Origin of the sequence: Pseudomonas sp. NPDC090755, from assembly GCF_044769005.1 — a bacterium.
Lineage (GTDB): Bacteria > Pseudomonadota > Gammaproteobacteria > Pseudomonadales > Pseudomonadaceae > Aquipseudomonas.
In genome coordinates this window covers 1-54256 of record NZ_JBIVXC010000010.1, presented here as the reverse complement: position 1 = coordinate 54256, position 54256 = coordinate 1, and the positions used below count along the sequence as shown (strand labels likewise).

The 54256-nt window shown below is 62.8% G+C and carries 60 protein-coding genes and 2 pseudogenes (1 of these 62 cut by a window edge); 35 read left to right on the top strand and 27 right to left on the bottom strand.

Annotated elements, in window-relative coordinates:
- The 19 genes from ACIQUS_RS16020 to ACIQUS_RS15930 form a co-directional block, all read left to right on the top strand.
- Window positions 1–783: the 3' portion of a DMT family transporter gene (locus ACIQUS_RS16020; protein WP_403048310.1), read on the top strand. The gene continues 120 nt to the left of window position 1, outside the view; only the last 783 of its 903 coding nucleotides appear in the window; the start codon falls outside the window, past its left edge; its stop codon occupies window positions 781–783.
- A gap of 291 nt (window positions 784–1074) precedes the next feature.
- Window positions 1075–1911: an ABC transporter ATP-binding protein gene (locus ACIQUS_RS16015; protein ID WP_403048511.1), complete on the top strand. Its 837-nt coding sequence runs from the start codon at window positions 1075–1077 to the stop codon at window positions 1909–1911.
- A 39-nt stretch (window positions 1912–1950) separates the two neighbouring features.
- Window positions 1951–2949, top strand: a complete 999-nt coding sequence (locus ACIQUS_RS16010; RefSeq protein ID WP_403048309.1) for an ABC transporter substrate-binding protein — start codon at window positions 1951–1953, stop codon at window positions 2947–2949.
- A 29-nt stretch (window positions 2950–2978) separates the two neighbouring features.
- The gene (locus ACIQUS_RS16005) at window positions 2979–3755 is read left to right on the top strand and encodes an ABC transporter permease (protein ID WP_403048308.1); all 777 of its coding nucleotides are present in this window, start codon (window positions 2979–2981) and stop codon (window positions 3753–3755) included.
- Window positions 3755–4519: an SDR family oxidoreductase gene (locus ACIQUS_RS16000; protein ID WP_403048307.1), complete on the top strand. Its 765-nt coding sequence runs from the start codon at window positions 3755–3757 to the stop codon at window positions 4517–4519. The genes ACIQUS_RS16005 and ACIQUS_RS16000 overlap by 1 nt, the downstream gene beginning before the upstream one ends.
- A 15-nt stretch (window positions 4520–4534) precedes the next feature.
- Window positions 4535–5074: a cupin domain-containing protein gene (locus ACIQUS_RS15995; protein ID WP_403048306.1), complete on the top strand. Its 540-nt coding sequence runs from the start codon at window positions 4535–4537 to the stop codon at window positions 5072–5074.
- A gap of 3 nt (window positions 5075–5077) precedes the next feature.
- Window positions 5078–5947 carry an alpha/beta fold hydrolase gene (locus ACIQUS_RS15990; protein ID WP_403048305.1) on the top strand — a complete coding sequence of 290 codons (870 nt, stop codon included), beginning with the start codon at window positions 5078–5080 and terminating at the stop codon, window positions 5945–5947.
- Entirely contained in the window at window positions 5944–6771 is an 828-nt protein-coding gene (locus ACIQUS_RS15985) for an IclR family transcriptional regulator (RefSeq protein WP_403048304.1), read from the top strand. The genes ACIQUS_RS15990 and ACIQUS_RS15985 overlap by 4 nt, the downstream gene beginning before the upstream one ends.
- Before the next feature lies 1 nt (window position 6772).
- The gene (locus ACIQUS_RS15980; RefSeq protein ID WP_403048303.1) at window positions 6773–7573 is read left to right on the top strand and encodes an SDR family oxidoreductase; all 801 of its coding nucleotides are present in this window, start codon (window positions 6773–6775) and stop codon (window positions 7571–7573) included.
- The gene (locus ACIQUS_RS15975) at window positions 7566–9248 is read left to right on the top strand and encodes a thiamine pyrophosphate-binding protein (RefSeq protein WP_403048302.1); all 1683 of its coding nucleotides are present in this window, start codon (window positions 7566–7568) and stop codon (window positions 9246–9248) included. Before ACIQUS_RS15980 ends, ACIQUS_RS15975 begins: the two co-directional genes overlap by 8 nt.
- 10 nt (window positions 9249–9258) lie before the next feature.
- The gene (locus ACIQUS_RS15970; protein WP_403048301.1) at window positions 9259–10062 is read left to right on the top strand and encodes an aspartate dehydrogenase; all 804 of its coding nucleotides are present in this window, start codon (window positions 9259–9261) and stop codon (window positions 10060–10062) included.
- Between the two features lie 10 nt (window positions 10063–10072).
- A complete protein-coding gene (locus ACIQUS_RS15965; RefSeq protein ID WP_403048300.1) occupies window positions 10073–11563 on the top strand; it encodes an aldehyde dehydrogenase in 1491 nt (496 codons plus the stop codon).
- Window positions 11560–12525: a VOC family protein gene (locus tag ACIQUS_RS15960; RefSeq protein ID WP_403048299.1), complete on the top strand. Its 966-nt coding sequence runs from the start codon at window positions 11560–11562 to the stop codon at window positions 12523–12525. Before ACIQUS_RS15965 ends, ACIQUS_RS15960 begins: the two co-directional genes overlap by 4 nt.
- A gap of 3 nt (window positions 12526–12528) precedes the next feature.
- Window positions 12529–12846, top strand: coding sequence for a hypothetical protein (locus ACIQUS_RS15955; protein ID WP_403048298.1), 318 nt, complete (start codon window positions 12529–12531; stop codon window positions 12844–12846).
- Window position 12847: 1 nt separating this feature from the next.
- Window positions 12848–13075 carry a recombinase-like helix-turn-helix domain-containing protein gene (locus ACIQUS_RS15950; protein WP_403048297.1) on the top strand — a complete coding sequence of 76 codons (228 nt, stop codon included), beginning with the start codon at window positions 12848–12850 and terminating at the stop codon, window positions 13073–13075.
- Between the two features lie 20 nt (window positions 13076–13095).
- Window positions 13096–14130: a Rieske 2Fe-2S domain-containing protein gene (locus tag ACIQUS_RS15945; protein ID WP_403048296.1), complete on the top strand. Its 1035-nt coding sequence runs from the start codon at window positions 13096–13098 to the stop codon at window positions 14128–14130.
- Window positions 14127–14564, top strand: coding sequence for a Rid family hydrolase (locus ACIQUS_RS15940; RefSeq protein ID WP_403048295.1), 438 nt, complete (start codon window positions 14127–14129; stop codon window positions 14562–14564). Before ACIQUS_RS15945 ends, ACIQUS_RS15940 begins: the two co-directional genes overlap by 4 nt.
- A gap of 3 nt (window positions 14565–14567) precedes the next feature.
- The gene (locus tag ACIQUS_RS15935; protein ID WP_403048294.1) at window positions 14568–15527 is read left to right on the top strand and encodes a PDR/VanB family oxidoreductase; all 960 of its coding nucleotides are present in this window, start codon (window positions 14568–14570) and stop codon (window positions 15525–15527) included.
- A gap of 1257 nt (window positions 15528–16784) precedes the next feature.
- Window positions 16785–18014: a hypothetical protein gene (locus ACIQUS_RS15930; protein ID WP_403048293.1), complete on the top strand. Its 1230-nt coding sequence runs from the start codon at window positions 16785–16787 to the stop codon at window positions 18012–18014.
- 40 nt (window positions 18015–18054) lie between these two features.
- Here the strand turns inward: ACIQUS_RS15930 and ACIQUS_RS15925 are convergent, their stop codons facing one another.
- From ACIQUS_RS15925 to cysK, 3 genes are all read right to left on the bottom strand, one after another.
- Window positions 18055–18945: a DMT family transporter gene (locus ACIQUS_RS15925; RefSeq protein WP_403048292.1), complete on the bottom strand. Its 891-nt coding sequence runs from the start codon at window positions 18943–18945 to the stop codon at window positions 18055–18057.
- A 401-nt stretch (window positions 18946–19346) separates the two neighbouring features.
- Window positions 19347–20282, bottom strand: a complete 936-nt coding sequence (locus tag ACIQUS_RS15920) for an aspartyl/asparaginyl beta-hydroxylase domain-containing protein (protein ID WP_403048291.1) — start codon at window positions 20280–20282, stop codon at window positions 19347–19349.
- Between the two features lie 161 nt (window positions 20283–20443).
- Window positions 20444–21418, bottom strand: coding sequence for a cysteine synthase A (gene cysK / locus ACIQUS_RS15915; RefSeq protein WP_403048290.1), 975 nt, complete (start codon window positions 21416–21418; stop codon window positions 20444–20446).
- A 131-nt stretch (window positions 21419–21549) separates the two neighbouring features.
- Between cysK and ACIQUS_RS15910 the strand changes: the two genes are divergently transcribed.
- The 3 genes from ACIQUS_RS15910 (at window position 21550) to ACIQUS_RS15900 (ending at window position 24803) form a co-directional block, all read left to right on the top strand.
- The gene (locus ACIQUS_RS15910) at window positions 21550–22623 is read left to right on the top strand and encodes a DUF748 domain-containing protein (RefSeq protein WP_403048289.1); all 1074 of its coding nucleotides are present in this window, start codon (window positions 21550–21552) and stop codon (window positions 22621–22623) included.
- Window positions 22624–22761: 138 nt separating this feature from the next.
- Window positions 22762–23607: a MoxR family ATPase gene (locus ACIQUS_RS15905; RefSeq protein ID WP_065761662.1), complete on the top strand. Its 846-nt coding sequence runs from the start codon at window positions 22762–22764 to the stop codon at window positions 23605–23607.
- Window positions 23608–23624: 17 nt separating this feature from the next.
- Entirely contained in the window at window positions 23625–24803 is a 1179-nt protein-coding gene (locus ACIQUS_RS15900) for a VWA domain-containing protein (RefSeq protein ID WP_285862529.1), read from the top strand.
- A 106-nt stretch (window positions 24804–24909) separates the two neighbouring features.
- Here ACIQUS_RS15900 and ACIQUS_RS15895 read toward each other — a convergent pair whose 3' ends face one another.
- From ACIQUS_RS15895 to ACIQUS_RS15880, 4 genes are read right to left on the bottom strand one after another with little or no spacing between them, the layout of a single operon-like run.
- Window positions 24910–25830, bottom strand: a complete 921-nt coding sequence (locus ACIQUS_RS15895) for a biotin-dependent carboxyltransferase family protein (RefSeq protein WP_403048288.1) — start codon at window positions 25828–25830, stop codon at window positions 24910–24912.
- Window positions 25827–26531 (bottom strand): 5-oxoprolinase subunit PxpB, encoded by a 705-nt coding sequence (gene pxpB / locus ACIQUS_RS15890; protein ID WP_403048287.1) that lies wholly within the window; start codon window positions 26529–26531, stop codon window positions 25827–25829. The genes ACIQUS_RS15895 and pxpB overlap by 4 nt, the downstream gene beginning before the upstream one ends.
- On the bottom strand, window positions 26528–27280 hold the full coding sequence (locus tag ACIQUS_RS15885) for a 5-oxoprolinase subunit PxpA (protein WP_403048286.1): 753 nt from the start codon (window positions 27278–27280) through the stop codon (window positions 26528–26530). Before ACIQUS_RS15885 ends, pxpB begins: the two co-directional genes overlap by 4 nt.
- 25 nt (window positions 27281–27305) lie before the next feature.
- Window positions 27306–28592, bottom strand: coding sequence for an MFS transporter (locus ACIQUS_RS15880; protein ID WP_403048285.1), 1287 nt, complete (start codon window positions 28590–28592; stop codon window positions 27306–27308).
- Window positions 28593–28734: 142 nt separating this feature from the next.
- Between ACIQUS_RS15880 and ACIQUS_RS15875 the strand changes: the two genes are divergently transcribed.
- Entirely contained in the window at window positions 28735–29646 is a 912-nt protein-coding gene (locus tag ACIQUS_RS15875) for a LysR family transcriptional regulator (RefSeq protein WP_403048284.1), read from the top strand.
- On the opposite strand, the gene ACIQUS_RS15870 is transcribed toward ACIQUS_RS15875, so the two are convergent.
- Genes ACIQUS_RS15870 through ACIQUS_RS15860 form a run of 3 tightly spaced genes read right to left on the bottom strand, consistent with a single transcriptional unit; the run spans window position 29643 to window position 31463 of the window.
- A complete protein-coding gene (locus ACIQUS_RS15870; protein WP_403048283.1) occupies window positions 29643–30164 on the bottom strand; it encodes a DUF2937 family protein in 522 nt (173 codons plus the stop codon). The two genes, ACIQUS_RS15875 and ACIQUS_RS15870, sit on opposite strands and share 4 nt — an antisense overlap.
- Window positions 30165–30174: 10 nt before the next feature.
- Complete coding sequence (locus ACIQUS_RS15865) at window positions 30175–30948, bottom strand: class II glutamine amidotransferase (protein WP_403048282.1); 774 nt, start codon at window positions 30946–30948, stop codon at window positions 30175–30177.
- A 23-nt stretch (window positions 30949–30971) separates the two neighbouring features.
- A complete protein-coding gene (locus ACIQUS_RS15860; protein ID WP_403048281.1) occupies window positions 30972–31463 on the bottom strand; it encodes an MFS transporter in 492 nt (163 codons plus the stop codon).
- An 84-nt stretch (window positions 31464–31547) separates the two neighbouring features.
- Between ACIQUS_RS15860 and ACIQUS_RS15855 the strand changes: the two genes are divergently transcribed.
- Window positions 31548–33599: a S9 family peptidase gene (locus ACIQUS_RS15855; protein WP_403048280.1), complete on the top strand. Its 2052-nt coding sequence runs from the start codon at window positions 31548–31550 to the stop codon at window positions 33597–33599.
- Window positions 33600–33724: 125 nt separating this feature from the next.
- On the opposite strand, the gene ACIQUS_RS15850 is transcribed toward ACIQUS_RS15855, so the two are convergent.
- Window positions 33725–34000, bottom strand: a complete 276-nt coding sequence (locus ACIQUS_RS15850) for a hypothetical protein (RefSeq protein ID WP_403048279.1) — start codon at window positions 33998–34000, stop codon at window positions 33725–33727.
- 126 nt (window positions 34001–34126) lie between these two features.
- Here ACIQUS_RS15850 and ACIQUS_RS15845 point away from each other — a divergent pair, with 126 nt between their 5' ends.
- The 3 genes and pseudogenes from ACIQUS_RS15845 to ACIQUS_RS15835 all read left to right on the top strand — a co-directional run.
- Window positions 34127–34498 (top strand): YajD family HNH nuclease, encoded by a 372-nt coding sequence (locus ACIQUS_RS15845; protein ID WP_403048278.1) that lies wholly within the window; start codon window positions 34127–34129, stop codon window positions 34496–34498.
- Between the two features lie 72 nt (window positions 34499–34570).
- A complete protein-coding gene (locus ACIQUS_RS15840; protein WP_045187641.1) occupies window positions 34571–35041 on the top strand; it encodes an RNA methyltransferase in 471 nt (156 codons plus the stop codon).
- Window positions 35042–35105: 64 nt separating this feature from the next.
- Window positions 35106–35303: pseudogene (locus tag ACIQUS_RS15835) on the top strand (DUF2892 domain-containing protein); the annotation flags it as partial.
- Window positions 35304–35314: 11 nt separating this feature from the next.
- Here ACIQUS_RS15835 and ACIQUS_RS15830 read toward each other — a convergent pair.
- Together ACIQUS_RS15830 and ACIQUS_RS15825 are read right to left on the bottom strand one after the other, a co-directional pair.
- On the bottom strand, window positions 35315–36529 hold the full coding sequence (locus ACIQUS_RS15830) for a hypothetical protein (RefSeq protein ID WP_403048509.1): 1215 nt from the start codon (window positions 36527–36529) through the stop codon (window positions 35315–35317).
- A gap of 55 nt (window positions 36530–36584) precedes the next feature.
- Entirely contained in the window at window positions 36585–37034 is a 450-nt protein-coding gene (locus tag ACIQUS_RS15825; protein WP_403048277.1) for a YcgN family cysteine cluster protein, read from the bottom strand.
- 157 nt (window positions 37035–37191) lie between these two features.
- Here ACIQUS_RS15825 and ACIQUS_RS15820 point away from each other — a divergent pair, with 157 nt between their 5' ends.
- Window positions 37192–37785 (top strand): nitroreductase family protein, encoded by a 594-nt coding sequence (locus ACIQUS_RS15820; RefSeq protein WP_403048276.1) that lies wholly within the window; start codon window positions 37192–37194, stop codon window positions 37783–37785.
- Between the two features lie 91 nt (window positions 37786–37876).
- Here ACIQUS_RS15820 and ACIQUS_RS15815 read toward each other — a convergent pair whose 3' ends face one another.
- The 5 genes from ACIQUS_RS15815 to ACIQUS_RS15795 form a co-directional block, all read right to left on the bottom strand.
- Complete coding sequence (locus ACIQUS_RS15815; protein ID WP_403048275.1) at window positions 37877–38809, bottom strand: D-2-hydroxyacid dehydrogenase; 933 nt, start codon at window positions 38807–38809, stop codon at window positions 37877–37879.
- A gap of 77 nt (window positions 38810–38886) precedes the next feature.
- A complete protein-coding gene (locus ACIQUS_RS15810) occupies window positions 38887–39180 on the bottom strand; it encodes a YcgL domain-containing protein (protein WP_403048274.1) in 294 nt (97 codons plus the stop codon).
- The gene (gene rnd, locus ACIQUS_RS15805) at window positions 39177–40310 is read right to left on the bottom strand and encodes a ribonuclease D (RefSeq protein WP_403048273.1); all 1134 of its coding nucleotides are present in this window, start codon (window positions 40308–40310) and stop codon (window positions 39177–39179) included. Before rnd ends, ACIQUS_RS15810 begins: the two co-directional genes overlap by 4 nt.
- A gap of 96 nt (window positions 40311–40406) precedes the next feature.
- A complete protein-coding gene (locus tag ACIQUS_RS15800; RefSeq protein ID WP_403048272.1) occupies window positions 40407–42044 on the bottom strand; it encodes a phosphoethanolamine transferase in 1638 nt (545 codons plus the stop codon).
- Between the two features lie 171 nt (window positions 42045–42215).
- Window positions 42216–42581 (bottom strand): 5-carboxymethyl-2-hydroxymuconate Delta-isomerase, encoded by a 366-nt coding sequence (locus tag ACIQUS_RS15795; protein ID WP_403048271.1) that lies wholly within the window; start codon window positions 42579–42581, stop codon window positions 42216–42218.
- A gap of 117 nt (window positions 42582–42698) precedes the next feature.
- Here ACIQUS_RS15795 and ACIQUS_RS15790 point away from each other — a divergent pair, with 117 nt between their 5' ends.
- Entirely contained in the window at window positions 42699–42926 is a 228-nt protein-coding gene (locus ACIQUS_RS15790; protein ID WP_403048270.1) for a YdcH family protein, read from the top strand.
- Window positions 42927–42991: 65 nt separating this feature from the next.
- Here the strand turns inward: ACIQUS_RS15790 and ACIQUS_RS15785 are convergent, their stop codons facing one another.
- On the bottom strand, window positions 42992–43795 hold the full coding sequence (locus ACIQUS_RS15785; RefSeq protein WP_403048269.1) for a phytanoyl-CoA dioxygenase family protein: 804 nt from the start codon (window positions 43793–43795) through the stop codon (window positions 42992–42994).
- Between the two features lie 204 nt (window positions 43796–43999).
- Here ACIQUS_RS15785 and ACIQUS_RS15780 point away from each other — a divergent pair, with 204 nt between their 5' ends.
- On the top strand, window positions 44000–45400 hold the full coding sequence (locus ACIQUS_RS15780) for an amino acid permease (protein WP_403048268.1): 1401 nt from the start codon (window positions 44000–44002) through the stop codon (window positions 45398–45400).
- Between the two features lies 1 nt (window position 45401).
- Here ACIQUS_RS15780 and ACIQUS_RS15775 read toward each other — a convergent pair whose 3' ends face one another.
- Both ACIQUS_RS15775 and ACIQUS_RS15770 read right to left on the bottom strand, forming a co-directional pair.
- Window positions 45402–46298 carry a LysR substrate-binding domain-containing protein gene (locus ACIQUS_RS15775; protein WP_403048267.1) on the bottom strand — a complete coding sequence of 299 codons (897 nt, stop codon included), beginning with the start codon at window positions 46296–46298 and terminating at the stop codon, window positions 45402–45404.
- A gap of 171 nt (window positions 46299–46469) precedes the next feature.
- Window positions 46470–47909 (bottom strand): alanine/glycine:cation symporter family protein, encoded by a 1440-nt coding sequence (locus ACIQUS_RS15770; RefSeq protein ID WP_403048266.1) that lies wholly within the window; start codon window positions 47907–47909, stop codon window positions 46470–46472.
- 637 nt (window positions 47910–48546) lie between these two features.
- Between ACIQUS_RS15770 and ACIQUS_RS15765 the strand changes: the two genes are divergently transcribed.
- A complete protein-coding gene (locus ACIQUS_RS15765) occupies window positions 48547–49389 on the top strand; it encodes a hypothetical protein (RefSeq protein ID WP_403048265.1) in 843 nt (280 codons plus the stop codon).
- Window positions 49390–49396: 7 nt separating this feature from the next.
- Here ACIQUS_RS15765 and ACIQUS_RS15760 read toward each other — a convergent pair whose 3' ends face one another.
- Window positions 49397–49570, bottom strand: coding sequence for a hypothetical protein (locus ACIQUS_RS15760; protein ID WP_403048507.1), 174 nt, complete (start codon window positions 49568–49570; stop codon window positions 49397–49399).
- Between the two features lie 46 nt (window positions 49571–49616).
- Here ACIQUS_RS15760 and ACIQUS_RS15755 point away from each other — a divergent pair, with 46 nt between their 5' ends.
- Together ACIQUS_RS15755 and ACIQUS_RS15750 are read left to right on the top strand one after the other, a co-directional pair.
- The gene (locus ACIQUS_RS15755) at window positions 49617–49862 is read left to right on the top strand and encodes a hypothetical protein (RefSeq protein WP_403048264.1); all 246 of its coding nucleotides are present in this window, start codon (window positions 49617–49619) and stop codon (window positions 49860–49862) included.
- Between the two features lie 23 nt (window positions 49863–49885).
- The gene (locus tag ACIQUS_RS15750; RefSeq protein WP_403048263.1) at window positions 49886–50104 is read left to right on the top strand and encodes a helix-turn-helix transcriptional regulator; all 219 of its coding nucleotides are present in this window, start codon (window positions 49886–49888) and stop codon (window positions 50102–50104) included.
- 137 nt (window positions 50105–50241) lie between these two features.
- Here the strand turns inward: ACIQUS_RS15750 and ACIQUS_RS15745 are convergent, their stop codons facing one another.
- Window positions 50242–50448: a hypothetical protein gene (locus tag ACIQUS_RS15745; RefSeq protein ID WP_403048262.1), complete on the bottom strand. Its 207-nt coding sequence runs from the start codon at window positions 50446–50448 to the stop codon at window positions 50242–50244.
- A 468-nt stretch (window positions 50449–50916) separates the two neighbouring features.
- Between ACIQUS_RS15745 and ACIQUS_RS15740 the strand changes: the two genes are divergently transcribed.
- A complete protein-coding gene (locus ACIQUS_RS15740; protein WP_403048261.1) occupies window positions 50917–51165 on the top strand; it encodes a hypothetical protein in 249 nt (82 codons plus the stop codon).
- A complete protein-coding gene (locus ACIQUS_RS15735; protein WP_403048260.1) occupies window positions 51140–51970 on the top strand; it encodes a hypothetical protein in 831 nt (276 codons plus the stop codon). The genes ACIQUS_RS15740 and ACIQUS_RS15735 overlap by 26 nt, the downstream gene beginning before the upstream one ends.
- Before the next feature lie 69 nt (window positions 51971–52039).
- Here ACIQUS_RS15735 and ACIQUS_RS15730 read toward each other — a convergent pair whose 3' ends face one another.
- The 4 genes and pseudogenes from ACIQUS_RS15730 to ACIQUS_RS15715 all read right to left on the bottom strand — a co-directional run.
- Entirely contained in the window at window positions 52040–52522 is a 483-nt protein-coding gene (locus ACIQUS_RS15730; protein ID WP_403048259.1) for a lysis protein, read from the bottom strand.
- The gene (locus ACIQUS_RS15725; RefSeq protein ID WP_403048258.1) at window positions 52519–53175 is read right to left on the bottom strand and encodes a glycoside hydrolase family 19 protein; all 657 of its coding nucleotides are present in this window, start codon (window positions 53173–53175) and stop codon (window positions 52519–52521) included. Before ACIQUS_RS15725 ends, ACIQUS_RS15730 begins: the two co-directional genes overlap by 4 nt.
- Window positions 53176–53234: 59 nt before the next feature.
- Complete coding sequence (locus tag ACIQUS_RS15720) at window positions 53235–53594, bottom strand: tail fiber assembly protein (protein ID WP_403048257.1); 360 nt, start codon at window positions 53592–53594, stop codon at window positions 53235–53237.
- A pseudogene (locus ACIQUS_RS15715) lies at window positions 53591–54256 on the bottom strand (hypothetical protein); the annotation flags it as partial. The pseudogene ACIQUS_RS15715 and the gene ACIQUS_RS15720, both read right to left, overlap by 4 nt.

Here is a 54256-nt window from a genome sequence, read left to right as displayed (position 1 = left end):
TCGATCGCCTGCGCAGGCCTGCTGGTGATCCTCGCCCTGATGCGGGTGCGCTGGGACTTCAACGGCAAACTCAAGGCCTGCCTGGTGCTGGGCATGATCAACTCGGGGATCCCGGCCACCCTCTATTCGGTGGCGGCCCAGGTGTTGCCAGCCGGTTACTCGGCCATCTTCAATGCCACCACGCCCTTGATGGGCGTACTGATCGGCGCCCTGCTGTTCCGCGAACCCATGACCCTGACCAAGTTGAGCGGCATCTTCCTCGGCCTGTTCGGCGTCGGCATTCTCAGTGGCGCAGGCCCGGTGGCGTTCGACGCTCAACTGCTGCAGGGTGCCCTGTCGTGCCTGGCGGCCACCACCTGTTACGGCTTCGCCGGCTTTCTGGCCCGGCGCTGGCTCGACCAGCAAGGCGGCCTGGACAGCCGCTTGTCGGCCCTGGGCAGCATGCTCGGTGCGACCTTGTTGCTGCTGCCGCTGTTCGGCTACAGCGTGCTGACCCAACCACCGGCCAGCTGGGGTGGCTGGGATGTCTGGCTGTCGTTGCTGGGCCTGGGCCTGGTGTGCACCGCCTTCGCCTACATTCTGTACTTCCGTCTGCTGAGCGAGATCGGCCCGGTCAAGGCCAGTACCGTGACCTTCATGATCCCGGCCTTTGGTGTGCTCTGGGGCGCGTGGCTGCTGGACGAGTCGCTGTCGATGGCGCACCTGTATGGCGGGTTGCTGATCGCCGTGGCCTTGTGGCTGGTGCTCAAGCCCACAGCCGCCGGACGGACCGTGCGAGCCTGACACACCCCTGGTTTCACCCATGAAACCAAACCTCCTTTTCCGTTACCGAAAAAAGCCCCCTTTCCTCGCATCAACAACTGCCTCGCGCAGTTGTTGTGCAATTTCGTGCCACATAGAAAACCTTGTTTCATATATGGAACAAACGTGATTTCCCAACAAACCACTAAACCCTTAATAAATAAGAAGTTTCTATTTTAATCGTAGAAAAATCCTACCTGGCATTGTTCATGCACTAAACGGCGTATCACCTATAAAACAGACCAGAGAGCTTCCCCAATGGCTGTGAAAGAGATGTACGCAATCCCCTCTCAATGGAATACGCCGCACTCCAAGGAAGACCTGGAGCCGACCGAAATCGAATTTCGCAACGTCGGCAAATGTTTCCCGGCCAAGGGCAAGGCCGAAGCCCCCTTCGCCATTCGCGAGGTGAACTTCAAGATCCGTCGCGGTGAGGTGGTTTCGATCATCGGCCCGTCCGGCTGCGGCAAAAGCACCATCCTCAACATGGGCTCCGGGCTCTACCGTCCCAGTGAAGGCGAAGTCTTCGTCGGCGGCGAGGCAGTGCTCGGGCCGGTGCAAAAGGTGGCTTTCATGCTGCAGAAGGATTTGCTGATGCCCTGGCGCAGCATCCGTCGCAACGTCGAACTGGGCCTTGAAATCCAGGGCATGCCCGCCGCCAAGCGCCAGCCGATCGCCGAGGATCTGCTCAACCGTTGCCACCTGCAAGGATTTGCCGACCACTACCCGTTCCAGCTGTCGGGTGGCATGCGCCAACGGGCTGCGTTGGCCCGCACCCTGGCGATCAACCCGCAGGTGCTGTTCCTCGATGAGCCGTTCTCGGCCCTCGATGCGCAAACCAAGATGATCCTGCAACAGGACCTGGCGCGCATGCTGTTCGAAGAAAAGAAGACCGCGCTGTTCATCACCCATGACCTGGTCGAGGCGATTGCCATGTCTGACCGTCTGCTGGTCATGAGCGCCCGCCCCGGCACCATCATCGAAGAGATCCAGGTCGACCTGCCGTTTCGTGACAACCCGCTGGAGCGCCGCAAGCTGCCGGAAATCGGTCCGCTGGCCGGGCGCCTGATGGAACTGCTGAAAGTCGGCGAAGACACCGAACTGCATTGATCAACGCCTTACGGCCCATCAACCGATTCAGGAGTACGCATGTTCAAGTCCCTGCAACGCCTGGCGCAGACTTCGGTCATCGCCCTCGGTCTTGGTCTGGCGCTCACTGCCCAGGCAGCGCCAACCAAGGTCACCTACCTGCTGCCCGCGCCACCCAATTCGCCGGCCTTTGCGCCGTGGATCATCGCCAAGGAAAAGGGCTATTACAGTGCCAGGGACCTGGACCTGACCTTCATCGCCGCCAAGGGCGGAGTGGATGTCGCAAAACAGATCGGCGCCGGCAACGCCATGCTCGGCGGTGCCATTGGCGACACCCCGATCGTGGTCCGTGCCAACGGCATCCCGGTGCGCGCCGTGGCGGTGCTCGGCGCCGGTGGCGTGACCATGATCGCCACCAATGCCGGCGAGAACATCCAGTCGATCAAGGACCTCAAGGGCAAGACCCTGACCGTGATGTCCTACTCCGACACGACCTACTACGCCCTGCTCGCCTCGCTGCGCAAAGCGGGTTTGACCAAGACCGACGTCGACATCCAGGCCGCTGGCCCGTCGGGTGTCTGGCAGTTGTTCTCGGCCAGCAAGGCCCAGGCCATGGCCGGTGTGCCGGACTGGGTGGTCAACGCCGAAGAGGCCGGACTGAAGATCAACCTGATCCCGCAGACGGAGATTTTCGAAAGCATGGCCCAGGCGATCCTCGCCTCCGACGACGCCATCAAGCACCAGCCGCAGATCGTCGGCGGCGTGGTCCAGGCCACCTTGCAAGGTATGCGCGACATCATCCAGGACCCGAAAGCCGCGGCCGCTACCTTCGCCAAGGCGGTACCGGCCTATGCCGGCAAGGAAGCAGCACTGGAAAGAACCTTCCGTCTGTACGTCGAGCATGTCTATGCCAACCAGACCGTGCTCGGGCAGATCGACCCGGCGCGCCTGGACGCGGTACGCAAGTTCTACGTCAGCGAAGGCATCGTCGCCAAGGAGCCCCGGCTCGACGAGCTCTACAGCAACCAGTTCATCGAAACCACCACGGCCGCGCAATAAGCCTGGATGCATAACAAGGTAATAGCCCGATGAGAAACCTCAACACCTCCGTGCTCGGCAGCGTCGCCCTGCTGATCCTGTTCCTGCTGCTCTGGCAGTGGGGGCCCGGCCTGCTTGGCATGCCCGAATTCGTCATGCCGCAACTGAGCCGCGTGGCCCAGGAAAGCGTCGTGATGTGGCAATCCAGCGCACTGCTGCAGCACACCCTGATTACCGCGTTCGAAATCATCGTCGGTTTCGGCCTTGGTGCCCTGCTGGGCGTAGCCATCGGCGTATCGCTGGGCCTGTCGCCTTCGGCCGAGGCCATGCTTTCGCCGTACATCCTGGCCCTGCAGATCGCCCCGAAAGTGGCCTTCGCCCCGCTGTTCGTGATGTGGCTGGGTTACACCATCTACCCGAAGATCCTCATCGCCATCCTCATCGTGTTCTTCCCGGTGATGATCAACGTGCTCTCGGCGATCCGCACCGTGGACCCGGACATGATCAACCTGGTGCGCACCATGAACGCCAGCCGCTGGCAGATCTTCCGCCTGGTGGAGTTCCCCTCGGCCATGGCCGCGTTGTTCTCGGGCCTGCGCATCGCTTCGACCCTGGCCGTTATCGGCGTCACCGTCGGCGAGCTGGTCGGCGGCAACCAGGGCCTGGGCTTCCTGCTGGTGGACGCCGAGGGCCAGGGCAACACCGCCGGGGTCTTCGTCGCCATCGTCATGCTCACCCTGATCGGCGTGCTGGCGTACGGCGCGGTGGTCTGGGCCGAGAAGCGCGTGCTGCATTACCTGCCCAAAGCCATGCTGAGTAGCCAATGATGAACCCATTCAACACCATGCTCGAAGGCCGTCGCGTGCTGGTCACCGGTGGTGCCCGCGGCCTGGGCTATGCCTTCGCCCAGGCCATCGGCCAGGCCGGTGCACGGGTAGTGATCGCCGACATTCTTGCCGATCGGGTGCAGCAGGCAGCCTGCGAATTGCGCGAACAAGGCCTGCAGGTCAGCGGCGTGACCCTGGACCTCGGCAACCCGGAGGCCATCACCGCGTGCGTCGCCGCCGCCACTGCCGAACTCGGTGGCCTGGATGGCCTGGTCAACAACGCCTCGATCACCAACTCCGGCGGCAAGACCTGCGAGCAACTGGACATCGACACCTGGGACCAGGTCATGCAGGTCAACGTGCGCGGCACCTGGCTGATGACCCGAGCCTGCCTGCCGGCCCTGCGCGCCAGCGGCAAGGGCGCGGTGATCAACCTGGCCTCCGACACGCCGTTGTGGGGTGCGCCGAACCTGCTGGCCTACGTCGCCAGCAAGGGCGCGATCATTGCCATGACCCGCAGCCTGGCCCGTGAGCTGGGCAACGACAACATCACCGTCAATGCCATTGCCCCCGGCCTGGTACTGGTCGAGGCCACCGCCTACGTACCCGAGGCGCGCCACCGCCTGTACACCGAACAACGGGCGATTCAGCGCCCGCAATTGCCCGAGGACGTCAGCGGCGCCGTGCTGTTCGCCCTGTCCGACCTGTCGCGCTTCATCACTGGACAAACCCTGCCGGTCAACGGCGGGTTCGTCATGCCTTGATCAGGAGAGAGACCCATGACTGACCTATCCGTACACAAAGACACCGCGAAAACCTGGGAACAACCTGCAGGTTCTGACCTGGCCGGCTGGATGCAGACCCGCATCGCCCGCTATGAAACCCGCAAGTACGACTGGGACGCGCTGAAGTTCCAGGCCGACTACGACCCCAAGTTCCGCCGTGCGCAAATGCGTTACGTCGGCACCGGCGGCACCGGGGTCAATAGCGACATGAACACCATCCCCTCGGAAAACTTCACCTTCTCGACCATGGTCATCCCGGCCGGCCATGAAGGCCCGCCGCATATCCATACCGACGTCGAGGAAGTGTTCTTCGTGTTGCGCGGCAAGCTCAAAGTGATCATCGAAAAGGACGGTGAGCGTTTTGAAACCGTGCTGACCGACCGCGACCTGATTTCGGTGCCGCCGGGCGTGTATCGCGAAGAGATCAACATCGGCGATGAGGACGCGCTGATGTGCGTGATGCTCGGCGCGAAAAAGCCGGTCACCCCGACCTACCCGCCAGCGCACCCGCTGGCCTCGATCAAGCGCGGGTAAGCCATGTTGCACGCCACCGACCCTTCGCTCGCCGCGCTCCAGGCGCAGTTGCCGCAACGCTTTCCCCAGCGTCTGGTGGCGCTGGCCGACGGCCCCCAGGCGATCCGCGAAGCCGGGCACGGCCCCGCCATCGTGCTGCTGCATGGCATCGGCTCGGGCGCCGCGTCCTGGCTGCAGGTGGCCGTGCAGCTCAGCCAGCATGCCCGGGTGATCGCCTGGGATGCACCTGGCTACGGCGAGTCCACTGCCCTGGACGCCCCGGCGCCATCGGCGGCGGACTATGCCCGGCGCCTGCTGCAACTGCTCGATGCGCTGCAGATTGACGACTGCGTGCTGGTCGGCCATTCCCTCGGCGCCCTCAGCGCCGCGGCGCTGGCCTGCAGCCAGCCGCAACGGCTACGCCGCCTGGTGCTGATCAGCCCGGCACGCGGCTATGGCGACCCGGCTCGCGCCGAGCAGGCACACCAGGTGCGCAGCCAGCGCCTGCACAACCTCGAACAGCTGGGTATCAGCCAGATGGCCAGCCAGCGCAGCGCGCACATGCTCTCGCCCATGGCCAGCGCCGAGGCCCGCGCCTGGGTGCACTGGAACATGGCACGGCTGCAGCCCCCGGGCTATCGCCAGGCCATCGAGCTGCTGTGCGGTGACGACCTGCTGCGCTACGCCGCCTGCACCGTGCCTTGCGAAGTCCATTGCGGTGCCGCCGACAGCATTACCCCGCCCGCCGACTGCCAGGCCTTGGCGGCTGCGCTGGGTGCACCGTTCCAGCTGATTGCCAGGGCCGGCCATGCCAGCCCGATCGAACAACCCGAGGCCGTGGCCCGTCTGCTTGCCGCCGCCCTCGACGCCTCACTGACAGGTACTGCGCTATGAATGATTCGGATCTGTTGAAAGACAACCAGGACAAATACATCGTCCCCGGCCTTGAGCGCGGCCTGTTGCTGCTCTGTGAATTCAGCCGGCAAAACCGCACGCTCACCGCGCCGGAACTGGCGCGGCGCCTGGAGTTGCCACGCTCGACCATCTTCCGCCTGCTGACCACCCTGGAAACCATGGGCTTCGTCACCCGCAGCGGCAACGAATACCGCTTAGGCATGTCGGTGCTGCGCCTGGGCTTCGAATACCTCGCCTCGCTGGAGCTCACCGAACTGGGCCAGCCGCTGCTGGCACGGCTGTGTGATCACCTCAACTACCCGAGCAACCTGGTGGTGCGCGACGGCCGCTCGATCGTCTATGTGGCCAAGGTTTCGCCACCGTCGGTGTTCTCCAGCGCGGTCAATGTCGGCACCCGCCTGCCGGCCCACGCCACGGTGCTGGGGCGCATCCTGCTGGAAGACCTGAGCCTGGCCGAGCTTCGCGAACTGTACCCGGAAGAACACCTGGAACAGTTCTCGCCGTGCACGCCAAAAACCGTACTGGAGCTGTTCGACCTGGTGCAGAGCGACCGCCAACGCGGCTATGTCAGCGGCGAAGGTTTCTTCGAGTCGTCGATCTCGACCATCGCGGCCCCGGTGCGCGATCACAGCGGCCGGGTGGTCGCCGCCATGGGCGTGACCATTCCCACGGTGCAGGTTGCGCACATCAACTTTGACGGTTTGCTCGGCCATGTCCGTGGCAGTGCCGACGAGCTGTCGCGCCTGCTCAACTACACCCCGCACGCCGGCAACGGCCGCGTCACCGCGCTGATGAGGGATTGAGATGAGCAGCCTTTATCAACTGCAAGGCAGCACGGCGATTGTCACCGGCGGCTCCTCCGGAATCGGCCTGGCCTGTGTCGAACAACTGCTCGAGGCCGGTGCGGCGGTGGCCTTCTGCGGCCGTGATCAGGAGCGTCTGCAGAGCGCCGAAGCCCGCTTGCGCGAACGCTTTCCCCAGGCGCGCTTGCTGGCCCAGGTCTGCGACGTGCTCGACAGCCAATCGGTACAGGCCTTCGCCGCCGCCAGCCTGGCCGCCCTGGGCCCAGCCCGGGTGCTGATCAATAACGCCGGCCAAGGCCGGGTATCGACCTTCGCCGACACCACCGACGAAGCCTGGAGCGAAGAGCTGCAGCTGAAATTCTTCTCGGTGATCTACCCGGTGCGCGCCTTCCTGCCACAACTGCAAGGCCAGGCCGGCGCCTCGATCGTCTGCGTCAATTCGCTGCTGGCCAGTCAACCGGAGCCGCACATGGTCGCCACTTCGGCGGCCCGTGCGGGGCTGAAGAACCTGGTGCGTTCGATGGCTACCGAGTTCGCTGAAAAAGACATCCGGGTCAACGGCATTCTCATTGGCCTGGTCGAGTCCGGCCAGTGGCGCCGGCGCTTCGAGGCCCGCGAGGAGCGCGCACTCGACTGGTCGCAATGGACCGCGCAACTGGCGCAACGCAAACACATTCCCCTGGGTCGTCTGGGCCTGCCCAAAGAGGCAGCCCAGGCCATCCTGTTCCTGGCTTCGCCGCTGTCGGCCTACACCACCGGCAGCCATATCGATGTTTCTGGAGGCCTGTCCCGCCATGCGTAATGAAAACACTGTCACCGTTGGCGCTGCCATCACCGCGTTCCTCGAACAATGCGAGGTCAAGGCCGCGTTCGGTGTGATCTCGATCCACAACATGCCGATCCTCGACGCCTTCGCCGTGCGCGGCAACATCCGCTTCGTCATGGCCCGCGGCGAAGCCGGGGCGACCAACATGGCCGACGCCTATGCCCGCACCACCGGTGGCCTGGGTGTGTGCCTGACCTCCACCGGCACCGCCGCCGGCAACGCCGCCGGCGCACTGGTCGAGGCACTGACCGCCGGCACGCCGCTGCTGCACATCACCGGGCAGATCGAGACGCCGTATCTGGACCAGGACTTCGCCTACATCCATGAAGCCCGCGATCAGTTGACCATGCTCAAGGCGGTGTCCAAGGCGGCCTTCCGCGTGCGTAGCGTCGAGACCGCGCTGAGCACCCTGAAGCTTGCGGTGCAGACTGCCCTGACCGCGCCCACCGGCCCGGTCAGCGTCGAGATCCCGATCGACATCCAGTCGACCTTCATCCCCATGCCGACTGACCTGTCGCCGCTGCCCATTCCCGTCGCCGTGCCAGCCCCGGAAGCCCTGGACCTGGTCGCCGAACGCCTGGCCAGCGCCACCCGCCCGCTGCTCTGGCTCGGCGGCGGCGCCCGGCACGCCGGCCCGCAGGTCAAGCGCCTGATGGACATGGGCGTTGGCGTGATCACTTCCACTCAAGGCCGTGGCGTGGTCAACGAAGACGACGAGCGTTGCCTGGGCGCCTTCTCGCAGAACAAACTCGTCGAAGGCTTCCTCCAGACCTGCGACGCGCTGGTCGTGGCCGGCTCGCGGCTGCGCAGCAACGAGACCTTCAAGTACGCCCTGAAGCTGCCGCGCACCACCCTGCGCATCGACGCCAACCCGGCCATCGAAGGCCGCAGCTACTCCAGCGAGCTGTTCATCTGCGGCGACTCGGCGCTGGCCCTCGACGGTCTGGCGGATCGCCTGCAAGGCCGCCTGAACATCGACCCGAGCTTCATCGATGAACTCAAGGCGGTGCGCGCGCAATCCCGCGCCCAGCTGGTGGCCGACCTGGGTCCTTACTCGGCCATGGTCGAGCAGTTGCAAGCACTGACCGGACGCAACTTCTCCTGGGTGCGTGATGTGACCCTGTCCAACAGCATCTGGGGCAACCGTCTGCTCAACCTTTACCACCCGCTGTCGGGCGTGCATGCCCTGGGTGGCGGTATCGGCCAGGGCCTGGCCATGGGCATCGGTGCTGGCGTCGCGGCGGCAGAAACCGACCCGCAGCGCAAGGTCTTCGCCCTGGCCGGTGACGGTGGCTTCATCCTCAACCTGGGTGAGCTGGCGACCCTGGTGCAGGAAAAGGCCAACGTGGTGATCCTGCTGATGAACGACCAGCGCTACGGCGTGATCCGCAATATCCAGGACGCCATCTATGGCGCTCGCCATGCCTATGTCGAGCTGCACACGCCGAACTACACCCAGCTCGCCGAATCCATTGGCCTGCGTCATGGCCTGGTCAGCGACCTGAAAGACTTTGGTCCGGTGCTCGACAGTGCGCTGAGCCAGGGCGGCCCGTTCCTGCTGGAAGTCGACATGCTCAGCGTCGGTGGCTTTGCCACCCAGTTCGCCGGCCCACCCAACAGCGAAACCAAAGCCCAGAAAGCCACGGCCTGAGGATTGCAACATGCTCACTATCACCATGATCGGCTGCGGCGCCATTGGCGTCTCGGTGCTGGAACTGCTGGAGAGCGATCCACAGCTGCGCGTCGAGCATGTGATCGCTTCGGCCGGCTCCGAGGCGCTGGTGCGCCAGCGCCTGGCCAGTTTCAAGTGCCCGCCGCAGGTGCTCACCGCCTTGCCCGCCGACGCGCGTCCGGACCTTGTGGTCGAGTGCGCCGGCCACCAGGCCATCGAAGAACATGTGCTGCCCGCGCTGGAGCGGGGTATCGCCTGCCTGGTCGTCTCGGTCGGCGCGTTGTCCGAACCTGGCCTGGTCGAACGACTGGAAGCCGCCGCTGCCCGTGGTAACACGCGAATCGAACTGCTGCCCGGCGCCATTGGCGGTATCGATGCCCTGTCGGCGGCCAAGGTCGGCGGCATCGACTCGGTCGACTACACCGGACGCAAACCGGCCAGGGCGTGGAAGAACACCCCCGCCGAGCAGGTCTGCGACCTGGACGCGATTGACCAGGCCACGGTGATTTTCCAGGGCAGCGCTCGCGAAGCTGCGCGCCTGTACCCGAAGAACGCCAACGTCGCCGCCACCTTGTCGCTGGCCGGGCTGGGCCTGGACCGCACACAGGTAACGCTGATCGCGGATCCCTTGAGTGAAGAGAACGTTCACCACTTCGAAGCCCGTGGTGCCTTCGGCGGTTTCGAAATGAGCCTGCGCGGCAAGCCGCTGCAGGCCAACCCGAAGACCTCGGCCCTGACCGTCTACAGCGTGGTCCGTGCCCTGGGCAACCACGCCCATGCCATTTCCATCTAGGGGAACGTCGATGACTCTGGAACAGACTCTACCTATCAGCATCGCCGGCACCTGGCGCCTGGGTGGCGGTGAACGCTACGCCACCCGCTACCCGGCCACGGGCGAGCCGGTGGCCTGGCTCAATGCCGCCAGCCTCGAAGACGTCGAAGAGGCCGTGCAAGGTGCCCACCAGGCCTTCCTGCACAGCGGCTGGGCCCAGCGCAAGCCGCATGAGCGGGCCGCCGTGCTGTACCGTATCGCCGACCTGATCCGCCAGCGCGGTGAAGAACTGGCGCAGTTGCAACGCCAGGACAACGGCAAGCCGATCAATGAAACCCGTGCACTGGTGGCCAGCGCCGCCGGCACCTTCCAGTTTTTCGCCGCCGCCTGCGAAACCCTGGAAGAGACCATTACGCCGTCGCGCGGTGACTTCGTCAGCATGAGCGTGTACGAGCCCATGGGCGTGGTCGCCGCCATCACGCCGTGGAATTCGCCGATCGCAAGCGAAGCGCAAAAAGTCGCCCCGGCCCTGGCCGCCGGCAACGCGGTGGTGATCAAGCCGGCCGAGATCACGCCATTGCTGGCCCTGCAACTGGCCCGGATCTGCGAAGACGCAGGCTTGCCCAAGGGCCTGATCAGCGTGCTGCCGGGCAAGGGCTCGGTACTCGGCGATGCCTTGACCCGCCACCCGTTGGTCAAGCGCGTGTCGTTCACCGGCGGGACCAGGACCGGCAAGCACATCGCCCACATCGCCGCCGACAAGATGATGCCGGTATCGCTGGAACTGGGCGGCAAGTCGCCGACCATCGTCCTCGATGATGCCGATCTCGATCACGCCGTCGCCGGCGTGCTCTACGGCATTTTCAGCTCTTCGGGCGAAGCCTGCATCGCCGGCTCGCGGCTGTTCGTCGCCCGCGCCCTGTATGAACCCTTCATGCAGCGCCTGGTTGCCGGGGCGGCACGCTTGCGCCTGGGCGATCCCGCTGACGAAGCGACGCAGATGGGCCCGCTGATCAGCGCCGCGCATCGCGAGTCGGTGGAACGTTATGTCGCCCTCGGCCTGGCCGAAGGTGGTCGCCTGCTGCTCGGCGGCCAGCGGCCAGCCGGCGGTATCTACGACCAGGGTTACTTCTACCCGCCGACCATCCTCGAAGGCCTGAGCAACAGCCAGCAGACCTGCCAGGAAGAGATCTTCGGTCCGGTGCTGGTGGCCCTGCCCTTCGACAGCGAAGCCGAACTGATCGAGCAGGCCAACGACAGCCTCTATGCCCTCGCCGCCGGCATCTGGAGCCGCGACTACAAGCGCGCCTGGGCCCTGGGTCGCAAGATCCAGGCCGGCACGGTGTGGATCAACACCTACAAGCAGTTCTCCATCGCAACGCCCTTCGGCGGCTGGCGTGACAGCGGCCTGGGCCGCGAGAAAGGCCGCCTGGGCATCCTGCAGTACATGGAACAGAAGAGCCTCTACTGGGGCATGAACGATCAACCACTGGCCTGGGCCGGTGCGGAGGCAAGGCCATGAGCGTATTGGGCATCGATGAAGTCACCTACGGCGTCGAAGACCTCGACACTTGCGTGCGCTTCTTCAGCGACTGGGGCCTGAGCAAGGTCAGCGAACAGGCCGATGAAGTGATCTTTGAAACCCTCAACGGCTGCCGGGTAGTGCTGGCCGACATCAACAAGGCAGGGCTGCCACCGGCCATCGAACCGGGCTCGACCGTGCGCGAGGTGGTCTGGGGCGTGGAAAGCGATGCCGACCTGGCCTTGTACAGCCAACGCATCGCCAATGATCCTGGCTTTGTCGAAGGCAACGGCCGTATCGGTTGCACCGACCCCAATGGCCTGGCGATCCGCTTGCAGGTGACCCGCAAGCGGGCGCTGGACATCGAGTGCAGCGGCCACAATACCTGGCAGACCAAGGGCCGGATCAACAAGCCGGCGCCGGTCTACGAGCGCGCCACGCCGATCGAAGTCGGCCATGTGGTGTTCTTCGTCAAGGACGTCAATGCCTGCGAAGCCTTCTACCACGAGCGCTTCGGCTTCCAGGCCTCGGACCGCTACCCCAACCGTGGCGCCTTCCTGCGCACCGCCGAGGAAGGCGGCCACCACGACCTGTTCATGCTCCAGTTGCCAGCACCGCGGGCCGGCCTCAACCACGTGGCCTTCACCGTGCGCGACCTGCACGAAGTGTTCGGTGGCGGCATGCACATCTCGCGCAGCGGCTGGGCCACCGAAATCGGCCCGGGTCGGCATCCGGTGTCGTCGGCGTTCTTCTGGTACTTCAAGAACCCGGCCGGTGCCCTGGTCGAGTACTACGCCGATGAAGACCAATTGACCGGTGAATGGCAGCCACGGGAATTCGAACCTGGCCCGACCGTATTCGCCGAGTGGGCGATCGCCGGCGGCATCGATGGCAACACCCGACGCCAGCAACACGTCGAAGCACCGCAAGGCAAGTTCCTCACCGACAAGCCCAAGGGTTAGGCCATGAGCGAAACGCTGCTGCTGACGGTGGTGCTCAGGCACGACCAGTCGAAGAACCTGGAGGAAATCCAGGCGCACATGAAGAAGATGGGCTGGTGGGACAGTTTCCCACCCGCCGGCGTCGAGCTGGTGTCCTGGACCGTGGCCATGGGCCTGGGCCAGATCGTCACCCTGCGCCTGCCGCCGAGCCTGCTCGGCAAGGTCAATGTTGAACTGGAGCGCGCCGCCTGGGGCGTGTTCCGCACCGAATGCTATCCAACGTACGACTTTGTCCCGGTCCGCGAAACGATCCGCGAACGGGTCCGCAATGGAGGTCAATGACATGAGCAACACCGAACGCTACCTGGAGCCCCATCAGGCCCGCAAACGGCCCAATACCCCGTTCGAGGAGTTGCTTGGCGACTCCATCGAACGCGCCTACGGCAACGGCGTGACCGAGCTGCCCGAGCTGCTGGCGCACCTGAACCTGGCCGGGCCGCCCTGCCCGCTGACCAGCGGCGAGTGGACCGAAGACTCCTATAAAACCCTGATGGCGCGGCTGGGCGCATGACCCGCCGGAGGTAGAACAAGATGAATATGCAATTCACCGTCGATCCTGTTGAGAACCACCTGGCCAACGGCCTCAAAGACCTCTGGTTTCCCGTGTTGCCGTCGCAGCTGCTGGGCGAGAAGCCGGTATCGATCCGCCGCCTGGGCTACAAGATCGCCCTGTGGCGCGATAACGATGGCAGCGTGCATGCCCTTGAAGACCACTGCCCGCACCGCGGTGCGCCGTTGTCCCAGGGCCCGGTGCTGGGTGACCGGCTGCAGTGCCCGTACCACGGCGTCGAAGTGCGCTGCGACGGCACCGTGACCAAGGTCCCCGGTAGCCCGGGCTGCAAGCTGGAAGGCAGCCGCCCGACCCGGATGTTCCACACCCGAGAAGCTGCCGGGGCGATCTTCCTGTTCAATGCCACCGACCCGCACCTGGACACCCCGCCGGAGCTGGTACTGCCCGAGCAATTGACCTCGCCCGAGTGGAGCAGCTTCCTCTGCTACACCGAGTGGAAAGGCGACTACCGCTACGTGCTCGACAATGTCATGGACCCGATGCACGGGACCTACCTGCACAAGATGTCGCACTCCATGAGCGAAGGCGAAGCCACCGCCAAATTCGTTACCCGCGATACCGAGCAGGGCTTCTTCTTCGAGAAGGAAGGCCAGCGCGGGGTCAACTTCGACTGGACCGAGTTCCTCGACAACGGCTGCCACTGGCTGCGCCTGGAAATCCCCTACCCGAAAACCGGCGGTCCGGGCGGCAACTTCACCATCATCGGCAGCTACACCCCGAGCAGCCGCAGCCTGTCGGCGGTGTTCCACTGGCGCGCCCGGCCACTGACCGGCTGGCAGCGCGACACCTGGCGCTTCCTCTACAAGAACCGCCTGGAAGCCCGCCACTGGGCGGTGCTGGAACAGGACCGGGTGCTGCTGGAATTCATGGAGCCCGATGCCAACCAGCGCGAGAACCTGTACCAGCATGACCTTGGCGTGGTGCGCCTGCGCCGCTTCCTCAAGGGCAAGGCCAAGGAGCAATTGGCGCTGATCGAAGCGAAACAGCTGTCATGAGCCTGGCCGTGCACCGTATCCAGGCAAGGGAACTGAGCGAGCTGGCCACCGCCAGCTGGTCCAACGCCCTGTTGCTCGGCAACGAACTGGTGATGTCCGGCATGACCGGGCATCCGGCCACGCGCCAGGCCAGTGAAGCTGGCTCCCCGCTGGGTGCCTACGAACAGACCCTGCTGGTACTGAACAAGATCCGGGCACTGGTTGAAGCCGCCGGCGGGCACATCGGCAACCTGTACCGGTTGACGGTGTACGTCACCCGGATTGCCGACAAGGACGAAGTAGGTCGCGCCCGGCGCGACTTCTTCGCCGGGTTTGCCTGCTACCCCACCTCCACCCTGGTTGAAGTGAGCGCCCTGGTGTTCCCTGAGCTGGTGGTGGAAATCGAAGCCAGCGCCCGGCTCGACATTGACTTGCGCACTGCGCCATTGAGGTGACCGATGTCCAACTCCTCTACCATCACCGCGCTGGTGCATACCCTGCGCCATGAAGCCGAAGGCATCATCAGCGTCGAACTTCGCCCTTGGGGCGACACCGTATTCCCGCCGTTCGAAGCCGGCTCGCACATCGACCTGCACCTGCCCAACGGCCTGGTGCGCAGCTACTCGTTGCTCAACTCACCGAGCGACAAGGGCCGTTACGTGGTCGGCATCCTGCGCGATCGCAACAGCCGTGGTGGCTCGGCCTTCGTCCATGAGCAACTGCGGGTGGGCAGCCAGCTGAACATCTCGCAACCGCGCAACAACTTTGCCCTCGACCCGCATGCCAGCCATAACGTGCTGGTGGCCGGCGGCATCGGCATTACCCCGATCTACTGCATGTTTCGCCAGTTGCTGGCCCTGGGCAAATCCGCCGAGCTGATCTACTGCGCCCGCTCGCGCAAGGAAGCGGCGCTGCTGGAAGAGCTCAGCGGCCTTCACGCCAAAGTGGTCTACCACTTCAACGACGAAAAGAACGCGGTGCCGGACCTGGCCCATTACCTGGCCGGCCAGCCTGCCGACACGCACTTCTACTGCTGCGGCCCGACGCCGATGCTCGACGCCTTCGAAAGCACCTGCGAAAGCCTGGGCTACCCTCATGCGCACATCGAACGCTTCACCGCCGCGGAGCTGCCGCCGTCGGAAGATGCCCAGGACAGTTACAGTGTCGAGCTTAAAAAGTCAGGGAAAACGCTGAACATCGAGCCGGGGTTGAATCTGCTGGATGTGCTGCTCGAAGCCGGTTGCGACATCGAGTACAGCTGCCGCGAAGGGGTCTGCGGCTCGTGCGAAACCCGCGTACTGGAGGGCGAAATCGACCACCGCGATGGTGTGCTGACCAAGGCTGAACGAGCGGCGAACAAGTCGATGATGGTGTGTGTCTCCGGTTGCAAGAGCCGGCGGATGGTGCTGGATCTTTAATCGCTTCGATTGATCACGCGCAGGATTGGCCGACCCGAAGGGGTCGGCTTTTTTTTGGTTCCTCACGGAATGTCGGGGGATAGGATCCTTGGGCTTGGGTTTGGGCTTGGGTGTTAAGGTTGTGCGCTTATCCATTTCCTGTGGCGACGCTGCTGGCCCCTTCCGCCTTTACGGCGGCCAACTTTTTTCTTGGAAAAAGTTGGCAAAACCGCTGGCTCCTGCATCCGGCCCTACGCTACGCTCCGGGTACCCTCCTTGCGCCACCCTCCGGGGCCACGCGGCCTACGACTTGCTTTCGCGTTCTTCGGCTGACGCCGAAGGTGCTACGCACGGCCCCTACAGGTGCCTCCACTCGGCCTCCTGAAGTCGCGGTCTGCGGCGCCTGAACTTGCGTGCATGAAAATCAAGAGCAAGAGCGGGTCGATATTCGCTTTGCGAGCGGGCTTGTCCCGCGATGCTGTGCTTGCGGCTCCAACCTTTGATTTCGAAGATGCATAAGCGCAAACGCCGCCCGTAACTTCGCGACTTCAGGAGGCCGAGTGGAGGTGTCTGGAGGGGCCGGTGAGTAGCACCTTCGGCGCAGCCGAAGAACGCGAGCCGTAGACTTGCGAAGCAAGTCGTAGTGCCGCGTGGCCCCGGAAGACGCCGGAGCGAAGGGACCCGGAGCGCAGCGTAGGGCCGGATGCAGGAGCAGGCGGTTTTGGTTCCTTTTGCCAAGATGTACGGACCGGACACCAAGACAAAAGGAACCCGCCGTAAAGGCGGAAGGGGCCGGCAGCGTCGCTGCATCAAATGGATAAGCCTGCAACCTCCACACCCCAACCCTGGCCCTCTCCCCCCAACAATCGTGAAGAACCTTTCTTATGCCCATCGAGCTATTGAAAAGCCTGCTAATTATTCGACCATAAAACAAGAAGTGCGCCCTTTCTGTTCACTGTGCACTTTGGATGCACACAGTTTTCAGCACATTGTTACTTTCAGACCAGCCTGTTTCAGGAGCGGCACAACTATGTGCGTTTCAGATATAAACAATTGTTTTTCATGGACTTTACCAAAAGCAACCGCCCTCTCCAGCACTGGCATAGATCCTGCTCTCCTGTTTATCGAGTTCAACCTTTAAACAGCGTATTACCTATAAAACAATAAAAGCCAACATCGCCAGCTGCCGTAAGCCCCACCAAAAAATGCCCAACGTCTTGTTCAAGGCGCAGGACAGGTGTTGCCGTCGGAAACTGCTCAACCTTGCAGGGCATTGATATGAACAAGTACGTGATAAGCCTGGGCCTGATCATCAGCAGCGCCGCCAGTTTCGCTTCCGAGCCCGGACCGGCGGCGCCAGACCAGCCACCTGTGGTGAAAAAACCCTTCCCGCATATCGCCCTGCGCAGTGATGACGGCCAGAGCTCGCTGGATATCGGCGGTGCGCTGCGGGTCAATTACCGCGATGAGCACTGGGACACCACCGAGAACAACGGCCGCTTCCTCTTCGACACCTTCCGCCTGGATGTCCAGGCTACCCACAAGCAGCTATTCAGCGATGTCGGCTACTGGTTCCAGGACGACGGCAAACGCTCGATCGACCGCGGTTACATCGGCTATCGCTTCAACGCCAACTCCACTGTGCAATTGGGCGCGCCCTTCAAACCCTTTGGGCTGGAGCCGTATCCGCAGTTCGGCTGGAGTTACCACATCCCGTTCTTCATGGGTTATGGCGTCAGCGCCGGCACCGGTTTGAAATACACCTACAAGGACAAGGAATGGGACCTGCAACTGGGTTACTTTCCGCGCATGCTGCCTGCCGGTATCCGCTACTCGCCGGAAGTCGGCCGCTATGCCGACCTCGACGACAACGCCGTGGCCTTTACCCAATCGCGCCAGGACAACGAGAAACGCAACCAGGTCAACGCACGAGTGGCGAGGACCTTCACCGGCGATGGCTGGAAAACCGAAATCGGTGCGTCTCTGGCTGCCGCCGAGCTGTACAACGCCACCACGCGCGATGATGGCGACTACTGGGCGGGCGGCGTACACGCGATCGTCAACGCTGGCAACTGGACTGTCACCAGCCAGGCGATCCGATACGAGTACGATCCGCAGAACCCCGACGGCGTCAGCAATGATTCGGTATTGATGGGTGGCAACGGCCTGACCCCGGCCTTCCTGATCGCCTCCAAGGCCACCATCGGCTCGATCAACATCGGCTACGACATATTCACCCCAAGCCTGGGCCAGTTGAAAAAGATCAAGGTGTACAACGACTACAGCCGGATGATGAAAGACAAGAGCGGCTGGGACGACTCGCAGATGTTTACCGTCGGCGCACAGTTCCTGGCCATGCCGATCATGGCCTGGGTCGACTTCACCTGGGCGAAGAATGCCAACCCCTTCGGCGGCGCGGAGAATGGCACCGGCTGGACCAGCACCAGTTCGGTCGGCAGCAACGACTGGTACTACCGGACCAACATCAACATCGGCTACTACTTCTGAAGCAGAAACCGCCCGGCACGCTGCCGGGCGGTGATCTGTGCTAGTCCGCCTGCAATTGTGCCGCTGGCGCAGCCGGCTTGCGGAACACGAACAACAGGCCGATCACGATCAAGCCCATGCCCAGCAAGCTGAGTGTCGCCAGGCGATTGCCAAAGATCAGGTAATCCATCAGCGCCGTCACCGCCGGCACCAGGTAGAACAGACTGGTGACATTGACCAGGTTACCCTTGGCGATCAACCGGTACAGCAGCAGGGTCGCCAGCAACGACACCACCAGGCCCATCCACAGCAAGGCAGCAATGAAACTGCCGTTCAGCTCGACGTGCAGGGTCTGGAACGGCGCGAACACGGCACACATCAGCAGGCCGGCCATGTACTGCAGCGGCAAGGTGCCCATGGGGTTGTCGGTAATGCGTTTTTGCATGATCGAGCCCAGGGTCATGCTCGCCAGCGCCAGCAGGGCGAACAGCATGCCGGCCAGGGAGATACCGCCCAGCCCGATGCCCTGGTAGACCACCATGATCAACCCGCTCAAGCCCAGGCCCAGGCCGAACAGCCGGGTGAAGGAACGCTGACGCTCCATCAGCACCACCGTGAGGATGGGTTGCACGCCCATGACCGTAGCCATGATCCCCGGGGTGACATGGGTGTTCAGCGCCAGCAGGTAGAAGATCTGGTAGGCACCGAGCAGTACGCAGCCGGTGGCCAGGGCCTGCAGCACCCCGGCACGGTGGCGCGGCCAGCGCAGTTTGAGCAGTGGGGCAAGCAGCAACAGGCCGCACAGGGCCAGGGCCGAACGCAACAGCAAAAAGGCAAAGGGACTGGCGTGGGCCAGGCCCAGCTTGGAGCCGATCGCCCCGCTACTCCAGAGCAGGACGAACAGGCCGGTGGTGGCCGCCGAGGCCACGGATTGTTTCGATAGAACTGACATGAATGCCACCTGTAATTCGGGCAGATAAGCCGAACGGTGCTACCGGCGAGGGGCAGCCAACCGTATTCAGTAGGGTGCAGGTGTGTGGGGACGCAGCGATTGGCCGCTTAGCCCAGCACTACCACCGCTGGCGGTGCGACAACGCACACGACCACGCTACTGACAGGTGGTGGGTAGTGACTGATCATGGCCGGCTGCTGACTGCCACGCACAACGACAACCGCGTCGGGCGCGGTAGCGAATACGGTGGATAGGCAGGAAGCTGGCATGAGCAGGTCTTCGGTGAGATGAACTGTGGCTGACTATAGCGGTGAGTTTATCGCGGGGCAAGCCCGCTCCTACAGAGTGAGAACCTGTAGGAGCGGCGGTGCGACGACTCGACTTGCCCCGCGATGCTTTTCTCAAAACAGCCAGCAATACAACAGGTAGGCCACCACCACCGCCAGCACCGGACGCAACACCCGGTAGGCCTTGGGGTTGGCGCGCTTGAACTGCTTGACCTGGCCACTGATGACGGTGCTGAAGCGCTTGCTCCAGGCATAGGCCTGGTTGATCCCGCCCACGCGCTCGTCGTCGGTGTTCTGCGGCGCGGTGGCGCGACCGAGGAAGGCGCTGACCTTGCGGTTGATACGGGTCATCAACGGACTGCTCAGAGGTCGCTCGACGTCGCAGAACAGGATCACCCGGGTGGTTTGTGTCTCGTTCTTCACCCAGTGCACATAGGTTTCATCGAACATCACGTCTTCACCGTCGCGCCAGGCATAGACCTGGCCATCGACGTAGATCCGGCAGTCGTCGGAGTTGGGCGTCGACAGCCCCAGGTGGTAGCGCAAGGAACCCGCAAAGGGGTCGCGGTGTGGGTTGAGGTGGCTGCCGCCGGGCAACAGGGCGAACATCGCGCCCTTGACGTTGGGAATGCTGTTGACCAATTCGACCGTTCGCGGGCACAGCGCTTGGGCCGATGGCAGCGGTTTGTCGTACCACTTCAGGTAGAAACGCTTCCAGCCCTTCTTGAAGAACGAACCGAAACCGGCATCGTTGTCCTTCTGCGCGGCGCGGATGTAGCCCTCGTCGAACAGGTGCATGGCCTCTTCGCGGATCACCTGCCAGTTGTCCTTGAGTACATCGAGCTCGGGAAAGCGCTTGCGATCGAGGTAGGGCTTGGACGGCACGCCGGAGAACAGGTACATCATGGCGTTGTAAGGGGCAAACAGCGCCGAGTGGTTGACGAATTGGCGCAACATCGGCAAACGCGCCTTGCCGCGCAGGTGGACGTAGAGCGTGCTGCCGAAAAACAGCAACAGAACACCTGCCTTGGCGGCAAAGGAAAAGGTCATGCAACACTCCTTGGAATTACGATCGGGCGATCACTGCCAGCATTTCGAGCATCATAAACCGATCCACCCCCGCTAAAAACAACCGGGGCTGGCATTGTGTTTTAAGGATTGTGTAACAAAGCCCGGCGCCGACCCTTGCCCTCGATCAGCGCCGGGGCGCATTACTGCTGGTTTTCCTGCTCGGTGAACAGATCGCTGAACAGCATGCTCGACAGGTAGCGCTCACCGGAGTCGGGCAGGATCACCACGATGGTCTTGCCCTGCATCTCCGGCTTCTCCGCCAGGCGCACCGCCGCTGCCATCGCCGCGCCACAGGAAATCCCGCTGAGGATCCCCTCCTCCTGCATCAGGCGCAGGGCCATGGCCTTGGCCTCTTCGTCACTGACCAGCTCGACCTGGTCGACCATCGACAGATCGAGGTTCGTGGGCACGAAACCGGCGCCGATGCCCTGGATCTTGTGCGGGTTGGGCTTGACCTCCTGGCCGGTCAGGGTCTGGGTGATCACCGGCGAGGTAATCGGCTCGACCGCCACGGACAGGATCGCCTTGCCCTGGGTCTGCTTGATGTAGCGCGACACGCCGGTGATGGTGCCGCCGGTGCCGACGCCGGCTACCAGTACATCGACCGCGCCATCGGTGTCGTTCCAGATTTCCGGACCGGTGGTCTTCTCGTGGATCGCCGGGTTGGCCGGGTTGTCGAACTGCGCAGGCATGAAGTACTGGGCCGGATCGCTGGCAACGATTTCGCCGGCTTTCTCGATCGCCCCTTTCATGCCCTTGGCAGGCTCGGTCAGCACCAGCTCGGCGCCCAGCGCCTTGAGTACCTTGCGCCGCTCGATGCTCATGGACGCCGGCATGGTCAGCAGCAGCTTGTAACCACGGGCGGCGGCGACAAAGGCCAAGCCAATGCCGGTGTTGCCCGAGGTGGGCTCGACGATGGTCATGCCCGGTTTGAGTTTGCCGCTGCTTTCAGCGTCCCAGATCATGTTCGCACCGATCCGGCACTTGACCGAATAGCCCGGGTTGCGCCCTTCGATCTTGGCCAGGATGGTCACGCCGCGCGGGGCGATGCGGTTGATCTGCACCAGCGGTGTGTTACCGATGGAGTGCGCGTTGTCAGCAAAAATACGGCTCATGGCAGGGGTCCTTTTGGACTGCGGACGGAAAACTTCAAGGTTAAGCCTGCGACGTCGGTGCGTCCATAAGCAGCGAACCGACGCCAACGACAGGGGTCAACCGATCTATACCCCTGCTGGAAACCCGACCGATGAAACGCCGTTATCGCTGGCCCCTCGGGGGGCTGTTGGGGATTGCCCTGTTGCTGCTCGGCCTGCACCTGGCCCTGCCCTGGCTGGTGCGCGACTACCTCAACGACCGGCTGGCCGACATGGGTGACTACCAGGGACGGATCACCGACGTGGACCTGGCCTGGTGGCGGGGTGCCTACAAGATCAACGGGATGACCATCGTCAAGACCAGCGGCAAGGTACCGGTGCCGTTGCTTGAGGCGCCCTTGATCGATCTGTCGGTCAGCTGGCGTTCGCTGTGGTACGACCATGCCGTGGTTGCCGAAGTGCTTTTCGTACGCCCCAAGCTGAATTTCGTCGACGGCGCCAGCAAGCAGAGCTCGCAGACTGGCCAGGGTACCGACTGGCGCCAGCAACTGGAAAAGCTGCTGCCCCTTACCCTCAATGAAGTGCGCATCGACAACGGCACCGTGAGCTTTCGCAACTTCAACGCCAGGCCCCAGGTCAACCTCAAGGCCACCCGGCTCGATGCCAGCATCCGCAACCTGACCAACGTCGAGGACCTCAAGGGACGGCGCGATGCCCGCTTTGATGGCAAGGCCCGGCTGCTCGGCGATGCCGCTGTGGAGAGCAACGCCACGTTCGACCCGTTCAGCGACTTCGACAACTTCCAGTTCCGCCTGCGCGCCACCGGCATCCAGCTGCGCCAGCTCAATGATTTTGCCAACGCCTATGGCAAGTTCGACTTCAATGCCGGCCACGGCGACCTGGTGATCGAGGCCCAGGCCAGCAAAGGCCGGCTTACCGGCTACATCAAGCCGCTGCTGCGCGACGTCGATGTGTTCAACTGGCAGCAGGACGTCAAGGATGAAGAAAAGGGCTTGTTCCGTTCGATCTGGGAAGCGCTGGTCGGCGGTGGCGAAACGGTCCTGAAAAACCAGGGCAAGAACCAGTTCGCCACCCGCGTGGAACTGCGCGGCAGCGTACACAAACGCGATATCAGCGCCTTCGAGGCGTTCCTGCAGATCCTGCGCAATGGCTTTATCCAGGCGTTCAACGCACGTTACGAGCAACCTGCGCCCAAGTCTGACTGAGTCACCAAGTGACGGCCCATTCAGAGACTGAATGGACCGTCTGCGTTCCCAGTCGGCCGGAGCCCGCGTTATAGTCGTGCATGACAATTTTTCCGCCGGGGGCCATGCACCCCGGGCGCCACGTTAGAGGATCGGTTCATGAAGTTCGAAGGCACCAGCGCATACGTCGCCACAGACGACCTTAAACTGGCGGTCAACGCGGCGATCACCCTGGAGCGGCCACTGCTGGTCAAGGGCGAGCCGGGTACCGGCAAGACCATGCTCGCCGAGCAACTGGCCCAATCCTTTGGCGCCAAGCTGATCACCTGGCACATCAAGTCGACCACCAAGGCCCACCAGGGCCTCTACGAGTACGACGCGGTCAGCCGCCTGCGTGACTCGCAGCTGGGCGTGGACAAGGTCCATGATGTGCGCAACTACCTGAAGAAAGGCAAGCTCTGGGAAGCGTTCGAGTCCGAGGAGCGGGTCATCCTGCTGATCGACGAGATCGACAAGGCCGACATCGAGTTCCCCAACGACCTGTTGCAGGAACTGGACAAGATGGAGTTCTACGTCTACGAGACCGATGAGACCATCAAGGCCAAGCAGCGCCCGATCATCATCATTACCTCCAACAACGAGAAAGAGCTGCCGGACGCCTTCCTGCGCCGCTGCTTCTTCCACTACATCGCCTTCCCCGACCGCGACACCCTGCAGCAGATCGTCGACGTGCACTACCCCAACATCAAGAAGGACCTGGTCAGTGAAGCGCTGGACGTGTTCTTCGATGTGCGCAAGGTGCCGGGCCTGAAGAAAAAGCCGTCCACCTCGGAGCTGGTCGACTGGCTCAAGCTGCTGATGGCCGACAACATCGGTGAAGCGGTACTGCGCGAGCGCGATCCGACCAAGGCCATCCCACCGCTGGCCGGCGCCCTGGTGAAGAACGAACAGGACGTGCAACTGCTCGAGCGCCTGGCCTTCATGAGCCGTCGCGGCAACCGCTGAGCCGGGAGGCCATTGCCATGCTGCTCAATCTGTTCAATGAAATGCGCGCGGCCAAGGTGCCGGTGTCGGTGCGCGAGCTGCTTGATTTGCTCAATGCGCTCAAGCAGGGCGTCACCTTTGCCGACATGGACGAGTTCTACTTCCTGTCGCGGGCGATCCTGGTCAAGGACGAACGGCATTTCGACAAGTTCGACCGGGCCTTCTCCGCCTACTTCAAGGGCCTGGAGAACCTCAACCAGCACCTGGAAGCGTTGATTCCCGAAGACTGGCTGCGCAAGGAATTCGAACGTTCCCTGACCGACGAGGAACGCGCGCAGATCCAGTCCCTGGGCGGTCTGGACAAGCTCATCGAAGAGTTCAAGAAGCGCCTGGAAGAACAAAAGGAACGCCATGCCGGCGGCAACAAGTGGATCGGTACCGGCGGCACCAGCCCGTTCGGCTCGGGTGGCTTCAACCCCGAGGGCATTCGCGTGGGCGATGCCGGCAAGCGCCAGGGCAAGGCGGTCAAGGTCTGGGACCAGCGCGAGTACAAGAACCTCGACGACCAGGTGGAACTGGGCACGCGCAACATCAAGCTGGCCCTGCGCCGCTTGCGCAAGTTCGCCCGCCAGGGCGCGGCCGAGGAGCTGGACATTGACGGTACCATCGACCACACCGCCCGCGATGCCGGCCTGCTCAACATCCAGATGCGCCCGGAGCGACGCAATAGCGTCAAATTGCTGCTGCTGTTCGACATCGGCGGCTCGATGGACGCCCACGTGAAAATCTGCGAAGAGCTGTTCTCGGCCTGCAAGACCGAGTTCAAGCACCTGGAGTACTACTACTTCCACAACTTCGTCTACGAGTCGGTGTGGAAGAACAACCTGCGCCGCACCTCCGAACGCACCTCGACCATGGACCTGCTGCACAAGTACGGTGCCGACTACAAAGTGGTGTTCGTCGGCGATGCGGCCATGGCGCCCTACGAGATCACCCAGCCGGGTGGCAGCGTCGAGCACTGGAACGAAGAAGCCGGCTACGTGTGGATGCAACGCTTCATGGAGAAGTACAAGAAGCTCATCTGGATCAACCCCTATCCGAAGGACACCTGGGGGTATACCGCCTCGACCAATATCGTGCGCGAACTGATCGAGGACCGGATGTATCCGCTGACCTTGCGGGGGCTTGAGGAAGGGATGCGGTTTTTGTCCAAGTAGGCCTTGGGGCCGCTATGCGGCCCATCGCCGGCTATGCCGGCTCCCACAGTACCCCAAGGTCACCCTAAGTCCTGTGGGAGCCGGCATAGCCGGCGATGAGGCCCGATCAGGCCACAAACCGCTGCAAAAATGCCCGCTGTTCCTGCCAGGCCATCGCCTGCACCACCGGCCTGAACCTGACCACACTCCCCGGCAACATCTGCGCCAGGCGCGCCAGCGCCAGCGGCGTCAACGCCCCCAACCGCGGATAGCCGCCAATGGTCTGGCGATCATTGAGCAACACGATCGGCTGCCCATCCGGCGGCACCTGCACCGCGCCCAGCGGAATCCCTTCGGAAATCATCGCCGGCCCCTGGTACTGCAAGGCCGGTCCCAAGAGACGAATGCCCATGCGATCGGCACGGCTGTCCAGGGTCCAGTCACGGTTGAATGCATCGAACAGGCTCAAGCCACTGAAATCAGCGACCTGGGCACCCAGCACCAGGTCCAGCGGCGCATTGACGGTAAAGTCAGGACGCAGTGCTGCAGGCACTTCCCGCGGTGCACTGCCCTGGCCCTCGTAGTTCAGTTGCTGCCCCTTGGCCAGCGCCGATCCACACCCATCCAACCCGCCCAGCTCTTCACGTGCAACGCTGGCGCAACTGCCCAGCACCTGCGGCGCAACAAAGCCCCCTGGCGCCGCCAGGTACGCCCGGGCGCCCTGCAAGGGCTGGTTCAGGCGCAAACGCTGGCCCTTGGCGAGGGTGAAGTTCGACCAGGGCTTGAGCGGCTGGCCATCGATGCGGGCGTCCAGGTCAGCACCGGCCAGGGCCAGGCAACAGTCCGCTTCGGCCACCAGGCTGAAGCCACCCAGGGCGATTTCCACCACCGCGGCATCGGCGGCATTGCCCAGCAACCAGTTGGCCCAGCGCATCGACACCCAGTCCAGCGCTCCGCCCTGGGTCACGCCCAGGTGCCGTACGCCAAAGCGCCCGGCGTCCTGCAACAGGCACAGCGGCGTGCTGGCCTCGATCCACAAGCGGCTCATGCCAGCACCTCCAGCGGGGTATCGTCGCCGCCCAGGTTGATGAAGGTCGTGCGGTCCACGGGTACAAAACGCACCCGGTCACCCGGTTGCAACAGGCTGTAGCCGTCGCGCTGGCGATCGAAGAGTTTGCTCGGCGTACGCCCGATCAGGTTCCAGCCACCGGGCGATACCGCCGGATAAGCCGCCGTCTGGCGCTCGGCGATGCCGACACTGCCCGCCGCCACCCGTTTGCGCGGGGTGGCCAGGCGCGGCGCGGCCAAGGCTTCTTCGACCAGGCCCATGAAGGCGAACCCGGGGGCGAAACCCAGGGCAAACACCTGGTACTCGCGCTCGCTGTGGCGGCGCACGATATCGGCCACCGAGGTGCGGCAACGCTCGGCCAGCAGGCTCAGCTCCGGGCCGACGCTCAGGTCGTACCACACTGGAATCTCGTGCTGGTGGCCGCCGGTGCCGTTATCCGGCTGCAAGTGCTCCAGTGCTTCGCGGATCAGCGTCTGGGCCTGCTCCGGCGACAGTTGCATCAGGTCGAAGTGCACCATCACCGTGGTATAGGACGGCACCAGGTCGATAAGCCATTCGGCGAACGTCGCCCGCAAGCGCTGACTGGCCGCCAGCATCCAGGGCATGTTGGCCTCATCGATGGCATCGAACAAACGCACCATCAGGCAATCGATGGCCACCGTTTCAATGCGGTAGCTCATGCGGCCTCCAGGGCATCGAGGGCCTTGCGAATCTGCTGTACCGCTGCCACGGAGCTTTCGTTGTCGCCATGCACGCACAGGGTCTGTGCCTGCAGGCGCAGTTCACTGCCATCCACCGCGACCAGCGGCTCGCCACGGGCCAGGCGCAGGGCCTGATCGACGATCACCGCCGGATCATGGTGCACCGCTCCCGGCAGGCGTCGCGACACCAGGTGGCCACGCGCATCGTAGGCACGGTCGGCAAAAGCCTCGAACCACAAGGTCACACCGTATTCATCGCCCAGGACCTGGGCGGCGCTGTTGTCGGCGGTGGCCATCAGCATCAACGGCAGTTGCCGGTCATAGGCGGCGACCGCTTCGAGTACCGCGCGCAGCTTGAGCGGATCGGCCATCATGTCGTTGTACAGCGCGCCATGGGGTTTGACGTAGGCGACACGCGTGCCCTGGGTCCGGCAGATGCCGTCCAGCGCGCCGATCTGGTAGTGCAGCAGGTCGCGGATTTCTTCGGCGCTGCAGGCCATGGAACGGCGACCGAAACCGGCCAGGTCCTGGTAGGCCGGGTGGGCGCCGACACGCACGCCACTGGCCACGGCCAGGGCCACGGTCTGGCGCATGATTCCCGGGTCGCCGGCATGGAAGCCACAGGCGATGTTGGCGCAATCGACAAAAGGCATGACCTGGGCATCCAGGCCCATGGTCCAGCTGCCAAAACTCTCACCCATATCGCAATTCAGTAACAGGCGGCTCACGTCTGACACTCCTTCAGGCAAGACCTTAGCGGGCTTCAAGTTGTTTGCCACGGGTTTCCGGCAAGCTCAGGGCCGCCAGGATTACCACACCGTAGGACACCGCGGCAAAACCGCCGATACCCAGGCCCAGCGGCACCTTCTGGCTTAGCATGCCGATCAGCAGCGGAAAGAACGCCGCCAGGGCACGGCCGATGTTGTAGCAGAAGCCCTGCCCCGAGCCACGGATACGGGTGGGGAACAGCTCGGTGAGAAACGCGCCCATGCCGCTGAAAATGCCCGAGGCGAAGAAGCCCAGGGGGAAGCCCAGCCACAGCATCACGCCATCGCTGACCTGCATCTGGGTGTAGAGCAGGACGATGATGAACGAGCCCACGGCGAACAGGATGAAGTTCTTTTTCCGGCCCAGCAGGTCGGTCAGATAGGCACTCACCACATAACCGATGTAGGAGCCGAAGATGACCATCGCCAGGTAGCCACCGGTACCCAGTACGCTGAGCCCGCGCTCGTTCTTGAGGAAAGTTGGCAACCATGAGGTGATCGCGTAGTAACCGCCCAGGGCACCAGTGGTCAGCAGGGACGCGCGAATCGTGGTGGAGAGCATGCCGGGCGCGAAGATTTCCCAGAAATGCGAGGGCGCCTCAGGTTTTTCCGCTGCCTTGGTCGCCTGGTAGATCTCAGGGTCCTTGACCAGACGACGGACGAAGATCACGAACACGGCCGGCACCAGGCCCAGCAGGAACAGCGCGCGCCAGGCATCTTCCGGCGGCAGCACGGAGAACAGTACGGCATACAGGATCGCCGTCAGGCCCCAGCCAATGGCCCAGCCCGACTGCACCATGCCCACCGCCTTGCCGCGGTCCTGGGCGCGGATCACTTCACCGATCAGCACGGCACCGGCGGTCCACTCGCCGCCGAAACCGAAGCCCATCAGGGTACGGGCGATCAGCAGTTGTTCGTAGTTCTGGGCAAAGCCGCAGAGGAAGGTGAAAAAGGCGAACCACAGCACGGTCAACTGCAGGGTGCGAACCCGGCCGATACGGTCGGAGAGAATGCCGGCGATCCAGCCGCCCAGGGCCGAGGCGATCAGGGTGCTGGTGTGGATCAGCCCGGCTTCGGCGGTGGTGATGCCCCACAGGGCGATCAGGGTGGGGATGACGAAGCTGAGCATCTGGGTGTCCATGCCATCCAGGCCGTAGCCGATCTTGCAGCTCCAGAAGGTCCGTCGTTCCTGCTTGTTGATGTTGCGGTACCAGTCGAAGGGACCGGCCACTGAACTGGATTTGACCTGGTGCTGCACGCCCGATGGGTTCATGGTTGCCTCAGCTTGTTGGTATTGTTTTAAAGACGACGATCTTTGTCGCGGCCTGACTGACATTTTTCGATGGGTGTGCATTGCCGTCCAACGAGAAAAACCAGCGGTCTGGCATAAGAAAAAATTGATCAGTGAGTGCGCCATGAACCTCAAGTTCCTCGAAACCTTCGTCTGGGTCGCACGGCTCAAGAGCTTTCGCCTGACCGCCGAAAAGCTCTTCACCACCCAGGCCTCGATCTCCAGCCGCATCGCCGCGCTGGAGGCGGACCTTGGGGTCAAGCTGCTGCTGCGCGACTCACGCGGGGTGAGCCTGACGCCCGAAGGCAGCAAGGTGCTCGAATACGCCGAGCAGATGCTCGACACCGCCAAGGCCCTCAAGCAATCGCTGGACAGCGACCGGACCAAGGTCGGCCGGGTGCGCCTGGGGGTGATGGACACCGTGATCCATACCTGGATGAGCCCACTGGTGTCGGAACTGATGGAGCGCTACCCACAGGTAGAAATCGAGCTGGTCGCCGATACGGCACTGAACTTGCGCGAACAGCTGCAAAAAGGCTTTCTCGATGTGATCCTGCAAACCGACCTGCTGCGCCAGGAATCGATCCGCAGCCTGGACCTTGCGCGTTACCCCATGGGCTGGATCGTCGCCAGCCAGTCGATCTACAACCGCGACTACGCCTCCCTCGCCGAGCTTGCCCGCGAGCGCATCGTGACCTTCTCGAAGAACTCCCGGCCGCACCAGGAAGTGCTCAGCCTGCTGCAGGCCGAAGGGGTCAGCGCGCCGCGGCTCAACTGTGTGAACTCGGTGGCGGCCATCACCCGCCTGTTGCGCGACGGGTTCGGCATCGGCGCCCTGCCGCCGGCGCTGGTCAGCGAAGAACTGGCACGGGGCGATCTGATCCAATTGCCATTGATCCGCCAGCCCCCGAGCCTGGAGCTGGTGGTGGCCTGGCAGACCGGCGTGGAACTGGTGGATGAAGTGGTGGCGCTGTGTCGCAACGTGCTCGAACGCTATGCCGCCAACGCTGGCCCCGAGCGCATCGTGCTGGTCTAGCGCCAGCTCTCGGGCACCGGTTTGCGCCGCCCGCCCAGCGCCAGCCAACCGAGCAGCAGCAACAGGCTTTCCACCGTCAGGGCCAGCAACAGGGCACAACCCAGGCCCCAGGCCAACGCTTCGGGTGCCAGGAGAATCTGGTAGCTGTAGCCCTTGAGGGTTTCTTCGCGCAGCTGGCTGTCGGCGCGCACCAGTACATGCCAGGTACGTTCCAGCCACGGCCCCTGGAGGATCTGCCACTCGCGTTCGAACAGGCGATTGCGGATCAGCAGGCTCTCGATGCTGTTGGCATCGCTGTTGAACACCGGATCGTCGCTGCTGCGGTAGTGCCGTACCAGGGCCTGCAGGTCGCCGTTGAAGAAGCGTCGGGCGGTGTCCTCGAAGCCCTTGAGGCCCTCGCGGGACTCCAGCAGGTGCGCCTCGACCCGCTGGCCGTAGTCGTTGATCAGGCCAGGCACCTGCACCCCGACCAGCAGACCGAAGGTGAACAGCAACAGGCGCAGGTAACTTCTGAACATCGGCTATTCCTTAGCGTTGGCCCTGGGCGATGCATTCGCCACGGCGCCACAGCGCCCACTGGCCGGGCTCGTAACGCTGCCAGGTCTCGTTCTCGGTCAGTGCCTCGGTGGCGATTACCGTGACCACGTCGTTGGGCGTGGTTTCAGCCTGGAAGTCGACGATCATGTCGACATCCTTGAGCCGGGCCGGCCCGAACGGTGCCCGGCGGGTGATATGCACAAGCTTGGTCGAGCAGAAGCAGAACAGCCAGTCGCCATCGCTGAGCAGGCAGTTGAACACGCCTTTGCCGCGGTACTCGGCACAGGCTTCGACCAGCACCGGCAGCAGGGCTTCGACCACCACCGGCTCCGGGAAGGCTGCGCGCACCCGGTTGAGCAGGTCGCAGAACGCCGCTTCACTGTCGGTGTCGCCAATGGGCCGGTAGAAGCTCGCCTGGCCCTGGAACTCGCCCAACTGGCCATTGTGGGCAAAGCACCAGTTGCGCCCCCACAGCTCACGGACGAAGGGATGGGTGTTGGACAGGCAGACCTTGCCGACGTTGGCCTGGCGAATGTGGCCAATCACCACTTCGCTCTTGATCGGGTAGCGCTGCACCAGGTTGGCCACTTCCGACTCGCAGCTGGCTGCCGGGTCCTGGAACAGGCGCAGACCCCGCCCTTCATAGAAACCGATGCCCCAGCCGTCGCGGTGCGGACCGGTCCGCCCACCGCGCTGCATCAGCCCGGTGAAGCTGAAGACGATGTCGGTCGGCACATTGGCGCTCATGCCCAGTAGTTCACACATGCTTGGCTGCTCCCGGGCAAATCCTACAAGCGCGGCTCGACCCGCGAAGATCGGTTGCCGCCCTGCGGCGGTTGTGGCGGGTTGCGGTAGCGGTCACGGCTGTCGACGGCAATCGACTCTTCGGCCAGGACCTCTTCGGCGTCACGCTTGGCCGCTGCCTGCGCCCGCTCGCGGCGAGCTTGGGCGCGTTTTTCCAGGGGCCAGCGCAGCAGCACGAACACGCCGTACAGGGCGAAGGCGATCATGCCGTACATGGCAAGGTCGGCGGCGGCGCGCAATTCGTTGTTGCCGACCTTGAACAGCAGGTCGAGGGCGGCGATGGCGATGGCCGGGGCAAACTTGTCCTTGACCGGGTCGACGATGGTCGGAGTCAGCAGCAGCACCGCCATCACCACCCGCAGCGGTTCGCGCAGCCAGCGCCACATCCAGCGGGTCAGGCGAAAGCCCACCGCCAGGCAACCCAGGGCGGCCAGGGCGTAGAGGCCCCAGGCGAGCAGATAGTCGTTCTCGGTCATGGTGTCCGTGGCAAGCTAGGCAAATAGACGCTTATGATAAACATATTTGAGCGCGCAGGCGCCCCCCAGCCAAGAGATCCCCGCATGTCCGCAGATGCCACCGCCCCCCGCGCCCCGATTGCCCGCAAGGCTGAAGGCGCCGATCCCTATGCCTGGCTGCAGGAACGTGACACCCCCGAGGTCATCGCCTACCTGAACGACGAGAATGCCTATCAGGAGGCGCAACTGGCCGACCAGGCACCGTTGCGCGAGCAACTGTTCGAAGAGATCAAAGGGCGCATCCAGGAGACCGACCTGTCGGTACCCTCGCCCTGGGGCCCATACCTCTACTACAGCCGTACCACCGCCGGCGAAGAATATGCGCGCCACTACCGCTGCCCGCGCCCGGCCGATGACTCGGTGACCGTGGACGAAAGCCGCGAGGAACTGTTGCTGGACCCCAACCCGCTGGCCAATGGCGGCTTCCTGTCCCTGGGCGCCTTCAACGTCAGCCCCGACCACCAGCGCCTGGCCTACAGCCTCGACACCACCGGCGACGAAATCTACACCCTGTACGTCAAGGACCTGACCAGCGGAGACATCGAGCAACTGCCGTTTGAGGACTGCGACGGCAGCATGACCTGGGCCAACGACAACCAGACGCTGTTCTTCGCCGAACTGGACGACACCCACCGCCCCTACAAGCTGCTGCGTCACCGCCTGGGTCGCGAAGGCTGCGAGACGGTGTTCGAAGAACACGATGGCCGCTTCTTCCTGCATTGCTACCGCGCCAGCTCCGAACGCCAGCTGATCCTTCTGCTCAACAGCAAGACCACCAGCGAAGCCTGGGTGCTGGACGCCGAGCGGCCTGACGGCGACTTCACCTGCCTGGCGCCACGGGTCGAGCATCACGAGTACTATCCCGACCACGGCCAGCTCGACGGCCAGTGGCGCTGGTTCATCCGCACCAACCAGGACGGTATCAACTTCGCCCTGTACCAGGCTGGCAGCGAGCAGGTGCCCAGCCGCGAGCAGTGGCAATTGCTGGTGCCGCACCGCGACACCATCATGCTCGAAGGCCTGAGCCTCAACGCCGGTGCCCTGAGCCTGAGCCTGCGCGAAGGCGGCCTGCCGATCATCGAGGTCCACCCACAAGGGCTCCCCGCCTACCGCGTCGAACTGCCAGATGCGGCCTACAGCCTGTACGTGCAGGACAGCCTGGAGTTCGAAAGCAAGCGTATCCGCCTGCGCTACCAGTCCCTGAACCGCCCGGCCCAGGTGCGCCAGCTGGAGCTGGTCGACGGCGCCCAGCAGGTGCTCAAGGAAACCCCGGTGCTCGGCCCGTTCAATGCCGACGACTATGTCAGCCAGCGCCTGTGGGCCACCGCTGGCGACGGCACCCAGGTACCGATCAGCCTGGTCCAGCGCCGCAGTGACCTGGGCAAGCCGGTACCGCTGTACCTGTACGGCTATGGTGCCTACGGCGAAAGCCTGGACCCCTGGTTCTCCCATGCGCGCCTGAGCCTTCTGGAACGCGGCGTGGCCTTTGCCATCGCCCACGTGCGTGGCGGTGGCGAGCTGGGCGAAGCCTGGTACCGGGCCGGCAAGCAGGAACACAAGCACAACACCTTCAGCGACTTCATCGCCTGCGCCGAGCACCTGATCGCCCAGGGGGTGACCCGGGCCGAGCAGTTGGCGATCAGCGGCGGCAGCGCCGGTGGCCTGCTGATCGGTGCCGTGCTCAACCAGCGCCCCGAGCTGTTCAAGGCCGCGATCGCTGAAGTACCGTTCGTCGATGTGCTCAACACCATGCTCGACCCGGACCTGCCGCTGACCGTCACCGAATACGACGAGTGGGGCAATCCGCAAGTGCCCGAGGTGTACGAGAGGATCAAGGCCTATGCGCCCTACGAGAACGTCAAGGCCCAGGCCTACCCGGCCCTGCTGGTGGTGGCCGGCTACAACGACAGCCGCGTGCAGTACTGGGAAGCGGCCAAGTGGGTGGCCCGTCTGCGGGTGACGAAAACCGACGACAACCTGTTGCTGCTCAAGACCGAGATGGGCGCCGGCCATGGCGGCATGAGCGGGCGTTACCAGGGACTGCGGGACGTGGCGCTGGAATACGGTTTCGTGTTCAAGGTGCTCGGGGTCGCCTGACAACGAATGCTCTGGCGACGTCGGCAGCATGTGCAGAAGCCATCGCCGGCGCTGCCGGCTCCCACAGAGGCAACCTGCAACGGACCTTGTGGGAGCTGGCGAAGCCTGCGACCGGCTACGAGCAGTCAATCGGCCTTGGGTTTGCTCTTGCCGTCCTGCGGCGTCAATCCCGGCAAGGGTTGGTCCCTGGGCGGCGCGGGCACCGTGATGGAGGGCAACAGCGGTGATCCCGGTTGCGAATCACGCGCCCGCGGTATCGTACTAGGGGTAATTTGCGGGTAAGGCGTCGGTGTCGCCGTGCCGGGCGCTCCCGGCACCGGGGCAATGGGCCGCGGTTGCAGGTCGGCGGCCACGGTTTGCAGGCTGGCGAAAATCAGGACAGCCATGGTCATGTAGCGCATGGGCAGGCTCCTTGGATTACCAGATGACAGGCTACCTCCAAGCATAGCGGTTTGCCTGTCCGAAAGACCCGCCGTCGGGCTAAACTTGAGGCATAACCGTAACAAGCCCGATAAAAAGGTAATCCCATGAGTTCGGCATCTTCCGCCTCCGCCACCGCGCGGCTCGACCGCATCCTCGCCGACGCCAAGCGCGACAAGGAGATGGGCTATCGCGACAAGGCCCTGAAAATGTACCCCCACGTCTGTGGCCGCTGCGCCCGCGAGTTTTCCGGCAAGCGCCTGAGCGAGCTGACCGTGCACCACCGCGACCACAACCACGACAACAACCCCCAGGACGGCTCCAACTGGGAGTTGCTGTGCCTGTACTGCCACGATAACGAGCACGCCCGCTACACCGACCAGCAGTATTTCAGCGAAGGTTCCACCAGCAGCCCGACCATCGCCAAGGCCACCCACAACCCGTTCGCGGGGCTGGCCAGCCTGCTGAAGAAAGACTGAGCGCAATCCCCTGCCCCACAGGTGCCGGCAAGCCCGTATAATCGCGTTCTTTTTTGCGAAGGGCCCCGGCACGTGGCGAACAAACGGTACAGCTGCATTGGTCTGTTCAACCCCAAGTCAGCGGAGAACGTCGGTTCAGTGATGCGCGCAGCGGGTTGCTACGGCGTCAACTCGGTGTTCTACACCGGCAAGCGCTACGAGCGCGCCCGGGATTTCGTCACCGACACCAAGCGCGTGCACTACGACATCCCGCTGATCGGCATCGACGACCTGCAAAAGATCATCCCCCTGGGCTGCACCCCGGTGGCCGTGGAGCTGATCGACGGCGCCCGCCCGCTCCCCGAATACACCCACCCGGACCGCGCCATCTACATCTTCGGCCCCGAGGACGGCTCCCTGGATCCCAGCGTGCGGGCCTGGTGCGAAGAAACCATCTACATCCCGACCAATGGCTGCATGAACCTTGCCGCTACCGTCAACGTGGTACTCTACGATCGCCTGGCCAAAGGCCTGAACACCCGCTCGGGGCCGAAATTCAAGTAAGCCCGAAGGAACAGCCCGACGCCCGCGACGGTCTGCTGGATATCACCGCCCCTGGAGTATCACCATGTCCAAGACACTGATCCGCGCCCCCCACGACAAACCTGCCGCCCCCGTGCAGGGCCTGGAGCGTGCCAGCTCCGTGGCCGGCGGCGTGATCATGATCGGCAAGGGTTTGCGCCGGGGCGGGTTGTTCGGCCTGATCCAGGTGGCCATTGGCGGCGCAGCGCTGGCGCACGGCATCACCGGGCGCAGCCTGTTCAAGGGCCCGAAGCGCTAACGCAGCAGCTTGCTCGCCAGCACATCGGACTGGCGCCCCAGCACGCGCTCACTGAGCTGGACGAATTCTTCGGTGCTGACGCTGTTCAGGCGCATCAGGGCCCGGGTGACATCGTCCAGCGAGCGTTGATTGTGGCTGTGCAGGCGAATCTCGCGGTCCAGTGCCTGCAACAGCAGCACACCACGGGCCGTCACCGCGCTATCGACCTGCTCACCGCGCAGGCTGGTGACCTTGGCGCTGTTGCGCTCAAGCCCGGCCTGCAGGGCCTGGTAACGGTCATCGGTGATCCCCCCGGCGCGCCGCAGCAACTCGGTGGCGTAGTACTCGGCCAGGCTTTCGCCGATCCAGTCGCTGGCCTGGCGGTCATTGACCTGGGCGAACAGCCGTACCAGCTCACGCAGCAACGGGCTTGAACCGTTCTCGCTGACCAGCGGCCGGCTGCTGTGCAGGTAGATGGAGTTGTGGCCGGCCCGCACGCCACGCCACAGCTGATCCCTGGCCCCCACCAGCAGCAGCTTGGGCGGATTGCGCGGGAATACCGCCTGCAGCTGCGGCCAGACGAAGGTCAGCAGGGTCAGGTTGTCCAGGCGGCGCAGGCCCTGGCCCTGGGGGGCGGCGACGCTGACTTCGGTCTCGCCCAGGCGTGCGCGTCGGGTACCAACGGTGCCTGCCAGCATCCAGCCGGTCGGACGATCGAACAGGCGCGAGACATTGTCGATGCGAAAGCGCTGCTTGCCGATCCGCGGCCAGGGCGTCTCGACGCTCTTCCAGCCCTTGGGCAGCTCGAAACTCAGGCGCGCCACCAGTTCGGTGCCGTCCTGCTGGTCAAGGCGCGCCGGGGGGACCAGGTCGTCACCGCGAAACAGCGCCCACTCCGGCGTCATGCGGGTTTCATAGCTGCCGTTCTTCAAGCGCTGGGCCAACCGCACCCGGTAGGTCAGCTCGCTCTTGCCGGCAGCCGGCTGCCAGCGCCCCCGCCGTGCATCGGCTTGTAACTGCCACTGGCCATCGGCCTTGAAATCGCTGTAGGCGCCCGCCTTGCCCAGGTCGAAATCCAGGCTGCGCACCGCGGCGCCATCGGCCAGGGTCAGGCGCACCTCGGCCTGCTCGCTCTGGGGCAGCAGGCGCACGTGGTAGTCCAGATCGACTTTCTTCGCCCAGGCCGGAGCACTGGCCAGCATGCCCAGGGCCAGGAGCCAATGACAACGCACACGCATACAGAAACTCCTTGCTCCCCCAGACGCGACACCCGGCACGCCGGGTGAATCAGCCGGCGCGGAAAATCAGATAGTCTTCCCAATCGTCCTCGGCCACGCTGTCTTCACTGAGCATGCGCCCGGACTGGGAAATACGTTGTTTGTGCACCTGTTTGCGATCGCCACACACCAGATGGTGCCAACTCGGCAAATCCTTGCCTTCGCTGACCAGGCGGTAGCCGCAGGTGGTCGGCAGCCATTTGAACTGGTCGGCCTTGCCCGGCGTCAGCTGGATGCAGTCGGGCACATGCTTGAGCCGGTTCGGGTAATCGCTGCACTGGCAAGTCTTGAGATCCAGCATTTTGCAGGCGATTCGCGTGTAGTAGACGCTGTTGTCGTCTTCATCTTCGAGCTTCTGCAAGCAGCACAGGCCGCAGCCATCACACAGCGACTCCCATTCCTGGCGGTCGAGCTGTTCGAGGGTCTTGTGCTTCCAGAAGGAATCGACGGTGGCAATCATGTAGCGAATATCCTGTTTCGATCGAGGCGCCGCAGCGCGGCGGCGCCAGTCTAGGGCCAGTCTTCGGCCAATGCCAGACCGCTTGTCAGGGTCGGCACGACCCAGTAGTTTGACCGACGGTCGTAACCTACCTTTTCCACCCGTTCAGGAACTCACCATGAGTGCTAACCCTCGCGTAGCCGAACATGCCATCTCCGACCAGTTCATCAAGCGCTGGTCGCCCCGTGCCTTCACCGCCGAACCGATCAGCGAAGCCACCCTGCTGAGTTTCCTCGAAGCTGCGCGCTGGGCGCCGTCGGCCTACAACTCGCAGCCCTGGCGCTTTCTCTATGCGCGCCGCGACACGCCGAACTGGGAGCGCTACCTGGGTCTGCTCAATGAGTTCAACCGCAGCTGGGCGCAACAGGCCTCGGCGCTGATCATCGTGATCTCCAAGACCACCTTCGCAGCCCCTGGTGCCAGCGAAGAAACCCCGGCCCTGTGGCACACCTTCGATACGGGTTCGGCCTGGGGCCACCTGGCCCTGCAAGCCAGCCTCAGCGGCTGGCACACCCACGGCATGGCCGGTTTCGACCAGGAACTGACCCGCAAGGAGCTGAAGATTCCCGAAGGCTACGCGCTGCATGCTGTGGTAGCGGTGGGCAAGCTGGGCGACAAGGCCAGCCTGGCTGAAGCCCTGCAGGCCCGTGAAGTACCGAGCCCGCGTCGTTCGCTGAGCGAACTGGCGGCTGAAGGCGACTTCACCTTGTGATATTTCCTTCGCCGGCTACGCCAGCTCCCACAGTCCACTGAAACACAGGGGATGGTGTGGGAGCCGGCAGAGCCGGCGATGCTTTCCAGCCTCAATAGCCGCGCTGGAAATCCACTTCGCCGCGCAACCCCTGCCCCGCCTGATACGCCCGCAGGTTCTCGACGAACAAGCGCACCATCGCCGTTGGCGAGGTCGGTGCCGAACTGTGCCCGGTCAGCAGCAGGCCCAGGGCGGTCCAGAACGGATGACGCGCCGGCAGGGGCTCCTGGCGGCAGACATCGATCACCGCGCCGGCCAGATGGCCTTGCTTCAAGGCCTCCACCAGGGCCGCATCGACCACCGCCACACCGCGCCCGGCGTTGATGAACAACACATCGGGGTTGAAACGGGCAAACATCGCTGCATCGTACAGGTCATGAGTGGCCGGCGTGTCGGGAAGCAGGTTGACGACGTAATCCACCTCACCGACCAGACGCCCCAGTTCGCCCAGGCCAGCCACTTCGATAAAGGGTGCCTGCTCACGGGCCTGGCTGGCGATGCCGTACAGCTTGACGCCAAAGGGCTGGAGAAACTCGGCCACGCTCTGGCCGATGTCACCGGTGCCAACGATCAGCACCCGCCGCCCTTCCAGGCTGCGTCCGGGACGGGCATCCCACTTGCGCTCGACCTGGCTGACCAGGCGCGCCAACACTTCACGTTCGTGCACCAGCATATACGTCAGCACGTATTCGGCCATGACCTGGCCGAAGATACCGACCGCACGGGTCAGGCGGTAGTCGCGTTGCAGGCCGTCGGCCAGCAGCGGGGTGATGCCGGCCCAGGTCGATTGCAACCACTGCGGCTGGTGGCCCTGGCGCAGCAAGGTCGCCAGCAGGTCGGGCTGGCCCAGCCACACAGGGCAATCGGCGGCAAGACGGGCAAGCTCGGCCGAGTCGCCACTGGTCAGGACCTCCAGGTCCGGTGCCGCCTCGGCCAGCAGGCGAGCGTAGAGGGCATGGTCCTGTTCAGCGATCAAAACACGCATGTTCTTTACAACCTTGGCAGTAACAACGAAGACCGCCAGGGCATCGCCCCGGCGGCATCATGGCAGGCAGGCCGGTATCAGACCGGGTCGTTGCGGCGCAGCAGCTCTTCGGGCAGGTGTTCGATGTACTCGTCCTCGACCGGTGGCATTTGCAGGTGGTAGCCCTGCTGGTCGAGGTTTTCCAGGACCTTGGCGATGTCCTCGCGGGCCAGCTTGCGCTCCGGGGTCAGGACCAGGTCGAAGGCATGCACGGGGGTGCCGAAGAACGGCAGCAGGCCTTCGGGAACGCGCTCCAGGCCGTCGGCCTTGAGCACATACAGGTACATTTCGTTCTTGCGCGGGCTCTTGTAGATCGAGCAGATACGTTTCATGGTTGTTCTCCTGCGCGGGCCAGGCAGTCAAGCAGCGCCTGCCCCATGCGCTCGCGACGCCAGCCGCGCAGCGAATCGGGAAGTTGATAAGGCCCCTTGGGGTAGCCGCTCTTGAGCAGCAATTCGAGGGTTTTCTTGCGCAGCATCAGCTCCGGGGCGATGTTCAGGCGCTCGCCTTCGGCCTGGCCGATGGCGCGCAGTTGCTTGAGCAGCGCCGAGGCCTCGATCGGCAGCGGCTCGGGCAATGCCGGTGGCCACTCCGAGGGCGGCACACTGGCGGCCTGCTTGATCAGCGCCAGCAGCGCCTCACCGTCCTGGCGGATGGTACGCGGGTGCATGTCTTCGATTTTCGCCAGTGCCGCGAGCGTGTCCGGCTGGGTCCTGGCCATGGGCCACAGGGCGTTTTCACGCAGGATGCGGTTGCGTGGCAGGTCGCGGGCACGGGCTTCGCGTTCGCGCCAGGCGCAGAGCTCGCGCAACACCGCCAGCTGCGCCCGGGACAGTTTCCAGGCCAGCTTGGCGTCGCGGTACAGCTCGTAGGGATCGGTTTCGCGGCGCAACTGGGCGACCAGCTCGGCGCCATCTTCCAGCACCCAGGCGTGCTTCTCGTCCGACAGTTGCGGGCGCAGGCGCTCGTACAGTTCGGCCAGGTGCACTGCATCTTCGGCGGCGTAGCTCACCTGGGTCTGCGACAGCGGGCGCTGCAGCCAGTCGGAACGGGTTTCGCCCTTGGGCAGCTCGATACCGAGCACTTCCTGGACCAGGCGCGAGTAGCCCATGGAGAAGCCCAGGTTCAGGTAGCCAGCGGCCAGTTGGGTGTCGAACAGTGGCGTCGGCAGGCTGCCGGTCAAGCGCGACAGCACCTCGAGGTCTTCGCTGCAGGCGTGCAGCACCTTGATCACCTGGCGGTCTTCAAGCAGTTCGGCCAGCGGCTGCCAGTTGCCGATAAGCAAGGGGTCGATCAGATAGGCACGTGCCCCGTCGCCGACCTGGATCAACCCGGCAATCGGATAAAAGGTGTCGACCCGCATGAATTCGGTGTCGACGGCCACGAAGGGCAGCTTGCGCCACTGCAGGCAGTGTTCGGCCAGGCTGCTGTCGTCGCAAATCCAGTGAATATCGATGGCCACAAGGCTCTCCCACAAACAATGGCGCGCAGTATATACGGCGCAGGCCATTGCCGGGAAACCGCTCGACCGCTATCCCTGCCTGGCCTGCCGGTGGTGTCAATGCATCGCCAGTGCGGGCGGGCGGCAACTGGCGAACATGTCCAGTTGCGGCTGGTACAGCGCGGTGCGCACCTGCAGCAGGCCGAGCATCGAGTGGAACAGGTTGTCCTGGCTCAGCGGCTCGTTGCGCGCCTTGTTCAGGCAGTCGGTATCGATGGCGAAGCTCTGGCGGTAGTTGTCGGAGAACCAGGCCAGCATCGGCACGTGTTTCTGTTGCTCCGGCGCCAGCATGTAAGGCGTGCCATGCAGGAACAGGTTGTACTCGCCCAGCGACTCACCGTGGTCCGACAGGTACAGCATGGCGGTATCGACCTTGTCCTGCTTGCTGCGCAGGATGTCGATCAACGATGCCAGCACATGGTCGGTGTAGACCAGGGTGTTGTCATAGGCGTTGATGATGCTCTGTTCACTGCACTGGTTCAGGGCGTTGCTGGGGCACACCGGGGTAAAGCGCTCGTATTGCATCGGGTAGCGCTTGAAGTACTCCGGCCCGTGGCTGCCCATCTGGTGCAGCACCAGCACGGTGTCCTGCTGCAGGTTGTCGATCATTGCCGCCAGGCCCTGCAGGAGGATCTCGTCATGGCATTCGCTGCTGGTGCACAGTGCCGGGTCCTTGAGGTTGCTGACGTCCTCGAACTGCACCCGGTCGCAGGTACCCTTGCAGCCGGACTGGTTGTCACGCCAGCGCACCGCCAGTCCGGCGCGCTGCAGCACATCGAGCAGGCCCTCCTGGTTCTTGGCCTTGCTCGCCTCGTAGCCCTTGCGGGTGAGGTTGGAGAACATGCAGGGCACCGAGACGGCGGTTTCGGTACCACAGGAGTGCACGTCGCTGAAGGCGATCAGGCCCGCTTCCTTGCCCAGCTCCGGCGTGGTGTCGCGGCCATAGCCGAGCAGGCCGAAGTTTTCCGCCCGCGCGCTCTCCCCGACCACCAGCACCGTCAGGGACTTGCGTGCATGTTGCTGCCAGGTCGGATCACGCTGGGCATCTTCACCGATTTTGGCGAAGGATTTGGCCGCCGTGCCAACCCGTTCACCGACGTAGCCAAGAGAGGCGCCCACCACGTTGCTCGGCACCAGCATCAGGCGAATCTCGTGATGATTGCGAAACAGCGAGGCCAGCCCCTGGTAGTTGACCAGGGCGACCACCCCGAGCATGCCAAGGGTGGCGGTACCGGCGAACAACTTGCTGAGCAGTTCCCGGTGCCAGCGACGGTAGTTGATCGGTGTTTTATAAAGGACCAGCGAAGGCACTACGCCCAACAACAGGATATAAAAGAAAAGTTTCAGCGACAGTAAATCATGAACTTCCGCGACATTGGTCTCGGCGGTATTACGCAACATGCCCACATCAATCAATATACCGTATTGATTCATGAAGTAAGCCGCACCGGCACTGACCATGAACAGGGTAATCAATACCGGTTTCAACACCCGGCGAAAAGCAATCAGGGTCAGGATCAGGTTGAAGGCGCAAAAGATCAGCGCAGCGAAGGCCAGGCGCAGGAAAATCCCGGATACGCCGGGTGTAACTACCTCGGACAAGTGATTCCACAGTACCGAATTAAAGCCGATCAACAGGTAAAGGCTGGCGAGCAACGTGACCCATTCGGTCCGCAGGGGTTTGACCTTGAACATGGCGCTTCGCTTGATGAAGAGTCGGGAACGGTGCCGTTGCGGCACCACCTTTGAACAGCCCGGACTTTAAGTAGCGCGCCATCAATTTTTCGTGAAAAAGACGCCAACAATTGGTGGATTGGCGTCAACTTCTTCATTACATTTTTTTCACATTAAATATGCCTGTGACAACTATCCCGGCAGATGCGTTTTTCTATAGGAATCACGATCGATATCGAGCACTTCGACACATAGCTGAATATCCAGCCCAGGTGTAGCCACAATGGCATCCTTGAGCACCCCCAACAGGCTGTCCGACAACTGGCCCTTCACGTCAGGGGAACGACCACTGAGGATGGCCAGCTTGATGTGGGCAAAGGCGCGCTCCACCGGAGCTACGCCCACCCGGAAAGCCCCCTGGGCCACGGCGCGGCTCTTGATGTCCAGCTCATCGGCGAACTGCCCGCTACCCACCAGCGCATGGTTCAGGCGCAGCAGCAGACGGTCGACGTCCAGCCCGGGCAGGTTGTCGCTGTATTCCACATGAAGGTGAGGCATCGCAAAAAACCTTGAGGTCAGAATTGTTGCGACAGACTACCGCACCCCCGGAACCCGGCAAAGACGACTATTCTCTAAGTTCATGACTTCCACCCCAAACCCCGGAGAGGTGAAGAAATGCCGGTCAAGCACGATTTGCTCGCAGACCTGAACATGACCAGGGAGGCGTTCGACGCCAAGAAAAAAACCGACGCGCGGCTCAGCGAGCTGCACGAAAAGTACAATGCCATCGACGTCGAGGTGGTCAAGGCGGAAAGCAGCAGCGCCACCGACGACCAAATCACCCATTTGCGCAAAAAGCGTCTGCAGATCAAGGACGAAATCGTCGCTCACGTCAAAGCGTAACGCCCCGCAGAATAGTAAAAGCCCCGCAGTTCGCTGCGGGGCTTTCATTTGTCCGGCTGCGGCGATCAGCGCCGCGACCAGACCACCGGAAACCAGTCTTCGCGCATCCGGTCGCCGGTGTTCAGGTCGATGCCTGGGAACGGTGGCGAGGTACGCCCCGGTCGCTGGACGTAGCGCACATCATCGCCCATGAAGCGGGTCGAGAACGCCCGCCGACGATTGGTGCCGGTGTTGCCGGCCGCGCCATGCACGGTACGGAAATCAAAGACCACCGCATCACCCGGCTCCATTTCCGGGGAGAGGATCTGGTACTCGCCGTTCTCCACGTCTGGCATATCCATGAACAGGCTCTCCCCGGTGCCGGCATCCTGGGCGCCGTAGAAGTCCTTGTTGCTGGCCCAGCTTTTCGGCCGTACCGGTTTGGGCCAGCGGTGTGAGCCCAGCACCACGCTCAGGGTGTTGTGGCGGGTCACCGGGTCCAGCGGAATCCAGTAACTGGCGGTTTGCAGGCCGTCCACGCAGTAATACGGCAGGTCCTGGTGCCAGGGCGTCGGCTTGGACGTGCCCGGTTCCTTGACCAGGATATGTTCATGGAACACCTGCACCTGCCGCGACTGCATCAATTCGCCGGCAATCGCCGCCGCCGGAGAGTTCAACACAAAGTCCTTGAAGGTCGGGATCCGCTGCCAGTTGCAGTAGTCCTCGAAGAAGCGCCCGCCTTCGCCGCTGCCGACGTTTTCGATGGCAAAGGCACTGGGCGCGGCCAGGTTCTGCTCGAAACCTTCGCGCAAGGGTTCGATCCAGTCGCGGAATACTCCACGCAACACGACTGCGCCATCACGCTGGAACCGTTCGATATCGGCATTCATCGGGGACCACCTCTCTTGTTGTAATGGCCAGCAGTATTGGACCCCTGTTCGCCCCCGGTAAACGACACTTTGCCTATTCGCCACTATCAGCATTCTGTATGGCCCGGCGTATTGTCAGCCCCGCCCATTGGCCGGTTAATAGCCCTGCCTGTCTCCTTCGGCACCTTGCCACTCAAAAACAAGAACAATGAGGAGTTACCTGGGATGAACGACAACAACAGCGCCTTGCGGCGAGGTCTTAGCACCCGTCATATCCGTTTCATGGCCCTTGGCTCGGCGATCGGCACAGGGCTGTTCTATGGCTCGGCCTCGGCCATCAAACTGGCCGGCCCTTCCGTCCTGTTGGCCTACCTGATTGGCGGCGCGGCCATCTACATGATGATGCGCGCCCTGGGGGAAATGGCCGTGCGCAACCCGGTGTCCGGCTCCTTCGGCCAATACGCCAGCCAGTACCTGGGGCGTTTTCCGGGCTTCCTGACCGGCTGGAGCTACGCGTTTTCCATGCTGGTGGTGTGCCTGGCCGACGTCACGGCCTTCGGCGTCTACATGAGTTTCTGGTTCCCCGACACACCACGCTGGATCTGGGTGCTGGGCATCGTGTTCTTTATCGGTGCCCTGAACCTGTGCAGCGTCAGGGTGTTCGGCGAGCTGGAGTTCTGGCTGTCACTGCTCAAGGTCACCGCGATCGTCTCGATGATCCTTGCCGGTGGCGCGGTGCTGATGTTCGGCATCCAGCTGGGCGGCTCGGCCGAGCAGGTGGCCACGGTCAGCAACCTGTGGAGCCACGGTGGCTTCTTTCCCAACGGTGTGAGCGGCATGATCGCCTCCTTCACCGTGGTGATGTTCGCCTTCGGCGGGGTCGAGATGATCGGTATCACCGCCGGCGAGGCGCGGGATCCGCAGCGGGTCATCCCCAAGGCGATCAACTCGGTGCCGCTGCGTATCCTGCTGTTCTATGTGTTCACCCTGTTCGTGCTGATGTCGATCTATCCCTGGTCGAGGATCGGCAGCGAAGGCAGCCCGTTCGTACAGATATTCAGCGGCCTGGGCATCGACTCGGCCGCCACCTTGCTCAATATCGTAGTGATCTCGGCGGCGGTGTCGGCGATCAACAGCGACATCTTCAGTGCCGGGCGGATGATGTACGGCATGGCCCAGAACGGCCAGGCCCCTGCCGGCTTCTCAAAGCTGTCGCGCTTCGGGGTGCCGTGGATGACCGTGGTGGTGATGGCGGTGGCGCTGTTGTTCGGTGTCCTGCTCAACTACCTGGCGCCGGAAAACCTGTTCCTGATCCTGGCTGCGGTGGTGACCTTCTCGATCGTCTGGGTGTGGCTGATGATCCTGCTGTCACAAATGGTCATGCGCCGTGGCATGAGCGCCAAGGACGTCAGTGCCCTGCACTTCCCGGTGCCCCTCTGGCCGGTCGGCCCGGTCCTGGCGGCGCTGTTCATGCTGTTCATCTTCGGCGTGCTGGCCTGGTTCCCGGATACCCGCATGGCGCTGTATGTGGGCATCGGCTGGCTGGCCCTGCTGTCGCTGGGCTACTGGCTGTGCGTGGCACGCAAGGGTAAATCCCTGGTGGCCGTGGCGGATCCGGCCAGCTGAGTCAGGCGGGAAACTGCTGGCTCGCCCAGTCGAGGAAGGCCTGCGCCGCCGCTGACGGACGCATGGCACTGGACTGGGCCAACACCACTGGCTGCGGGCTGACGCTTTCGAGCAGAGGCCTGCAGGCCAGTGGTTTGCCGTCGTAGCTGCAATCACTCACCGGCCGGGTGCACGACAGCGCCACGCCATAGCCATGGGCAACCAGTCCGCGCTGCATCTCGAAGGTTTGGGTCAATTGCAAGGCAGCCGGTTGCAGGTCATGGGTCCAGAACAGTGAAAGGAAGTACTCACGGGTCCTGGCGATGTCTTCAAGGATCAGGCATTCGGCCGCCAGCTCCACCAACGAGACCTTGTCCTGCAGGGCCAGGGGGTGGTCCGCCGGCAACAGCGCATGGGGCGTCAACTGCGCCAGCACGCGCTTCTCGATCGGTGAGTCCAGGCCGACATCGTAGGTCAGCGCCAGCTCTGCCTTGCCATCGCCAAGCCGGCGGTTGACCTCGGCAAGGTCCGCCTCGAACAGGGTGATGGTGACTTCGGGATAGCGCTGGCGAAAGCCGCTCAACAGCCGCGGCGCATAGTACGGCCCCAGGTCCTGGAAACAGATCAGGCTCAGGGCCCCGCGCACCCCGGCCTGCTCCTCGCCCCGGCCACTGATCGCACTCGCCAGGTTGAGCATGTCCCGTGCCTGCTCCAGCAACTTGCGCCCTGCCGGTGTCAGTTCAAGGCCGCGACTGACCTGGCGGTGAAAGAGCTTTTCACCCAGGGTCGCTTCCAGCTGCGACAAGGCCAGGGACACCGACGGCTGGGAAATATGCTTGGCCCGCGCCGCGGCACTGACGCTGCCCTGCTCGGCGGCGGCGACGAAATACTCCAGCTGGCGCAAGGTGAATCCGATCATCGCAAGGCCCTGACGGGTGGTTGGACAGTCGGGCCATTATGGCCGGTTGTGCCTGTCAGTCCAGCGATTGGTTCTGGCCGCTTTGCGGCCCATCGCGGCCTTTGGCCGCTCCCACAATGTCCGCATATACCCTGTGGGAGCGGCCGCAGGCCGCGATGGGGTGCACATCTGCTACCGCTCTTGCACCGGATGCAGAGACGGTGCGGCGCCCTCGGCCCCACCCCAGATCTGTGCATCGATCTTGCCCGCCAGTTCCGGGTAATCCTTGGCATTGAACTCCGGCGTACCCACCGCGCGCTGGGCAAAGTAGTCACGGGTCAACTTGATCACCACACCCGACAGCAAGCAGATCGCGATCAGGTTGATGGTCGCCATCAGCCCCATCGCCGCATCGGCCGCGTCGAACACCGTGGCCACACTCTCATAGGCGCCCCACACCACCATCAACAACGCGGCGGTGCGCAACACGGTCAGGCCCAGGCGTGTGTTCAGCTTCAGGTACACCATGGCGTTTTCGGCATAGGTGTAGTTGCCAATGATCGAGGTGAACGCGAAGAAGAAGATCGCAACGGCAATGAAATACTGCCCTGCCGAACCGATATGCACATTCATGGCCGCCTGGGTCAGCGGTGTCCCGGTCATCTCGGGGCCAGGCACCACGCCGGACAGCAGGATCATGATGGCGGTAGCGGTACAGATCAGCAGCGTATCGATGAACACGCCCAGGGCCTGCACAAAACCTTGCGAGGACGGGTGGTGAGGGTTGGGCGTTGCCACGGCAGCGATGTTCGGCGCCGAGCCCATGCCGGCCTCGTTGGAGAACAGGCCACGCTTGACGCCATTGAGCATGGCCCCGGCCACGCCGCCTGCCGCCGACTCAAGGCCGAAGGCACTCTTGATGATCAACATCAGCACCCCGGGCACTTCACCCAGGTTGGTCAGGATCACATAGACCGCCACCAGCAGATAGGCACCGGCCATGAAAGGCACGATCCACTCGGCAATGCGGGCGATCTTCTTGATACCGCCAAAGATCACCAACCCGGCCAGCACCGCCACCACCACACCGGTGGTCAGCTTGGGTACACCAAAGGCGCCCTGGGTTGCATCGGCAATGGAGTTGGCCTGCACCGCACCGAACACCAGGCCAAAGGCAATGATCAGGCACACCGAGAAAATGGCGGCGGCCCAGGGCGCATTCAGGCCTCTGGCTATATAGAACGCCGGACCACCGCGGTACTCACCGTTGCCGTTACGCACCTTGTACAGCTGCGCCAGGGTGCTTTCCGCGTAGGCTGTCGCCATGCCGAGCGAGGCCACCACCCACATCCAGAACACCGCCCCCGGCCCACCGAGGGTAATGGCCACGGCCACCCCCGCGAGGTTACCGGTACCGACCCGCGATGCCAGGCTGGTACACAACGCCTGGAACGGCGTGATGCCGCTGGCATCCTTGGCCGGCGCGCGCAGCACCGAGCGGAAGAATTCGGGCAGATGGCGGAACTGGATAAAGCCCAAGCGGACAGTGAAGTAGATACCTGCGGCCAGCAGGCCATAGATCAGGACATACCCCCAGAAGAAGGTATTGAGTGCGTTGATCACGGCTGTCATTGTCTGTTCCCAAATAAAGCGCAGGGCCACTGGAGGGCCTTGCTCAGTCTGTTAAGCAACCGGTGCAAAGGACGGCTCGGGCCTTTTCAGTACCAAAGGCCTGCAGCAAGGGGAGAACGCCAGCAGGTTCTGCGAAGCGCTTCGGCATCACCGGTTTCGTGATGAAAGATGTCGAGCCAGGGCTCGAATAGGCCAGCCTCGGTTAGCGAACGGGCTGATTCTTGTGTGAGAGCCCGGCATGGTAGCAGAACTCACTACTGCCTTCCTGGATGAGGCAGCGCAGGGCGGGTTACAACGACGACAATTTGTGTACCGTGCAGAAACGAAAAAGCCCCGCAGACATAAATCTGCGGGGCTTTCGTATATGGCGGAGAGATAGGGATTTGAACCCTAGGTACCCGCGAAGGTACAACGGATTTCGAATCCGTTTTTGGCTCCACATTTTTTTGGGACATTTTTAAAAAACCCAATCATTTCAGGAACTTCAACGCATCATAACGCAACACAGCTCCACATAGATCGGGGGAGCTATTCCCCCAAAATTCCCCCCGCGAAAATTGCTAGGATCGCACCGGACAAAAGCTGGCGATCTGCCCAGTTTTTAGACAGGTCATCATCAACGGGGCGGTGCACAGGCATGGGTTCAGAGGTAGCGCGGGTCAAGCAGCGATCCGCAAGCAGGAAGCTGGTCGAGGACTTGTTCGAAGATTCCCAGCGTGTGTACGTGGTGCACTACTCCTGCGAATCGTTCTATGAAAACTCCACCGGAGGGTCAACAAGGGTCACCTCCATTGCTATTCGCAACCTGCGGACTGCGCAAACCCGATCTTGGTCCATTCACAAATCGGCTGAGCTCCAAGGCTGCCTGGATCAGATCAACGAGAATTTCCCGGCCCTCGAGAAGGCTATGCTCGAAGGATATTTCGATTTCCTCCGGCAGAACAGCAACTGTCGGTTCCTTCACTGGAACATGCGAGACGAAAATTACGGATTTTTTGCTCTGGAGCACAGGCTGCGCACGCTTGGTGGTTCGCCTTTCGAGCTTCAGGATGACAAGAAGGTGGACCTCGCTCGCATCCTGGTGGGGATCTACGGACGACAGTATGCCTCTCATACGTCCGAGTCTGGCCGCAAGGGCCGCATATTCAGCATTGTCGAACTGAACCACATTGCAGATCAGGACGGGCTCACCGGTGCCCAAGAGGCTGAAGCCTTCGTTAATGGTGAATACTTGAAGCTGCATCAGTCGACACTGCGGAAGCTGGACATGTTTTCCAACATCTTCGAGCGGATGCATGCGAAGAACCTGAAAACCAGCGGTAGCTGGTTTGACGTGAACGGCATTCACCCGGTGTACATTATCGAGCAGATCAAGGCTCACTGGCTTACCACCTTGATCATCGTCTCGGGCGGCCTCATCGGCGCAGCCGTCAAGTACTGGGATGCGATCTCAAAGCTGTGGGGAGGCGGTGCAAGCTAGAGCCTTTTCACCGGCACGCCTCCACTGCTGCTAAAAGCTGCTTCTCATAGCCGATTCGCTGCCGTCGCTCAGCCAGCAGCGCCCGGACCTTAACCTCAAGGCTGTCGGTCTTTCGCAGGCCAGCAACGCCCTTCAATGGCTTGGGTAATTGCAGCTGAATAGCTCTCGCGCCAAACTGGATATCAGCTTCTTACTCACTCAGCTGCCATGTCGTGGAGCGACCGACTATGGACCCGGAAATCATCCATATCCCTGAACTGGCCAAATTACTAGGGCGTTCCGAATCCTCCATACGAAGCGCAATGCAGATCAATGCAGCTTGGCTGCCTCCTTTCTTCAAGCAAGGACGCCGAATCTGCTGGAGGCTCAAGACTGTCAGGAAATTTCTTGAGGAGTGGGAGCAAACCTATAGCGAACCGCTAAAGCCTGGGCGCAAACGGAAGCCACCACCTACGCTTGCCAGCATACAGTAGCCAATCGAATGCTGGAGGCCTGCATGATTTCAGCTGCAACCGACCGCTTTATGCGCATCGACGAAGTGATCCACGTAACAGGCCTGGCAAGAAACACCATCTATCGGCGGATGCGTGAAGGGACGTTTCCGCAGCAGATTCGCCTTGGACCTAACTCCGTAGCTTGGCTTCAGTCGAGTATCTCGGAATGGATGTCATCCCTGGTGGTTGCTGCTTCGTCGGTTGATAGAAACAGTCAGTAAAGTCAGGGTTATGATTGGCCCGGCCGCCGCGGGAATCATCATGATCACGGCCAGCGCTTCGCTGCACGAATTTAAAGGCCTCGTGGCGACCGTTCACTTCAAGCTCCGACAGGCCACTGATCTGCATCCGCCTTCAGTCAATGCAGCGTGTGCGCGGAACCGCCCAACGAGCGCAACTGGTACTCGGTGACAGCCTGGTACAGCGACTCAGCCTCAAGCCGTAGACGCTCGACCACCTCCGGTGGCTCATTGCAGTCTTGCGCTTCGTGGTAGCGCCTCATCGCATCAATGGCCTGCTTAATCAGCGGCTCACCCGCCTCGATGATTCCCGCCAAGGTCTTCATGTCCTGCCCCTGTTGTTGACTCGGCAAGTATAGGCGGTTGAGCTTCGGCTATAGCCTCGACTGGGTGACCCGGCAGATAGCCCATGCAGTACCTGGACCCGGGCCGGCTGATGATGCAGGAATGGGCCGACCTCATCTCAATCGAACAAGCGGCTCTTTAAGGGCCGCCCTTCTCCGGCGTTCTGCCGATGCACCTCACTGAAACCTTGACTCAGACCAACCATTCGATGCCCAATCGCGACCATCGAATGGTGTCCAAGCTCTACATTGACCATTCGTCGCATGTTTTAATCGGAGCACCCTCTAATGCCCTGTGCATTCAAGGGTGTCCGAATATTTAGTTTGACACGGAGCTTGACGCACGGATAATCGCGGGCCAATGTTGTGAGCAAGCTGTGGATAACTACGGTTTGGCGGAACGAAACCGCCCACCGCTCACGGATGGAGCTTTCAGCCAGGAGCCTTCTTATGACCTACTCACTTTTTTTGAGAACCTCACCCAGCATGCCTTCGGGGAATCACTCGAACCTGCGCAATCGCCAGGACCAGGTATTGGTGAAGGACGAAGTGATCTTCGAAGAGTCGCGCGATCCCTATCGCGCTCTCACGGAGGCTAGCCAGCGTATGCACGACGGAAAGAGCGTGTTTTTTGCAGATCACCAAATGAATCAAGATCAAGGAAGTCGTGATCGTGCCGGAATTTTTTCCCAGAACTAAAGAGCTGCCAGCCCAATCTCCGCTTTTCTGGGTTACCCACAAAGACCGCTACTTGCGCCAACTCCTCCTGAAGGACATTCAGGAGGAGACAGGTCGCGCTCTTATAGTGTATTTCACTGAATGCGAAACATCCGGTGCTCAAATCGACACCGGAGACGACGTGTATTTTTCCGAACTGCTCACTGCGTGCGCAGGAAAACCCGTCGACCTCCTTCTCGAAACCAACGGGGGGATGACGGATGCAGCTGAGAAAATTTGTGCCCTGCTTCGTCATGCAGCGCCAGACTTACGGGTAATAGTTCCTAGGCGAGCAAAAAGCAACGGTACGGTTTTCGCTCTATGCGGTAACGCAATTTTGATGGGGTTTGAGTCAGAGCTCGGCCCGATAGATCCATCTATAAACATGATTCCTGTAGAGTTCGTCTTGAACCAGCCTGCTGCGTTTGGACCTCTTGACGTTGCGTATGCGGCAGCGGCACGGAACCAAACGCGAAAGCTCGCTCGTGACATGCTGTCCACCGGTATGATGAGTGATCGACAGCCCGTTGATATTGAGGAAACAATCAGCAAGCTCGCCACTCGGGACCACTACCATTCGCATGGGTCCGTGATTGATATGCGCGAGGCTGCATCGCTGGGCCTCAAAGTAATCGAGCACCAACCGGACAATGAGCTCTGGAGAAAGATCTGGCTGCTCAGGACGATGTATCACTACGATTGCCGCCAGAACGGCTATGCGAAACTGTTCGAGAGCGCCACAGTAAGTACTGCGGTAGCCGTCCAACGGCAAGCCGGCACCCCATAGCTTTTCGCTAAAGGAAAACAGCGCAGGAATCGACTGCGCTATTTCCTCCTCCGGCGTTCTGCCGACCGATCACATCCCCTTTCGACACACTTCCTTTATATAGGCCTGAGCCGCCCTCAAGGCTACCTGGTCGGCGATGATCCCGGCGCGGATATCGAAAACAGATCGTCCAGCAGCTGGAGCGAGTTCGAAGGCTCCTGCATCACCCAGGCTGGTGGCGCTGGCGGTACCGGGCACGTTGCCGCCACCGGCACGACAACTGCCCGCGATCCGCAACCGGCGATCCCCATCAGCAACAGTGCGGCGCAGGCGATCGTTCTCAGCGAGGTCATCGGCTCTCTCCTTGGTCGTTCTGGTATCAAGGTCATGCAAGGCCTGCCTGGCCTGAGCCACTGCCGCATTCGATATCGCGGTCAGGTCCTGCTGGTGCAGGCGCGCCTGGTCGGCAAGCTGCTTTCCATAACGCCAGTCCTGCACTTTCCATGTAGAAAAACAAGCAATGGCCAACAGCAGGGCCAGCCCAACCGGCTTTATCCAGCCGCTGGCAATCACCCCAGCACCTTCAGCGCCAGGTCATACAGCGCCTTTCGCTCAGCGGCACCGTGCGGCACCCGTCCGGGCTTGCCGATGTTGATGATGCTGCCGATGTCCTGGAAGCGGCCGGCATCGGCCAGTTCGTTGAGGCCGTGCTTTGCCCACCACCAAGCGGCGGACATGGCGGCGTGCTCCGGCTGCTCGAGCAGTTGCGGCTCGTCTTCCAGCGACATGCCCAGGCCGGCACCGGCAGCAGCATAGTTCGCGCGGCCAGTGACCTGCAGCAGGCCGCGCCCACGGTGGCGCCAGCCGTCGTCGGATTTAGTGTTGCCGAGGTTTTTCATCCCCCAGGCGCCACCATAGATGTTGTTCGCGATCGCCTGCTGATTGGCCGGGCTCCCGTCAGTACGGCCATAGGCCCGGGCACTGGCCTCGCCAATGCGTTCACGGCTGAACTTCGCAAGCAGCGCGTCGACGCTATAGTTCAGGCTCTCCACAAGATTCCGCAGTTGGCCAGACTCATGTCCGACCTGGGCCAGGAACGCCGCCTGGCGCACCCGGCTGTCGATCTTGTAGCGCGCCATGGCCCGGTTCAGAGCAGGCAAAAAAATGCCCGCGACTGGGCGGGCTTTGGGGAGGATCTGCAGCAACTGCTGCTCAATGAGAGGCATGCGTTTCTCCAGGCAAAAATAAACCCGCTCAGGGCGGGTATGATCGGCTTGCAGCGACGTTAACCGGGCATGGCCGGCCAGTTGATGGTGTCCGGGTAACCTGGTTGGTCCTGGACCCGATTGAGTGCCACGCGGTATTTCTTCCAGAGGACCAGTTCAGCCTTCTCGGCGTCCGTCGCCTCCTCGATGTCGACTGCATCCTGCAGCGGGGCGATCCGGAGTGCGGCTATCCGCAGCAACGAATCCCGTTTGGCGAGCACCAATGCTTCCGCGCTGGGCTTCCGGGCCTCCAGCCACTGGACGACCACCGGGTCGCTGTCCTCCATCTCCACCCATTCGATTTCGTTCATCGGGCTCTGTGGCGATCCGGAAATACCGACGATTGCACCATCCACGACGTACACATAAACGATGCTCATAGCGAGTACCCCCCGACGTAGTAGTTGAACGACGGCGTGCCCGCCGTGGTGTTGGCTCCAATGCCGACCGTCTGCGGTGTGGTCATCAGTACGTTGGCGAAGTTGCCAATGAACACGGCAGACACAGAACCGATGTAGGTGGACAGGTTCTGTTGCGACTGAGCAGTGGCGTTGTCACCGTTCACCGATACGCTGATGTTGGCCGTAGCAGTGCAGGATGCCGAAATTTCCCCCCAGACCTCTTTGGCGTTGAACGGCACAAAGTTTGCGATCGAAATGTTTTGCCCCGGAATATTCGCCGAGAACGAGAAGAACGTGCCCAGCGGGATAGCGACCTTGCGGTCGCGGACGGTGCAAATCTTGAACTGACCGCTGGCATTGGTAGGTACCACCGTCAGCAGCGCCGAAGCGGTGTAGCCGCTGGGCAGGTTGGCCCCGCCGTACACCGGGGGTTGGACCGCCGCGGTGGCATTCTTCGCCAACAAGGCGGAAGTATCGGTGGTCGGGTTGTAGATGGCGTACAGCGCCACAAATCCGTTAACCGGTGCGGCACCGGTATCCATACCGCCAGCCCCGGTGGTACCCAGGTTCACCGTCTTACTGAAGCTGCTCAGGCGATACGCTTGTCCACCCAACACTGTGCCGACGATGACCTCGTCAGC

Excerpts from the sequence above, each read along its gene's own strand:
- ACIQUS_RS16015 (WP_403048511.1), top strand. The coding sequence starts at position 1,075 with ATGTACGCAATCCCCTCTCAATGGAATACGCCGCACTCCAAGGAAGAC.
- ACIQUS_RS16010 (WP_403048309.1), top strand. The coding sequence starts at position 1,951 with ATGTTCAAGTCCCTGCAACGCCTGGCGCAGACTTCGGTCATCGCCCTC.
- ACIQUS_RS16005 (WP_403048308.1), top strand. The coding sequence starts at position 2,979 with ATGAGAAACCTCAACACCTCCGTGCTCGGCAGCGTCGCCCTGCTGATC.
- ACIQUS_RS16000 (WP_403048307.1), top strand. The coding sequence starts at position 3,755 with ATGAACCCATTCAACACCATGCTCGAAGGCCGTCGCGTGCTGGTCACC.
- ACIQUS_RS15995 (WP_403048306.1), top strand. The coding sequence starts at position 4,535 with ATGACTGACCTATCCGTACACAAAGACACCGCGAAAACCTGGGAACAA.
- ACIQUS_RS15990 (WP_403048305.1), top strand. The coding sequence starts at position 5,078 with ATGTTGCACGCCACCGACCCTTCGCTCGCCGCGCTCCAGGCGCAGTTG.
- ACIQUS_RS15985 (WP_403048304.1), top strand. The coding sequence starts at position 5,944 with ATGAATGATTCGGATCTGTTGAAAGACAACCAGGACAAATACATCGTC.
- ACIQUS_RS15980 (WP_403048303.1), top strand. The coding sequence starts at position 6,773 with ATGAGCAGCCTTTATCAACTGCAAGGCAGCACGGCGATTGTCACCGGC.
- ACIQUS_RS15975 (WP_403048302.1), top strand. The coding sequence starts at position 7,566 with ATGCGTAATGAAAACACTGTCACCGTTGGCGCTGCCATCACCGCGTTC.
- ACIQUS_RS15970 (WP_403048301.1), top strand. The coding sequence starts at position 9,259 with ATGCTCACTATCACCATGATCGGCTGCGGCGCCATTGGCGTCTCGGTG.
- ACIQUS_RS15965 (WP_403048300.1), top strand. The coding sequence starts at position 10,073 with ATGACTCTGGAACAGACTCTACCTATCAGCATCGCCGGCACCTGGCGC.
- ACIQUS_RS15960 (WP_403048299.1), top strand. The coding sequence starts at position 11,560 with ATGAGCGTATTGGGCATCGATGAAGTCACCTACGGCGTCGAAGACCTC.
- ACIQUS_RS15955 (WP_403048298.1), top strand. The coding sequence starts at position 12,529 with ATGAGCGAAACGCTGCTGCTGACGGTGGTGCTCAGGCACGACCAGTCG.
- ACIQUS_RS15950 (WP_403048297.1), top strand. The coding sequence starts at position 12,848 with ATGAGCAACACCGAACGCTACCTGGAGCCCCATCAGGCCCGCAAACGG.
- ACIQUS_RS15945 (WP_403048296.1), top strand. The coding sequence starts at position 13,096 with ATGAATATGCAATTCACCGTCGATCCTGTTGAGAACCACCTGGCCAAC.
- ACIQUS_RS15940 (WP_403048295.1), top strand. The coding sequence starts at position 14,127 with ATGAGCCTGGCCGTGCACCGTATCCAGGCAAGGGAACTGAGCGAGCTG.
- ACIQUS_RS15935 (WP_403048294.1), top strand. The coding sequence starts at position 14,568 with ATGTCCAACTCCTCTACCATCACCGCGCTGGTGCATACCCTGCGCCAT.
- ACIQUS_RS15930 (WP_403048293.1), top strand. The coding sequence starts at position 16,785 with ATGAACAAGTACGTGATAAGCCTGGGCCTGATCATCAGCAGCGCCGCC.
- ACIQUS_RS15925 (WP_403048292.1), bottom strand. The coding sequence starts at position 18,945 with ATGTCAGTTCTATCGAAACAATCCGTGGCCTCGGCGGCCACCACCGGC.
- ACIQUS_RS15920 (WP_403048291.1), bottom strand. The coding sequence starts at position 20,282 with ATGACCTTTTCCTTTGCCGCCAAGGCAGGTGTTCTGTTGCTGTTTTTC.
- cysK (WP_403048290.1), bottom strand. The coding sequence starts at position 21,418 with ATGAGCCGTATTTTTGCTGACAACGCGCACTCCATCGGTAACACACCG.
- ACIQUS_RS15910 (WP_403048289.1), top strand. The coding sequence starts at position 21,550 with ATGAAACGCCGTTATCGCTGGCCCCTCGGGGGGCTGTTGGGGATTGCC.
- ACIQUS_RS15905 (WP_065761662.1), top strand. The coding sequence starts at position 22,762 with ATGAAGTTCGAAGGCACCAGCGCATACGTCGCCACAGACGACCTTAAA.
- ACIQUS_RS15900 (WP_285862529.1), top strand. The coding sequence starts at position 23,625 with ATGCTGCTCAATCTGTTCAATGAAATGCGCGCGGCCAAGGTGCCGGTG.
- ACIQUS_RS15895 (WP_403048288.1), bottom strand. The coding sequence starts at position 25,830 with ATGAGCCGCTTGTGGATCGAGGCCAGCACGCCGCTGTGCCTGTTGCAG.
- pxpB (WP_403048287.1), bottom strand. The coding sequence starts at position 26,531 with ATGAGCTACCGCATTGAAACGGTGGCCATCGATTGCCTGATGGTGCGT.
- ACIQUS_RS15880 (WP_403048285.1), bottom strand. The coding sequence starts at position 28,592 with ATGAACCCATCGGGCGTGCAGCACCAGGTCAAATCCAGTTCAGTGGCC.
- ACIQUS_RS15875 (WP_403048284.1), top strand. The coding sequence starts at position 28,735 with ATGAACCTCAAGTTCCTCGAAACCTTCGTCTGGGTCGCACGGCTCAAG.
- ACIQUS_RS15870 (WP_403048283.1), bottom strand. The coding sequence starts at position 30,164 with ATGTTCAGAAGTTACCTGCGCCTGTTGCTGTTCACCTTCGGTCTGCTG.
- ACIQUS_RS15865 (WP_403048282.1), bottom strand. The coding sequence starts at position 30,948 with ATGTGTGAACTACTGGGCATGAGCGCCAATGTGCCGACCGACATCGTC.
- ACIQUS_RS15860 (WP_403048281.1), bottom strand. The coding sequence starts at position 31,463 with ATGACCGAGAACGACTATCTGCTCGCCTGGGGCCTCTACGCCCTGGCC.
- ACIQUS_RS15855 (WP_403048280.1), top strand. The coding sequence starts at position 31,548 with ATGTCCGCAGATGCCACCGCCCCCCGCGCCCCGATTGCCCGCAAGGCT.
- ACIQUS_RS15850 (WP_403048279.1), bottom strand. The coding sequence starts at position 34,000 with ATGCGCTACATGACCATGGCTGTCCTGATTTTCGCCAGCCTGCAAACC.
- ACIQUS_RS15845 (WP_403048278.1), top strand. The coding sequence starts at position 34,127 with ATGAGTTCGGCATCTTCCGCCTCCGCCACCGCGCGGCTCGACCGCATC.
- ACIQUS_RS15825 (WP_403048277.1), bottom strand. The coding sequence starts at position 37,034 with ATGATTGCCACCGTCGATTCCTTCTGGAAGCACAAGACCCTCGAACAG.
- ACIQUS_RS15820 (WP_403048276.1), top strand. The coding sequence starts at position 37,192 with ATGAGTGCTAACCCTCGCGTAGCCGAACATGCCATCTCCGACCAGTTC.
- ACIQUS_RS15815 (WP_403048275.1), bottom strand. The coding sequence starts at position 38,809 with ATGCGTGTTTTGATCGCTGAACAGGACCATGCCCTCTACGCTCGCCTG.
- ACIQUS_RS15810 (WP_403048274.1), bottom strand. The coding sequence starts at position 39,180 with ATGAAACGTATCTGCTCGATCTACAAGAGCCCGCGCAAGAACGAAATG.
- ACIQUS_RS15800 (WP_403048272.1), bottom strand. The coding sequence starts at position 42,044 with ATGTTCAAGGTCAAACCCCTGCGGACCGAATGGGTCACGTTGCTCGCC.
- ACIQUS_RS15795 (WP_403048271.1), bottom strand. The coding sequence starts at position 42,581 with ATGCCTCACCTTCATGTGGAATACAGCGACAACCTGCCCGGGCTGGAC.
- ACIQUS_RS15790 (WP_403048270.1), top strand. The coding sequence starts at position 42,699 with ATGCCGGTCAAGCACGATTTGCTCGCAGACCTGAACATGACCAGGGAG.
- ACIQUS_RS15785 (WP_403048269.1), bottom strand. The coding sequence starts at position 43,795 with ATGAATGCCGATATCGAACGGTTCCAGCGTGATGGCGCAGTCGTGTTG.
- ACIQUS_RS15780 (WP_403048268.1), top strand. The coding sequence starts at position 44,000 with ATGAACGACAACAACAGCGCCTTGCGGCGAGGTCTTAGCACCCGTCAT.
- ACIQUS_RS15775 (WP_403048267.1), bottom strand. The coding sequence starts at position 46,298 with ATGATCGGATTCACCTTGCGCCAGCTGGAGTATTTCGTCGCCGCCGCC.
- ACIQUS_RS15770 (WP_403048266.1), bottom strand. The coding sequence starts at position 47,909 with ATGACAGCCGTGATCAACGCACTCAATACCTTCTTCTGGGGGTATGTC.
- ACIQUS_RS15765 (WP_403048265.1), top strand. The coding sequence starts at position 48,547 with ATGGGTTCAGAGGTAGCGCGGGTCAAGCAGCGATCCGCAAGCAGGAAG.
- ACIQUS_RS15755 (WP_403048264.1), top strand. The coding sequence starts at position 49,617 with ATGGACCCGGAAATCATCCATATCCCTGAACTGGCCAAATTACTAGGG.
- ACIQUS_RS15750 (WP_403048263.1), top strand. The coding sequence starts at position 49,886 with ATGATTTCAGCTGCAACCGACCGCTTTATGCGCATCGACGAAGTGATC.
- ACIQUS_RS15745 (WP_403048262.1), bottom strand. The coding sequence starts at position 50,448 with ATGAAGACCTTGGCGGGAATCATCGAGGCGGGTGAGCCGCTGATTAAG.
- ACIQUS_RS15740 (WP_403048261.1), top strand. The coding sequence starts at position 50,917 with ATGACCTACTCACTTTTTTTGAGAACCTCACCCAGCATGCCTTCGGGG.
- ACIQUS_RS15725 (WP_403048258.1), bottom strand. The coding sequence starts at position 53,175 with ATGCCTCTCATTGAGCAGCAGTTGCTGCAGATCCTCCCCAAAGCCCGC.
- ACIQUS_RS15720 (WP_403048257.1), bottom strand. The coding sequence starts at position 53,594 with ATGAGCATCGTTTATGTGTACGTCGTGGATGGTGCAATCGTCGGTATT.